We start from the raw sequence: 57,671 nt of genomic DNA, 5'->3' as shown, positions 1-57,671 counted from the left end.
TGCCATGGCCTGGTTGCTGACCAGCAAAGCCAGGCTGCTTGCCAACAGAATTTTTTTACTGATAGTGAGGTGAAATGCGCGCATGTGTATCTCCTTCTTGTTTACATGTGATTGATGTTTGCGACAGGGGGAGATTAAAGGCGGGAGGCATCAGCCTCAATGCAGATGCGACGAGGTAAAGAAGTCCGCCGTGAACGGTAGTAAAAATGGCGCGAATGGAAGGCGTGTTGTGCGCTAGGTCTTGCTTATGTGTAAATATTGGCAAGGCAGGAAAAATTTCCTGAATCGTGCAATACTAGAATTTAAATATAAATTTCTTAATAAACTGACGTGAAAACGACGAGACCATGAAGAATCCAGCCAAAGAATTTATTGTCAACAAAAGCAATCTATTGGAGTCAAGATTCAAACCCCTGCATGTACCTGCTGAAGCGGAGTTGCAAGATGGTCAGGTGGTTTTGCAAGTGGAGCGTTTTGCCTTCACCTCGAATAATGTGACTTATGCCGCTTTTGGCACTGCCATGCATTACTGGAATTTTTTTCCTACAGATGAAGGCTGGGGCAATATTCCGGTCTGGGGCTTTGGCGACGTACTGGCATCGAAGGCGGAAGGTGTACAGGTTGGCGAGCGCTTCTATGGTTACTACCCCATGGCGACTCATTTAACGGTGCAGGCGACGCGGGTGTCGCCTGGCGGCTTTGTCGATGGTGTTGAACACAGGCAGGCCATGCATGGTTTATACAATCACTATGTTCGTACAAGCACTGACCCTGGCTACACCAAAGAATCTGAAGATGTGCAAGTCTTGCTGCGACCCTTGTTCATCACCTCATTCATGATTGATGATTTTCTTGATGATAATCAGTTCTTTGGTGCGCAGACCGTGCTGATTTCCAGCGCCTCCAGCAAGACCGCTTATGGACTGGCATTCATGCTTTCGCTGCGCAAGGACAAGGCTTGCAAGGTCATTGGCCTGACTTCAACTGGTAACCTGGAGTTTGTACGGAATATGGCTATTTATGACGAAGTCATCAGTTACGACCAGGTGACTGAGTTGGCTGCTGATCAGGCTGTTGTGTATGTTGATATGGCTGGTAACGGGCAATTACGCAGTCAATTGCATCATCATTTCAACGACAACATGAAGTATAGCTGTGCTGTGGGTGGCACGCATTGGGAAGAACTGAGCGGCGGATCAAACCTGCCTGGTGCAAAACCGGCTCTGTTTTTTGCTCCAGCCCAAATCAAAAAACGCATGACAGACTGGGGGCCGAATGGCGTGCAGTCTCGTTTAGCACTAGCCTGGCAAGCTTTCATGCAACCGGTGATGACTGCAGAAAAACCATGGATGCAGGTTATCCATGGCCAGGGCGAGGCAGCAGTCCGGCAAGTCTATGATGACATGCTGGGTGGTGCAGCGCGGCCCGACCAGGGTAATGTCCTGACTTTGCTTGGCGGAGATGCGGTTTAGTTTTTCCAGAGGGCAGGCAAATCACCAGATTTCCTGCCTCTGATGATGGCGGTGTTGATCCTGTTGATGACATCTGCTTTGGTATTGATGCCAGAGGTGAAATGGATGGGATCAACCAGCAAAGGTTTGGCAAACACCTTGACACCATAATTCATTTGCGTTTCGCTGCGCAGGTTCTTTTCGTCCAGATAAAGATTCAGTTCCGCTTCCAGGTCTTTTGCATTTGGCAGGCGAGAATTAACCAGCATGACATCCATGCGTCCCGATAAAAGTTTTTTCAGACGGGAACTACTTTGTGGCTGATCTTCTTCTACCTTGAACGACACATTACGCAATTTGTCTATCTCATCACCAAAACGTATGCCCCTGACTATGCCAACGGATTTGCCCTGCAAGTCGCCGATGCCAGAATATTTCATATGGCTGTCGTCCCTGACCACGACCCAGACAAAGTCTGAAAAAACTGCCTCTGAATAACGCATGGTTTTCAGTCTCTCGCTATTTTTCGACAAACCAAATCCCAGACCTTCACCCTTGGCTATGTTTTCTATGACGCGTGGCAGGGGGTAACGGCGCATTTCAAATTTCACATCCATGGCACGTTCAAAATAGGCGATGATTTTTTGATTCTCTGGCCGGATGGGAGCGATCTCGCCGTTTTCATCGCGGGTTTCTGCGAGTAGCAAAGGCAGAACAGTGACGGCATGTGCTTTTGATTGCAGACAGCACAGACAAAGCAGCATCCCTATAAAACGGGAAGCGCTCAGTAAAACGGCGTGATACTTATCTGACATGCAATGTTTTCATGCGGAAATGATGTGCGATGATACCTTTGGTGATGCACGGTTGTATAGCTGTCTTAGGTAAGGATTTGTTAAGCGAAGCTTGATATAACTTAATCGCTGCAAAGCCTTACCAAAATAAACATTAACAAATTTCAAAAGAGCTAATTAATTTGCTAAGATGAAAATAAACTTCTTTAAAGTCGCAGTTTTTGTAGAAAAGGAGACATTATGCCCCTCGTCACAATTACCGTTTGCAAACCCAAGTCCTTGTTGTTCAAAGAGACAGTCTTGAATGCTGTACACGCGGCATTGATAGAAGCGGGTGTGCCAGAGAAAGACAAGTTTCAGCGCATATTGGAACTGGACCCGGAAAACTTCCGCTTTGATACTCACTACCCCGACCTGCATAAGGACAGGAATCAGGATTTTGTCCTGATAGAGATACTCTGGTCCGTCGGCCGCAGTGTCCAGGTCAAGAAAAAACTACTGGATACCCTTATGAAACGTCTCTGCGACAAGAGCATGAACCCTGAAAACATCATGGTCTGTTTCAGGGAAACTGCCTGGGAAAACTGGTCATTCGCCGGTGGCCGCCTGCTCCATACCTGAGTGTAGTTTCATCCCGGATATTTGGTTTTTCCCAACCGGGTCGGGCAGGGAATATCAGGCAAGTACAGCCAAGTTTTTTGCTGGCGCTGGATTAGTATATCCGTCAGAATAACTAAAATTTTACAAGACGGAGCAAGCATGATGGGAAAAACCAGACTGGAAGCATTCAGCGACGGCGTTATCGCCATATTGATCACCATCATGGTGCTGGAAATGAAAGTGCCGCATGGCGGTACGCTGGATGTGCTGCTGCCTGTGTGGCCGGTATTCCTGAGCTACATCCTGAGCTTTGTCTACGTCGGTATTTACTGGAATAATCATCATCACATGTTGCATACCTGTCGCAAGGTGACGGGTGGCATTTTGTGGGCCAATCTGCATTTGCTGTTCTGGCTTTCGCTCATCCCTTTTGCTTCTGGCTGGGTAGGTGAAAATCATTTTGCTTCTGCACCTGCAGCTTTGTATGGTGTCGTTTTGCTGATGGCAGCGATTGCGTATTTCATTTTGCAGCAACAGATCATCGCCACCCAGGGCGAAGATTCTTTATTGAAAAAAGCCGTAGGTGCAGACTGGAAGGGCAAGCTCTCGCCTATTACCTACGCAACCGCAATTCCTCTGGCTTTCTGGTATCCGCTGCTATCGATGACCTTGTATGTGGCGATGGCTTTGATATGGCTGATACCTGACCGCCGCATAGAAAAAGCCTTGAAGAATCACGAAGAGTAAACCCATGCGTTTTTTTGTTTCTGCCATCACCCTGATGGCTGGCCTGGTTTTTTGCATGCCCGGCCTGGCTAAGGATCAATCCGGCAATGACCAGAATATCGTTCTTGTTACCACTACCGGGAAAATTGACGGCAGCCTGCAACTGCCCGTCAGCAAAGGCAAATTACCTGTGGTCTTGCTCATTGCAGGTTCTGGCCCTACCGACAGGGATGGCAATTCCGTAAGACTCAAAGGCAAGAATGATTCCCTGAAAATGCTGGCGGCATCCATGGCACAAGCAGGAGTTGCATCAGTACGTTTTGACAAGCGCGGTATTGCAGGTAGTGCCAGCGCAGCTACATCCGAGGCTGATTTGCGCTTTGAAACCTATGTGCAGGATGCAGTTGCCTGGTTAAAGCTGTTGAAGGCAGATGCACGTTTCTCCGATGTTGCCATTCTGGGACATAGCGAAGGTTCCCTTATTGCCATGCTGGCTGCCCGGCAAGAACCTGTCAAGGCATATATATCCGTGGCTGGCCCGGCAAAAAATGCCGCTGATGTTTTGCGTCAGCAATTGCAAGGGAAATTGCCGCCACCACTGGCCGCACGGAATGAAGAAATTCTGAGTAGCCTGCAAGCTGGAAAAACCTATACCGACGTGCCAACAGAATTGAAATCTTTGTATCGCGACAGCGTACAGCCTTATCTTATTTCCTGGTTTCAATACACCCCGGAAAAAGAGATAGGCAAACTGACTTGTCCGGTTTTGCTGATACAGGGCGACAAGGATATTCAGGTAGAAACCGCGCAATTGGCAGCTCTGATGGCTGCCAAGCCAGATGCAAAAAGCTTGCTGGTACACGACATGAACCATGTCTTGAAAATCATCAACGGCGACATGAGGCAACAGATGTCCTCCTATACTGATCCGGCTCTACCTTTGGCTCCTGAATTGGTCACTGGACTGAATACTTTCTTGCGCGCCAAACTAAAATAAAACATTTGCGGTATGGATTGCTATTCGTACTGGACTGTCTTAGGATGGAAATTGATCCGTATCAAAGAAGCGGGCATTTCCAAATATCCGGGGACAAAATGGCAAATCAATCGCAAGGCAGAGGCGGGGATAGTGCGCCACCTGACATCACCACCGTCATTGATAATGAAGCGGCTTTCCCGCCTTTGCGCCGGGTGGGCATGTTCCGGCCACTTGTCTGGTTACGATTGGGCTGGCAAGATTTTCGTGCATCTGGTAGCGCCAGCATTTTCTATGGTGTATGTTTTGCCGCCATGGGGTTGGTCCTGCGACTGGTGCTGAATAATGCACCGGAATATCTGTCAGCCCTGACTTGCGGCTTTCTGCTGGCAGGACCTTTGCTTGCGCTTGGTTTATACGATATCAGCCGTCGCCTTGAAAATGTACGCTCAGGTTTGTTGGGTAGCGTGTTTTCCATGCACGGGCGCTGGAGCAACATAGGTGTGCTGGCGCTGGTACTGGCCGTCATCATGATGGTCTGGGCACGCGCTTCGCTGGTGATCTTTGCGCTGTTTTATAACAAGGGTATGCCGACCATGCAGGGGTTTCTGGCGCAATTGTTCTCGCTGAATAATCTGGAATTTTTGGCCGTATATGTTTGCATAGGTTTTGTTTTTGCCAGTCTGGTATTTGCCATCAGTTGGGTGTCCATACCCTTGATGCTGGACAGGGATACTGACGCTATTACCGCCATGATCATCAGTTGTGTTGCCTTGTTCATCAATGTTCCGGCGACTCTGGTCTGGTCTTCACTGATCATTGTCAGTGTGGTGCTAAGTTTCATGAGCTGGAACCTGGGTTTCCTGATACTGATGCCCATCATAGCTCACGCGAGCTGGCATGCGTATAAGGATGTGGTAGGCAACGCTGCTGATCGCCAATGAGCCCTAAAAACTTCCAGTGTAAGTTTATGCCTTGATTTGCTCAAATATTGACATTGATATTGTCAGCAGTTTCTGCATCTTTTTCCGGTTCACCCAATTCCCCGGCCTGATGATATGCAGAGTCAGCCTCTGCATCATGACGCTGGTTTTGTGCATGCTCGTGCAAATCCAGCGTAACAGGCTCTACCACCGTAACTGCTTCAGGCGCTGTGACTGCATCAGTCTCTGCTGAGCGCGGTTTTTCTGCTGTGTTAACTTGCAGACCGTCTCTCACACGAAGTGCAGCTACTGCAGCAGAAATCAGGGGGTTGATGCTGGCCTGTATACTGTTCACATTACCGGTCACATTAGCACTGCTGTTGACTACCGCACTGTTGTTGACGGGCGTAGTTTGCTGGACGCTGGTATTGACGGGTACAGGAGTAACAGCAACACCTGATGTCTGGTTGGCTGAACCGGGTGGCTTGTTGGCTGCAATATTATTTGCTGCTGCTGTGGCCTGATTAATGGTATCCAGAGTTTTGCTGACTTCTTCAAATGTGGAAGGGGTATTTAGTATGGTCTTTGTATTGCTTGAAGCGGTACTGGACACCGTGCTTTCATTTAATTTGGCCGTATTTGCCGCGACCTGATTTTCTAGCTGACTTTCTGTCAGCAGTGAAGACGGTGTTGCGGGATTTGCAGACAACTTGTTTTCAGTGGCTATAGTTGCCTGTAATACCGTAGGTGTATCAACGGTTTCTGCAGACAGGGTTTGTGCCGCTGTTTGTGTCGATGCTTGTGTACCCTGTGCAGGTGATGACTGATTGTTGGTGATGTCCGTCGTCTCTGCTGTGGCTGAAAGGGCGTTGCTGTTGGCGTTGGTACCAGTTACTAGCGCATTCACTGCGGCATTCGAGGCTATGTCAGCCCCTGTAGCAGAAGTTGTGGTCGTCCTTGTATCCACAGATTTATCTGCTGCAGGACTGATTGCGACATTATTTTGTGAGGTATTTGCAGCATCACTTGTGGCTGGCGCTGCTGTCGTTGTTTCTGGAGATGCGGGTATTTCAAGCCTTGCCTGCACGGCATTGTTTGCTGTATCGTTTGTGCCATTAGTATTTGCTACTACAGTCTGAGAATTTCTGGTGGTATCGATTGCCACCTGCAGTGCTTCATCTCCCAATGCTCGCTGCAGTTCTGCATTGGCGTTGGTCGTTGCGGTGCCTACATCTTCATTCAAATTAGCCGATGAGGCAGCGCTGTTACTGACATTGTTATCTGTACCGGTACTTTCAGTTGAGCTTGTAGCCCTGGCAGTTTCATTGATATTTGTATTCGTCAGGATATTGCCAGAACCAAGCTCCTGATTTTGTGCAATAACGGTGCTCTCTGCGCTACCCAGTACTTGTAACGCCTGCGTCAGTAAAGTGCTTGTGCCCGCAGGATCTTCAGCCAGGGCATTTTGAAAAGCATTCACATCCAGTGTCAGAAAACTATTGCTGTCAGGCTGGGCGATATTTTGCAAATTGATCCCAATTCTCCCCAATTGCTCGAACAGGCTACTGCCGTCTGTGTTTTGTGCGCCGGCATTCATGGCTTGCAAGAGGCTGTCGCTACTAGTGGGTATCAAGGGGTTTTCCGCCAGGTCGGAATTGCTGGCTTGCAGTTGATTAAATGCATCCACAAAAGAAGTTGCGATGGCGGTGAGCTGGGCAACATCAGCTTTGGATGCAGCTGCAACTTGAGTTGTATCCGCCGGGTCCACCGTATCCGTAACCGGGGCATTTGCAGTTTGCCTGCTTTGCAAGCGCGCTGTGTAGGCCAGCAATTCACCAAGGGCAGAAACGTCAACAGTGATGTTATTGCTGCCTGTTGCAATTGCATCGGGCGAACCGGGGTTGCTGGTTATTGTTGGAGACAGGGCGTCAATTGTAGCGAGATTGATTGCTGATGCAGCTTGCAATCCCGGTGTCGTCACTGAACTGATGGGCGAGATTATCATGCACTACCTGCTTTCTTAAGACCTGCTTTTATCCGTATTTACACAATAACTGAGCATTCGTAAATACTTTGTGCGTTGGCTCACTTAGCGGGCAAAACGCGGGCATTGAGCTAAATAAAAAAAATCCTCATAGTGTTTAACTATGAGGATTTTTTATGCAATATGAGAAACTACTTACTTGCTACTTACTTGCTACTTATTTCAAAGGTGGAATGGCTTGCGGCACCAGAACTTTAATTGGCTGTTCTTTCAATTTCTTCTCCAGCAACTGTATGGCGGCTTCTAACTGTTGGTCTTTGCCATTGAAGGTCGCATGTGGCAAGTTGTCCACTTCAACATCCGGTACTACACCTATGCCTTCTACCAGCCAGCGGCCATCCATGCCAAACTGTGCATTCTCAGCGGCCCTGATCATGCCATTATCAGACAGCGAATTATTGTCTGACAACCATACGCCAGCACCAGCTGTGCGTTTGCCCACCAGCGGCCCCAGCTTCAAGGCCTTGACGCCGGCGGCAAAGGTTTCGCCATCAGAGTAAGTCAACTCGTCAACCAGCACAACCAGATGACCACGGAAGGTCTGTTGCATATTGGTATATGGTGCCGAGGTTGGTGAAGCCCAGAAAGCCCATGCTTTGCGCAAGAGTTTTTCTATGATCCAGCTATCGATATTGCCACCACGGTTACGGCGCACGTCTATGATCAGGCCATCGCGCTCTATATTGCTATAAAACTCGCGGGCAAAGCTATTGATGTCTTGCGCACCCATGGCACGCAGATGCAGGTAACCGATACGACCTTGCGATGCCTTGCTGACTTGCTCGCTACGGCTTTGCTCCCAGTCGCTATAACGCAGATTGGCATGCTTCATCATGTTGACCGGTGTGACGATGACAGCGCGGGCAGCCTGGTCACCACGTTTGACATGCATCAATACCTGTTTGTCTGCCTGATTGGTCAACAGGTCTGAGATGTCGCGCGCTTCCAGCACAGGCAGACCGTTGATGGCGGTAATGATATCGCCTTCCCTGATGTCCAGATCAGGTTGAGACAATGGTGTACGCTCGGACGGCAATTCCGCTTCAGTATGATAGATATGGTCGATGCGGTAACCAGTTGCCGTGCGGCTCAATACCGCACCCAGCGAGGCAGCTTGTCCTTCTGGTGCTGCACGGCGTATATCGCCAGGGCGGCTTTGTGAATGCAGGGTGCTGACTTCGCTGGCCATCATGCCCAATACATCATTCAACTCAGCCCTGTCTGTAATACGGTCGACCAGTGGTGCGTATTTGGTGCGTACCTTGTTCCAGTCTACGCCACGCATTTTGTCGTCAAACAAAAAGTCTCTGTGCATGCGCCAGGCATCGGCATACATTTGCTGCCATTCAAGTTTAGGACTGAGGAAGAAAGCCCAGTCGTTAATATTGACTTTGGATTTGCTGACATCGCCCGGTTGTTTTGCACCGGCTTCGACAACAAAGAATTCCTGCGGCCCAGTGCCAATTTGCTGACGATAAAACACATGTTTTTTATCGGCAGACAAATCAAACTGGCGTATGTTGCCGGCAAAAATGTCGGGTTGTGGTGAAGTCTTGCTTATCGCCAGAGTCTTCAACGTGGACTTGCCATCCGTGCCTTCTGCTTCAGTGAAATACAGGCGTTTTTCATCAATGGCCAAGTCGCGGTAGTTACCATACGCCAGTGGTACCTGATACAAGCGCTCGGCCAGACCGGCATACTGTATGGAAGGGAGGACGGGCTTGGCAGGTTTCTTGACTTCGTCTGCTTTATCGGCAGGCTTATCCTTGGACTTGTCGGCGTTCTTGTCGTCTGTTTTTTCTTTGTCCTTGTCTTTTTCCTTATCTGTGGCTTTGTCACTAGACTTGCTCAACTCATCGTCAGCCTTGAAAGGAAAGCGATTCCCTGCTTGCAAAGCCAGTGCATACAGGCCAGTACGCTTTTCAAAATGCGGTCCCATATTGCGGTCACCCCAGGGCGCGCGGTTGCTGACCTGGAAATTGCGTTCAGAGTAAAAATACAGCCAGCGTCCATCGGGCGAGAACACCGGTGCATGTGAGTTGTATTTATCGCTGGTGACAAAGTGTATTTGCTTGCTGTCGACAGCGTACAGACCTATCTGCGGCCTTTGCAATTTGTTGTCTGCCCTGACGACGGCGATGGTTTTACTGTCTGGCGACCAGATGACTTCTTCCTGCCTTTCAGCGCCAATTTTGCCTGCATCATCAATCACCTGATTGGTCTTGGTTGCCAGATCCAGCAGCCACAGCCTGCCGCGCTTGTCGGTATGAGCCAGCCACTTGCCATCAGGGGAGGGGATGATACGGTAGCGGTGTACGTCACCATTGGTTGTCAGCACTTCAGGTTTACCTACGCCATTGGCAGGAAATTTCCAGATTTCATTTTCACCCGTGGTATCGACAATGGCATACACGGATTTGTCATCATGCGAAAACACGGCTTCGCGGGCGCGGGCGTTTTCTGGCACGGGTAAGTCTATGCGTCTTTGCGGGCCTGAGCCTGCAATGGTCAGGCGTCCGCGCGCAGTGAACAGCAGGCGTTCTTCCTTGCCAGCGATTTCTATATTCGACACATATTCCATCGGGTTTTTGATCTGGCGCTTGCGTTGCTGATCAAAGTCAGACACAAGGTCTATATTCAAGGTCTGGTCTTTGCCGCTGGCAATATCAAGTACATGCAAGTCGGCACCCAATTGATAGGCTATTTTGCCATCAGCGATGCTGGGATTGCGCACTTCCCATTCCTTGTGCTGGGTCAGGACGCGCGCATCCGTGCCATCAGGATTGGCGCTCCAGATATTGAAGGCACCATTGCGGTCGCTGACAAAGTAGAGCTTGCCCTTCCACAGCATGGGACGACGGTTGTTACTCTTGTCTTCTGCAAATAATTGTGTGGCTTCAGTTTTAGCTTGTACGTCATACCGCCAGACTTGTGCAGTAGCACCCCCACGATATTGTTTGGCATTGTCATTCGTCATGTGCAAGCCAAAGCGGGTGAAGTACAGGTACTTGCCACTGTCATCAAGCACAGCCTCATTCGCATCTGCCACCGGGAATACCCTGCGCGTCAGGGTTTGCGGGTTGATAGCGGCGATGATACGGTGCGAGGCCGGGCCTGTGCTATTGAGTGTCGTTACCAATACTTCACCACTGGCAGTCCAGCCCAGGACAGATACCTGGTCATTTTCGAAACTGATGCGCTTGGGTACGCCACCTGTCATGGGCATGACGTAAGCTTCGTTCGCACCTTCATAGGCAGCAGAAAATGCCAGCCATTTTCCATCTTGTGAAATAGCGGGCAAGACTTCTGCCGCAGGATGGCTGGTCAGCCTTTGCGCTTGGCCACCATTACTTGCCACTTTCCATAAATCGCCTTCTGCCGTGAATACAACAGCATCACCACGTATGCTGGGGAAACGATAATAGGCAGGTGCAGCAAGTGCGGTAGTCATCAGGCTGGTCAGGCTTAGAGCGAGGGCGAGTTTGCTTGGTCTCATTGTTATTCTCGAAAATGGATGTGGATGATTTTTTAATAAATACTTGTGTAAATTGAAATTAAAATTACAAAGTCATGTTGCAAAAAAATAGCCTCAAATACATGCAAAGGCTGAGTGAAAAACAATACGCAATAACGGGATTTGCAACATTCTGTAAGCAGTTTTTCATTTATTCCAAGGAAAAACAGAAACAGCATGTTTTACAGTTACATTTGGCTGCCAGACGTTTCTTGAATTGTTAAAAATTATGAAGTACCCTGAGTGCTGAGTTTCCACTTGGAAATAATTCACTTACGAGCAGACCAAGGGTGCATCATGAGACAAGTCAGCTTGTGTAAAGTTCTTTTAATTCTGGGTATTTCGGCGGAAATTTCGACAACGTCGGCACAGAATGTGACATTTTCCATTGATACTCAGGCAGAGCGCAAGACTATCAGCCCGCTGATCTATGGTTATAACGCTTACGCCGATGGTACTGGTCGAGCAGGCTGGGCCAATCAGGGCGGACAAGCCAGTTTACAAAGCCTGAATTTGCGCTCGCGCCGCCTGGGCGGTAATAACATGACCAGCTATAACTGGGAAAATGGCGTCAGCAATTCGGGTAATGACTGGTGTCATTCTTCCAATGCCGGTGTCAGTGCGACTGCCGGGGCGGGTAATCCCAATTCAAACAATGGCCTGGCTTATTATGCGCCGGGTGCTGCATTACAAAATTTCCAGGATCAGTCGCTGGTGCTGGGCACTTATTCTTTGCTGCAATTGCCTGCTGCGGGGAAATTACCCAAGGACATCGTTAATCTGAATCCTCCATCGACTTGCATGGGTTACCAGCTGTGGCAAAGCACCGCTGGGCCGTCGAATGTGGATACTGCGCGCTGGGTAAACATCATGAATGACAAACCGGCTGCGGCTGGTAGTCTGAGTCTGACACCAGGCCTGAGTGATGGCGTGGTCTATATTGATGAAGAAATCAATTTTCTCGTGCAAAAATATGGCACTGCCTCTACAACAAATGGCGTGAAAGGCTATGAACTGGATAATGAGCCTGATCTCTGGCATCACTGGACGACGAACAGCGGAGAGAGTGGCACGCATGCCAATCTATACCCCTCGCTGACCACAGTCACTGATGTTTTGCAGAGGAATATCAGCCTCGCGACAACCGTCAAGCGCATGGATGCTTCTGCCGAAACGTTTGGACCGGCAATCAGCGGCTATCTGGGGTTGTTCAGCCTGTGGGCGGTGTGGGATGGTTCAGCTTCACATCAGCCATCTGACTGGGCGCAATACAATGTGGAACCCTATTACAGTAATAATACTGGTGACCGCTACCGTTACAATGGCATGGCCATGGCGAATACCTATCTGGCAAAAATGAACCAGGCTTCGCAAAGTGCTGGTCGTCGTTTACTGGATGTATTCTCTTTTCATTACTATCCGCAAGCGTCTTACAATGCGACTGACCGTGTACAGGCTGCCCGCAGTCTGTGGGATTCTACTTATGTAGAGCCTAGCTGGATTACCCAGACCGGCAATGGGTTCACCGATGGGCGCGCTTTGCAAATGCTGCCCAAGTTGCAGCAATCCATCAATGATTTTTATCCGGGCACCAAACTGGCCGTGACTGAATATGATTTCGGTGGCAAGAGCGATATTACTGGTGCCATCGCCCAGGCAGATGCACTGGGTACCTTTGGCAAGCAGGGCGTCTATCTGGCGACTTATTTTGGTGATGCAGAAGAGTTCATTGCTGCCGGTTTTAAGATATACAGAAATTACGATGGTAATAAATCTGTTTTTCCGGCCACGTCAGTCAAGGCAGTGTCCAGTAACAACGCAAATGCGGCGGTGTATGCAGCGGTTGATGTTAATGATCCCAACGTCATTCATGTCATTGCCATCAATCGTCAAACCAGCAATGTAACAAGCAGCTTTCAATTGAACCACCCCGTGAATCTTAAATATGCACAAGTCTGGGGTGTCAGCGGCAGCAGTAATGCCATCACTGCCAGAAGCGGCCTCAGCAATATTTCGAAGAATAAATTCAGTTATACCTTGCCTGCACGATCTGTCTTGCATTTCGTGTTGAAACCCTGATTGAAAAAGCCACCAGCATGCTGGTGGCTTTTCATCTGAGTCAGGCTACCTGGCTCAGGCAGCAGCTACTTTCAAAATCAGCTTGCCATTGTTTTCACCAGTGAACAGTTTTTGGAAAGTTTCAGGGAAATTTTCCAGGCCTTCGACGATATCTTCGCGGCTTTTCAATTTGCCAGACATGATCCAGCCACCCATGACCATGGCAGCTTCCATGGCACGTGGGTAAAAGTCGGATACCATCACACCTTTCATTGTCGCGCGCTTTACCATCAGGTTCAGGTAATTTGATGGGCCTTTGATTGGCGTAGTATTGTTGTATTGGGATATCGCACCGCAAATCACAACGCGGGCACCAAATGCCAGTTGCGCCAGGGCTGCATCAAGGATGTCACCGCCGACATTATCGAAATACACATCTATGCCTTTAGGGCAATGCTGTTTCAGTGCTGCACTGACATCTTCACTTTTATAATCTATTGCTGCATCAAAGCCCAGTTCTTCTGTCAGGTAGCGGACTTTGTCTGCGCCACCGGCGATACCAACAACACGGGCACCCTTGATCTTGGCGATCTGGCCAACGATGGTGCCAACAGCACCTGCTGCGCCGGAGATGACAACGGTATCACCTTCCTTGGGTTGGCCGACTTCGAGCAAACCAAAGTAAGCAGTCATGCCTGGCATGCCCAGGGTACTCAGATACAGTGGCAGCGGGGCCAGTTTGGGGTCAACCTTGCTGATGCCATTGCCGTCAGAGTAAGCATACTCTTGCATGCCCAGTATGCCGCTGACATGGTCGCCGACTGCAAATTTAGGATTATTTGATTCAACTACCTTGCCAACAGCCAGGGCGCGCATGACTTCACCAATCGCAACTGGTGGCATATAGGAATTTTTGCTCTCATTCATCCAGCCGCGCATGGCAGGGTCGAGCGAGATATACAGGTTCTTGATCAGCACTTCGCCTGCTTGCAAGTCACGCAATTGCTCCGTGACATGATTGAAATCGCTGGCTTTAACGCTGCCTTGTGGACGGGCTGCGAGTTTGAATTGAGAATTGATGGCGTTCATGTTTTTTCCTTGTCGAGTGGTAAGGTAGCGAAGCGCTGACCATGAAGAGCAGTATAGACAGGATATTGTTGCCTGATAAGGCAGGGATATTGCATAATATTGTTGCTTAAAGTGAGACAATGAAGGGGGTACTCATGCTGAATCCACAACATCTGGCAGTCTTTGCCACCATCATCCGCGCTGGCAGCATCAGCAAGGCTGCCACCCAGCTTGGTTGCGGCAAGTCCTTGTTGTCGCGGCAATTAGCAAAACTGGAAGATGATTTGGGAGCACGCCTGATACAGCGTTCCACGCGCAAACTGACCTTGACCGAAATTGGTGAGCAAGTCTTGCATGAAGCCCAGCGCATCGATACTGCGTTGGCCAACATAGAACAAATGGCAGGCCAGCACCAGCAAGAAGTGAAAGGGCGCTTGCGTGTAACCTGCCCGATGCCCGCTGTAGCCAGGCTGGTACCGGTTATGACTGAATTTTGCAGGCGTTATCCGCAAATCGATTTTGCCCTGCAAGTAGAAGACAAACTGGTGGATCTGATCGCCGGGCAAATCGACGTTGCCATCCGGGTCGCGCATCTGGATGATTCCAACCTGATTGCACGCAAGCTGGTGGATAGTCAGCGCATACTTTGCGCTGCACCAGCCTATCTGGCAAACGCAGGCCATCTTGTTGTGGCTGAAGACCTGGCACAACATGCCTGTCTGCTGTATATCAATGCAGCAGGCAGGGCCAATGATGAATGGACCTTGCTTGATGAGCACGGTGAGATGAAGAAGGTCAGAGTGAGCAGCCACTTCCAATCAAATAATGGCCTTGCGCTGGTTGCTGCCGCCTGTTCGGGGGCTGGTATTCTGTTGATAGACAGGCTGATCGTCAGCAAGCACTTGCAAAGCGGGGAATTGGTGGCGGTGCTGGACAACTATCAATTGCCCAGTGGTTCACCCGTGTATGCAGTGTATCCAGCGCGCGACTGGCTGGCGTTGAAGACGGCCACTTTCGTGGCCTTTTTGCAGGAGCGATTATTTACCGGCGTCTGATGCCGCCAGTGACTGGCTTTTACCAATATTCTGATCAAGGAATTTTTCTACACGGCCCCAAAAATCGATATTGTTCTTGAGCAGATTAAAACCGTGACCTTCTTCAGCATATTCCACCCATTCGACATTGGCGTTCTTTTCCTTGACGGCTTTATAGAACTTGGTGCCGTGATCTATAGGTACCCGGTGGTCACGCTTGCCATAAGCCATCAGTAAAGGGCGGGTCAGCTTGTCGGCATTTTGCAAAGGCGAAGTGGCTTTTAGTTGGGCAGCATCCTTGACCTGGTCACCGATCAGCACAGGCATGCCGTACCATTTCCACTCATCTGAAAAATCACTCCAGTGGATGTCGTACATGAGGTTGATATCTGTCACGCCTACCCATTCTATGCCGCAGCGGAAAATATCCGGGTCTTTGATCAGGCCCATCAGAGTGGCATAACCACCGTAGCTGGCACCGGCAATGCAAATACGTTTAGGGTCTGCATAGCCTTTGGCAACTGCCCATTTGGCAGCATCAGCGATATCATCCTGCATCGCAAGACCCCATTGTTTGATGCCAGCGCGAAAATGTTTGCTACCATAACCTGTGCTGCCACGATAATCCGGCTCTATGACAACATAGCCACGAGAGGCGAGGAATTGCGCTTGTGGATTCCAGCTCCAATGGTTGCCGCGCACATAGGGGCCACCATGTACCAAAACCACGGCCGGCAGGTTTTTGCCGTTGCTGTTTTTGGGCAGGGTCAGATTAACCGGTATCTGCATGCCGTCGCGAGCCGCGTAGTTCAACATTTCTTTTTCGGCCATTTGTTCCGGCTTAATCTCAGGCTTGCTGACGCCCAGGCGTGTTAATTTTCCAGTATTGAAATCAAACAATTGCCATGCACCGGGTGCGACATCCGAATAAGAATAGACCAGAGCGATATTGGTTTTCAGGTCTGAAGGGAAATGCAAGGAATTATAGGTATCTGGCAAAAGCGCATCGATCTGCTTTTGTTTTTCAGCGATGGTTTCATCAAACCAGATGGTCGCAGGTCTGCTCATTTCATAGCGCAGGCCGAGTACTTTCTTTTGCGGGCCGTTATATATCAGTTGCCCATCAAAGTCGTAGCCTTTCAAAGAAATCACTGGCTCAGGGTCCAATTGATTTTTTTCCAGATCAAAGCGGTACAGTGAACTGAAGTCTTTGCCGTTGCTTGCACGTACATATAAATCACCCTCGGGACTAAAAAATACGGGAGTAATCCTGTCATTTGATGTCCAGTCTGACGTGGCCAGCTTACGCCAGGTATCAGTTTTGGGGTCTTTATAATAAATGATCGCTTTTTCGTCTTCGGTCGTTACTGCAATACGCGGTACACCTGCCTTGTCTATCAGCCATCTGCCGACCTTGCCAGGACGGGTAACCAGTTCAGTATTACCAGTCAAGGTATTCAAGCGATACAGATCATGTACATTGGAACCTGCTTCTACAGCCTGTGTGACATAGACATCTGGTGAGCCAGAACCATGTGCAATATCTAGATAGTGAGTGTACCAGGGTAACTCATTGCCTATGAGCTTGGTACGGGCACCGGTAAACTGATGCGTGACCAGACGCAGACGCTTGCTACGGTCCTTATTGACTGCATACAGACCGTGACCAAAAAAACGTTGTGTTTCCTTGTATTGCAGGTCGGTCAAGTCATACACCAGACGATCATTATTGATCCAGTGGAAGGACCGTACATCCTTGTCTTCATAATTGGCGATAATTTCCGGACGTAGTTGACCTACTTCCAGCACTGCCAGCACCATACGGTCGTTGGCACCCTTCATGATCATGGCGATGTTTTTACCATCCGGTGACAGGCGGGCATCACGGAACTGGGATTCTTTGAAAAAACTGGCAATCGGAATGGGCTCAGCCGCCGCATGCGAAACCGGGGTGTGAAGCAAAAACATGCTGCTGAAAATACCGAGGGCGATTTTGCAGGCGAGAGGCTTGTAAAAGTTGTGCATGCGCGCTTTCATTGCTGGAATGGAATCGTGCATTATATACAGATTAAAAAATGTTAAACATGCTTTAGAGGCAATATTCTTGTCGTAAAAAATGGCCTGTACTGCTCTCACAATACAGGCCAATTCTTTTGCGTTGATGGCTAAACTTAGTCCTGGTTTTTGACTTGTTGTATCACTACACGCAGCATGTTGATCAATTGATCAATCTCTTCTTTTGTCACATTCAATGCTGGCATGAAGCGCAGCAGGTCAGGGCGAGGTGAATTGATCAGCAAACCTACTGGTTCCATGTCACGGGCAACTTCTACCAGCTTGCCACCGATGTTTTCACCCAGTTTCAAGGCACGCAGCAAACCAAAGCCACGCTCGCCTTGCATGCCGAATTCTTCAGACAGTTTTTCCAGTTGCTGGCTCAGGTACTCGCCTTTTTCCTTGACCGAAGTCAGGAAGCCAGGCTTGTTCAATTCATTGAATACGGCCTTGCCCACCGCTGCCATCAAAGGTGCGCCGTTATAAGTGCCTCCCTGGTCGCCAGGGACGAAACAGGCCACTTCTTCACGACACAGCAGGGCACCCAGTGGCACACCGCCACCTATGCCTTTTGCCAGGGTCATGATGTCTGGTTCTATGTTGGACAATTGATAGCCAAACAATTCACCAGTACGGCCCATGCCGGTCTGAACTTCATCAACGATGAGCAGCAGGCCATGCTTCTTTGTCAACTCACGCAGGGCTTGCATGAACTCAGGGCTAGCGGGGATCACGCCGCCCTCGCCTTGTACTGGTTCCAGCATGACACCAACAGTTTTGTCAGTGATCAGTTTTTCTACTGAAGTGATATCGTTCAAGTCTGCCTTGGGGAAGCCGCTGACTTGCGGGGCAAAAATCGTGTCCCAGCCTGGTTTGCCAGATGCAGACATCATCGCCAGGGTACGGCCATGGAAACCATGATCAAAGGTAATGATTTCAAACGCGCCATTCTTGTTCAACTGGCCCCACTTGCGCGCCAGTTTGACAGCGCCTTCATTGGCTTCTGCACCACTATTCGTAAAAAACACGCGGTCAAAGCAAGAGTTTTTGGTCAGCAAATCAGCAAACTCCACCATAGGGGCGTTATAGAAAGCCGGGGAGGGGTTCAGCAATTTCTTGGATTGCGTTACCAGCGCATCATGAATCACGTCAGGGCAATGACCGAGGCAATTGACGGCCCAGCCTTGCAGATAATCCAGATATCGCTTGCCCTTGTGATCAGTCAAATACATGCCCTTGCCTTCGACGAATACGAGTTCGGGGCGTGGGGTGATGTACATCAGGGAATTTACGTTGTACTGACTGAATTCCATTTCAAGACTCCTAAGGTCGTTACAGTGGGTGGGGTAGACAAAAATTCAAGGTAAAAAAAAGCCACAGGGCGGAACCTGTGGCTGGATATTCGTGGTGCAGCTTTTTACGCGCACGCTCACTCCTACATCGGCCCAGGCTCGCTAAGCGAGTTGCGACGTCGTGCAATATTCGGTGAGGACATGTCAGTAAAAATTTTCATAAAACGGATAGTAGGACTTTTTGCGCACTGCGTCAAAATAAATTTTCGGGCGCACCCAAAAAGCCTGTTTGCATCAATTCGCCAGATCAGCCTCGGACGTAAACGAATCTGCATAGAACTCGTCCACAGGCAACTGGCACTGTACTGTAAAGTCACGCTTGGCTGAATCGACCACGACAGGTGCGCCGCAGGCATATACTTGATGACCAGACAAGTCTGCATGATCAGCGATCACTGCCTGATGCACAAAGCCGCTACGGCCAGCCCACTCATCTTCAGGCAGGGCATCAGAAACCACAGGGATATAGGTAAAGCCTGGTATTTGCTTTTCCCATTCCTTGCACAAGGCATGCATATATAGGTCAGCAGGACGGCGACCACCCCAGTACAGGCTGACGGGGCGTTTGGATTCTATGTGTATTAAATGCTCTACCAAAGCCTTGATTGGTGCAAAACCAGTGCCTGAAGCTAACAGGATGATAGGCTTTTCGCTATCTTCGCGTAGGAAAAAAGTACCTTGCGGGCCTTCAAAGCGCAGGATGTCACGTTCTTTCAGGGTAGAAAATACCTGGTCGGTGAACAGGCCGCCTTGCATATGGCGCACATGCAAGGTGATCTGCTCATCCAGATGCGGTGCATTCGCCATGCTATAGCTGCGGCGTTTGCCATCCCTGAGCATAAATTCTATATATTGGCCGGCGCGGTATTGCAGGCGCTCATTGGCAGGTAATTGCAGGGCGATGAGCATGACATCGTGTGACAATTTTTCCAGTTTTGCAATGCGGCTAGGCATTTTCTTGACCGGATAGTCACCGTCTGCGACGATTTCACGCGCTTCTATGACCAGGTCAGATTGCGGTTTAGCGCAGCAGAACAAGGACATGCCCAGGGCTTCTTCAGCCTCAGGCAGGGCACGTTGCTGGTGCGGGCCATGTTGTACAGTGCCGCTTGCTATCTTGCCCTTGCAAGAGCCGCAGGCACCATTTTTACAGCCATATGGCAATATGACGCCTGCGCGCAGAGCTGCCGACAATACGGTCTCATCTTCTTCACAGCTAAATTGACGGCCACTAGGGGTGACGCTTACTTGAAAAGTCATACAATCCTGAACATGAAAAAACAGTTTAAACAAATTGGCAAGCCACGCTTGCTTATCATAGGTTGCGGCGACGTAGGCATGCGCCTGCTGCCCCTGTTGAGTCAGCATTTCCGCATCTTTGCCCTGACCAGCCAGACCGGGCGCTGCGCAGAGCTACGTGCCGCCGGTGCCACTCCCTTATTGGGAAACCTGGACCAGCCTGATACCCTGGCCCGTCTCAAAGGTCTGGCAGACAGGGTTGTTCATCTGGCACCACCACCCTCAGAAGGCAAGACCGACAGGCGAACACAAAATTTGACCGCCATTTTACCTGACAAGAGCCGCCTTGTTTATGTCAGTACGACAGGTGTGTATGGTGACTGTGCCGGTGCATCCTTTGACGAGACCAGAACGGTAAGCCCACAAAACGCCCGCGCCCAGCGCCGCGTGGCTGCAGAAAACTGCCTACGCACCTGGGCCAGGCGCAGCCATTCTTGTTTATCCATCTTGAGAGTACCAGGTATTTATGCGGCTGACCGCCTGCCGCTGGAACGTCTGCACAAAGCCACGCCCGCGCTGATAGAGGTTGATGATGTGTACACCAATCACATTCATGCAGATGATCTGGCACGATTGATCAGGCTGGCATTGTTCAGAGGCTTTCCTAACCGGGTATACCATGCTGTCGATGATAGCGACATGAAGATGGCCACCTATTTCGATCTGGTCGCCGATGCCTTTGCACTACCGAAGCCACCGCGTTTGCCACGTACCGAACTGGCGCAGCAGGTCAGCCCGGTACTATTGTCGTTCATGTCAGAATCACGGCGCATGCAAAACCAGCGTATCAAGCTGGAACTGGGGGCGCGTCTGCGTTATGCCTCGGTGGTTGACGGTGTGGCAGCGGCAGTCGCTGCAGTAACAAGTGGCAAAATGATATAGAAGCAGGAGCCCAGGTTTTCTGTACTGCTGAAGCCGATTTGCCCGCCCATTTTTTCTATCATGGTTTTGCTCAGGCTGAGGCCCAGGCCTGTACCGGCATATTTGCGGGCGGCCTTGGCATCTTCCTGGGTAAATTTCTGAAAGATGCTGCTTTTGAATTCTTCTGAAATACCTATGCCATAGTCCTGTACTTCTATGCGTACCTGATCCTGGCCGGTCGTGACGCGCACGTCGATCTGCCCGTGTGGCTGCGAGAACTTGATGGCATTCGACAGCAGATTGGACAAAACTTGCACGAAGCGCTGTGAATCCACGCGTACATGCACAGCTTGATCTACCGGTGTTTCATACTGTATGCCTATATCAAAACTTTGCGCATATCCCTGATTTGACTGCAAGGTACTGTCTATCAAATCCGCCAGGGGCAGTGTCTCGAAATGGAATTGCATGCTGCCATATTCCAGCTTTTCAAAGTCCAGCAAATCATTGATGAGCGTCGTCAGTCGCTTGGCATTGTCATTTGCCATCATCAGCATGGCTTGTGCTTTTTCAGGGATGTCACCGGCGACACCACCAACCAAGAGGCCCAGCACACCGCGGATAGAAGTCAGCGGTGTGCGCAATTCATGCGAGACGGCAGAAACAAATTCAGTCTTGAGTTTTTCTACCCGTTTTTTCTCGGACAGATCATGCACGATAATGACGTACAAGACCTGCAAGCCCAAGCGCACGCGGGTAATTGCCAATTCCACAGGTACATCGTGATCATCTTTTTGCCTGGCCAGTAATTCTCTGCGTTCACTTTTTCCTGCCACTTCAAATTGCTTTTCACGGTTGGTCGTGCGCAAATGTGTTGACAGGAATTGCAGTGATTGCGGATCAGGAAACAGGCTGAACATGTTTCTGCCACGCAGACTGCCATGAGCATATTTCAACAAAACTTCAGCAGAGCGATTGGCTGATTCTATGATGCCGTTTTCATTCGTCGTCAAGATCCCTTCCGCTGCATTATCGAGTACGGTGCGCAGGCGCTCTTCACTGTCATGCAATTCTGCAGTTCTTTGCGCGACCAGACTCTCTACGCCAAAGGTGTGCGCCGTTGCCACCAGGAGATAGGCACCCAGCAGGCCAGTGAACAGGAGACCACCTATCATGGTGATCCAGGTGATCCATGCAACATGGGTGCGCCAATATTCTGATGAAGGTTGCGCCTGCAAGGCAAATTGCCGGCCACCAAAATTGATGGTGGACTGGAACAGATAACCCTGATTCAGTCCGCTGATTTCATCGATGAATATTCCTCTTTTTCCAGGGTAGGAGAGATCATAAAATTTGATGCGTACACTACGCATGTCTTCATTGGAGAGAATTTCCCTGACCACGTCAGCCATGCGTATCATGCTGACCGCTGCCCCTGAAAAAGCAATTTTCCTTTGTTCCATGGTCGCTTGCGGTTTGCCATTTTCATAGACAGGCGCAAACAGCAGCACGTGCAATTGCTCTCTGCCATCAGTCTCATTGAAAATCAAGGGATCGGTTACTGTCAGGTGGCCGCTGTCGCGCGCATCCTCTATCGCGATCCTGCGTGCCGTGGTTGACCCCATGTCATAACCAAACATCTGGTGATTATCGAAAAAAGGCTCTATATACCGGACGGGATAATATTCATCCCTGACACTGACTTCAACGAGTTGCTGAAATTCATTCATTTCCTGTATCTGGTAATTGGCAAAACCTTCGCGCAGCACGGTCACTTCAAAGCTTTCCCGTTGTTGCAGATCTACCCTGGGTACCCAGGAAAGGAAGGAAATGGCTTTCTGACTTTGCAGGTTATGACTGACAAAGGTGGCAAAATCATTGCGGCCGACTTGTATGGAACTTGCATACAGACGCTCGATATTGCGCATGATGTCGGCATGCGTATCAAGCTTGTTTTGCAGATTCTGGCCTATGCGTTCAGCTTTCAGGCGGAATTCAAGCTGCTGTTTTTGTTCTTCCCGGTAACGGGTAAAGGCAAATGCGGTAATCACCAGCATCAGGCATATCAGCAGTGGCACCATGACGCTCCAGCGCCTGGCATACCAGATTTCACGTGGCTTGCCATAAATAACCATGATGATGGGGGCAATCGTCAGCACACCAAAGGTATCGCCTATCCACCAGCCTATCCAGTTGTTGAAAAAATCCTGCCAGGGAATCACCCCCAAAGCCACCAGCGCCGTGACACTGATACTGGCATTGACCAGGCAGGCAATGACGCCGCCATAGATAAAAAACTGGAAAATCGCCTTGTCTGTATCCAGCGCCAGATTGTCCTGCAATTTTTTCAGGATTAGTTTGCTGCCAGTGAAGGCCTGCAAGGTGGCACCCGCAGCAACGATGGTTGATGCAATCAATGAATTGGTATTGATACTGCCAAAGATACTCTGGTTAATGAGTAAATTGGCAATAAATGCACCGACTGCCACGCCAGGCAAGAGACGGTAGCCACCAGTGAGAACCATGCCCAGTGCAACACCTGCAGAAGGGTAGATAGCGATGGAATAACCAGGTGGGATGGCAAGTAGCAGGGAAAGGCGTCCAAGTGCCGCATACAGTATGGCAAGCACCAGCATTTGCCATAGTAGTTGTCGCGTATCACTTTGCGGTGTTGAACGCATCCCCGCCTTCCCTGAAGACTATGCTAGATCAGTGATGAAGTGACTTTCAAGACCTCATCTGCCGTGGTAACACCTTCGATGATCTTATATGCGCCTGCAATGCGCAAGGGTTTCATGTCATCCTTGATGCTTTGTGAACGCAGGGCGTGGATATCGGCACTTTCAGTGATCAATTTGCTGAAGGGCAGAGTGACCGTCAGCAATTCGTATAAACCGGTACGTCCCATGAAACCAGTCTGGCGGCACTCGGGGCAACCGACAGGTTTATAAATTTTCTCCGGTTTGCTGATACCCCAGCCTTCGGTCAGGGTATCCCAGACGGCATCCTGCAACTCACCTTCAGGCGACTTGCAATGGATGCACAGGGTTCTGACCAGACGCTGGGCCAGGATGCCGATGATAGTTGCTTCCAGTAAATAATAAGGAACGCCCAGTTCCAGCAGACGCATGATGGCTGAAGGTGCGTCATTGGTATGCAGAGTGGACAAGACCAAATGGCCCGTCAGTGCGGCCTGTATGGCCATTTCGGCGGTTGGCAAGTCACGTATCTCACCCACCATGATAATGTCAGGATCCTGACGCATGAGGGCGCGTATACCATCGGCAAAGCTCAGGTCGATGGACGACTGTACCTGCATCTGGTTGAACGAGCCTTCTACCATCTCGATAGGGTCTTCGACGGTGCAGACATTCACGTCCGGTGTGGCGAGAGCCTTCAAAGTGGTGTACAGGGTGGTGGTTTTACCGGAACCGGTAGGCCCTGTCACCAGGATAATACCGTGTGGCTTACTGGTCAGATGATCCCAGCGCTTGGCGTCATTCAGTGGGAAACCCAGTTCTGGCAGGGTTTTGACGACGACTTCAGGATCAAAAATACGCATGACCATTTTTTCGCCAAACACCGTGGGCAGGGTGGACAGACGTAATTCGACTTCCTGGCCTTCACTGGTACGGGTTTTGATACGACCGTCCTGGGGGCGACGTTTTTCGATCACGTCCATGCGGCCCAGCAATTTGATACGGGCTGTCATGGCGATCATGATGGTGGCCGGTACCTGATACACCTGGTGCAAGACACCGTCAATACGGAAGCGGATGACAGAAATATCTCGTTTAGGTTCCAGATGGATATCGGAAGCGCGCTGATCAAAGGCAAATTGCCACAGCCAGTCAACAATATTGACAATATGCTGGTCATTCGCATCAACCTGCTTGTTGGTCTTGCCGATTTCTATGAGTTGTTCAAAGTTTTGGCGTAAATTGGCGTCATTCTTATTCGATTTACGCGCATCCTTGATGGATTTGGCCAAGGAGAAAAACTGGACGATGTATTGTGAAATTTCCAGTGGGTTCGCCAGCACCAGGCGAATTTCCTTGCGGCTGAATTTCAGTATTTCATCTTGCCATTCAGTATTGAATGGTTCAGTCGTTGCGACTACGACAGTGTTGCTTGTTGATTCTACCGGCAGTATGTTGAAGCGGGTTGCGTAGGATGCAGACATGACATCAGATACGCTGGTGAAATCAATCTTCAAGGGATCAATGCGATAGAAAGGCACGTTCACCTTGCCTGCTACCCATTCTGTCAACCAGTCCAGCGTCAGCAAAATATGCGGGGAAATGGCCGAATGCAGCCTGGCCTGTGCCACTGCCGTCAAGGGATGCATGCTGGCTGGGCCATTTTTCAACAAGCCCTGGGTCGCGTGGAACTGGGTCTTGGCTTCATCTTTGAGGATGATGCCGTCAGCCATCAACCAGGTGAAAATTTGTTGCAGATTCAGACTGCGGTGTGCGGGTTTATTCATACTGTATGGCCGTTTCCATCAATTTATTTTGGAATTGTTTTGCATCGCAGGCTACTTTGAGCCCGCTTTTAGTCCGTTTACCCAGGATTTTGCTGGCAATTTGGTACTGGCTCTGATCTGTTCAGCTTTCTCGTACAGGTCAGGGAAATTCAATTCAGGTTTGCGCTTGAAGGCAAGTGCAACAACGTTGCCATCATGGACTTCCGGCAGGCATAGCACGGTGTCAAAGGTAAAGCGCATGGCTTTAAGGTTGCGTGCATAGCTGGGGTGGTCACCAAACAGGTTGACTGTCAGTATGCCTTCATCGTTCAGGCAATTTGCGCAGGCTTGATAAAATTCTGCACTGTCGAGTACTGGCCCACGTGCGGTAGCATCGTATAAATCCACCTGCAGAGCATCGAAATGGCCATGATTATTGTCATCATTGACAAAATCCAGTGCATCCATTTCCAGCACTTGCAGGCGATCATCATTGGCTGGCAATTTGAACATGCTTTCGCAAATGGCAATGACTGAGGGATTGAGCTCTACAGCTGTTACTGATGCCTCTTCGAACTGGCGGTAACAGAATTTGGTCAATGCACCGGTCCCTAGTCCCAACTGCGCCAGGTGTTGTGGTGCATCAATGAACAGCATCCAGGCCATCATCTGTTGCGCGTATTCGAGTTCAATGGCATCTGGTTTGCGCAGGCGCATGGCACCTTGTACCCATTCGGTACCAAAATGCAAAAAGCGCACTCCATCCATTTCAGACAGGGTTACTGGAGCAAATTTGGGTTTGCGGTTGGCTTTCTTGGGCGCCGCTGCCGTGGGGCCAGACCGGTAGTTGGCCTCGGCTTCTATGGATTTTCGTTTGATTAGCATCCGCTTATTTTAACCTCCATAGTGTTTATGGAAAGCAAATTTACATCATTCATACAAGTTGTAATAAATTTTGACTGAAAAAGCTGCAAATTTTGCTTTTTCCTGCCATGCCGGACACGGCAGCGATGTCGTGGCGCTATAGCTTAATGTTACTGATGAAATGAATTTCAGGGAGCGGCAGGCCCTAGCTCGGCTTGCCATTCCCTTAGTTTTTCTTCAAAACTGCGCATCGTATAAGCAGGTGAAGATGAGGGAAGTATCGCCGTCAGATAGCCACGCTCCTTGAAGTAAGCCGCCATTTTGCCTGCCGTCTGACCATTGAAACAAAGCTTGCGCAATTGGGGGTGGCTTGCTTGCAAACCATTGAAATCATTCAGCTTGCCTTCACGTATTGCTGAATCCAGGCTGCCTGCGCGTACACAGGAATGAAATACATCCCACAAACCTATACCATGCGCCAGCAAGCCTTGCAGGCGTTGTTCATACTCCAGACTGACCAGGTCTGTGCCCAGAGAGGCAGAAACCAGACGCCAGAACTGGTTTTGCTTGAATGCATAGTATTGCGTTGCATCTAGTGAAGCAACGCCGGGGAAGCTACCCAGTATCAATGTGTGGGTATCCCCATTCACTACTGGTGGAAAGCCTTGTAGTAAAAGAGATTGGGAAGGCGAGGTCAGGGAAGAAGCTTTCATTCGATTTATATTTGGTCAGGTCTCAATATTATAAGCAGTAGCCTTTGGTGTGCAGTACGGTCTCGCATGCTTCTTTTATCTTGTGATAGAAACCTGTCGTAAGACATTAGCAAGACAATAGTGAGACATTAGTGAGACATTCTGCTGCAAAACTTTGTGACAAAATTCATTATGACTGGCGACCGGCATTGTCTGGTCGTTTTTGCATTCATGAACTATTCTTGAAGTAGGGAAAAATCTTGCAGTACTTGCTATAGTAGAATGAAACAGGAGGTGGAAAATGAAATTGACTTTTAGCACAGTGTTTTTGGCTATTGTAATGACCGCGCAGGTACAAGCAGGTGAAGTGAAGGTCACCTGGCAGGAGCCTGAAAAGTTTACTGATATTCGCCCCGGTAATGAGTCCAAATCAGGGTTCCAGGCTCGCATGATCAAGGAACTTGACCTGATATTTGCAGACCTGGCAAAAAAATTGCCCGACGCTTATCAATGGGATGTGACAGTCACCGATGTTGACCTTGCTGGCGATGTACGTCCATTTTTCCGTAATACTGTCGATGACATACGTGTCATCAAGGATTTATACTGGCCGCGCATGACTTTCAGTTTTGACTTGAAAGACGAAAAAGGTAAAAGCGTTGCCTCAGGTACGGAAAATGTCAAGGATATGAACTTCCTCATGCGCTCGGGTCTGGCCACTGGCAATTCCAGCTTTCGCTATGAAGAACAGATGTTGCGTGACTGGTTTGCCAAACAGCAGCGTGACAAGATTTTCCCTTCGCGCTGAGCTTGTTACATAAAAAAAACGGACTCAATATTGAGTCCGTTTTTCATTGCGCAGGGATGAGAGAGCTTATTGACTCATTTGCTTACTTTTACTTACTCAGCAACATCTCATTAAGACGTTTCACAAAAGCGCTAGGGTCGCTGAGATGGCCGCCTTCCGCCAGCAGAGCCTGGTCAAACAAGATGTGTGACCAATCATTGAACTTGGCCTCTTCATATTTGAGTTTCTGTACCAAAGGATGGTCAGGGTTGACTTCCAGGATAGGCTTGGATTCAGGCGCGCTTTGACCCGCAGCCTTCAACATGCGTGCCAGGTTACCAGACAAATCATGTTCATCAGCCACCAGGCAGGCTGGGGAATCAGTCAGACGGAAAGTCACGCGTACATCCTTGGCTTTATCTGCCAGGGCTGTTTTCATTTTCTCGACCAGGTCCTTGAACTCGGTCTGCGTTTCTTCATGTTGTTTCTTTTCTGTTTCATCTTCCAGTTGGCCCAGGTCCAGGCCTCCTTTGGCGACAGATGCCAGTTCCTTGCCTTCAAAGTCGTTCAGGAAGGACAGCATCCATTCATCGACGCGGTCGGTCAGCAGCAGAACTTCAACGCCTTTTTTGCGGAAGATTTCCAGGTGCGGGCTGTTTTTGGCAGTCGCATAGCTTTCTGCCGTGACATAGTAAATCTTGTCCTGACCTTCTTTGGCGCGACTCAGGTAATCTGCCAGCGACACGTTCTGTACATCGCTGTCATTGTGGGTAGAGGCAAAGCGCAATAGCTTGGCGATACGTTCCTTGTTGGCATTGTCTTCACCGACGCCTTCTTTCAACACCTGGCCAAATTCTTTCCAGAATGTGGTGTACTTGTCTTGCTTCTCTTTAGCGTCGTCACCGTCAGCATTTGCCAAATCTTCCAGCATGCCCAGCACGCGCTTGGTCGAGCCCTCGCGGATAGCCTTGATGTCGCGGCTTTCCTGCAGTATTTCGCGCGAGACATTCAAAGGCAGGTCGTTGGAGTCAATAACACCTTTGACAAAGCGCAGGTAGACCGGCATCAGTTGTTCTGCATCATCCATGATGAAGACACGTTTGACATACAGCTTGATGCCACCGCGCTTATTGCGGTCCCACATGTCAAATGGCGCGCGTGCCGGGATGTACAGCAATTGCGTGTATTCGCTACGGCCTTCAACACGGTTATGCGTATGTGTCAGCGGCGCTGTGTAATCATGCGAGACATGTTTGTAGAATTCATCGTATTGCTCAGGCGTGATCTCGGACTTGCTGCGCGCCCACAAGGCACTGGCCTGGTTGATGGTTTCCAGTTCATCTTTCAAGACCTGTTCTTTTTTCTCTTCATCCCATTCTTCTTTCTGCATTTTGATAGGCAGGGAGATATGGTCGGAATAAGTGCGGATGACGGATTTGAGCTTCCATGCCGACAGGAACTCATCTTCACCTTCGCGCAGGTGCAGGGTGATGCTGGTGCCGCGACCTTCCTTGACGATATCTTCGACGCTGAAGTCGCCCGCACCTTCAGATTCCCAGCGTACAGCCTGGTCTGCTGGCAGACCGGCGCGACGGGTTTCTACGGTGATGCGGTCGGCAACGATAAAGCCGGAGTAAAAACCAACACCAAACTGGCCTATCATGGCCGCGTCTTTTTGCTGGTCGCCAGACAATTTGCCAAAGAATTCCTTGGTGCCGGATTTGGCGATGGTGCCCAGATGTTCTATGGTATCTGCCTTGCTCATGCCTATGCCGTTGTCGGCGATGGTGATGGTGCGGGCCTCTTTGTTGAAGCTGACCTGGATTTGCAACTCAGGATTGTTTTCAAGCAGGCTGGCATTGTTGATGGCTTCAAAGCGCAGTTTGTCTGATGCATCAGAAGCATTCGAGATCAGTTCGCGCAAAAATATTTCCTTGTTTGAATACAAGGAATGGATCATCAATTGCAAGAGTTGTTTGACTTCGGCCTGAAAGCCCAAGGTTTGCTTTTCTGACATGGTTTCCCTCAAAGATTTTTTAGTGACAATGGCAATAATTGCCTGCTGCTGTTTTTGTAACATTGTTTGCAGCATTGCTTGAGCAGGGAAGGTGAGGCCGCTTTGTTGGATTTCAAGATGATTGTTTAAAAAACATGTAAATAGTGTATTTTTATCACTGGCGTTTAGGGATATTTGTAATTTTTGCAAAAGATCACTAAACTTGGCTATATCAATACACATTCAATACATAATTACCAGTGCGATTTTTGATCGTTCGCGGTAAGGAGTGGCAACAATGTTACTTAATGTAGCAGCTTCGGTAGCGCGTTCGCTCTGTGTTTTTCTTTTTTGCACTCATGTGCCTGCTTTACATGCAGCCAATCTCTATCTGACGGAGGTAGCTCCTTTTGCGTTCGTCAAAGATGCCAAGGGTGGCTACGATGGTATTAATGTGCGTATCGCCAATGAATTAAGCAGGCGTTCAGGGGTCGTTCTGGACCTCGTGGTGGTACCCAGTGCCCGCCATGTAGTGATGTTTCCTGCAGATAAAGAAGCCTATAGCATTTCCCAGGCTGAAAATTTTACAAACCAGGAAGGCAGTTTTTTATCCGAGGTGACGCAGTTCCCTATTGTGGTGGTCGCGCAGCGTGGTGCCGCGCTGAGGAATTATGATGATCTGATTGCCCTGTCCATGGAAAAAGGCATAGGCATGATGCGTCGCTTAAGTTACGGTACTTTTGGTCAGGATGAGCGGGTCAGAAAGGTAGAAATCAATACCCTGGAAAATGGCCTGCGCATGCTGGAGGCCGGGCGTATCTCGGGTATCGTCGGTAGCCAGCCAGCTATTCTGGCTGCGGCAGAAAGAAATGCATCAACACACTTATTGGGGCCTAGCCTGATTATTTCTTATGGTTCTCATGTCATGCGCGTCAGACCAGAATTTGCTTCAAGCCCGACTTCAAAAACCATCAATGCGACTTTGCTGTCGATGAAAAATGACGGCAGCATTGCGCGCATACTTGATGATTTTTTAAAAGACCTCAAGGCGGGTTTGTCGCCGGCAAAATAGCATGCCGACAAAGTTCTCGCTATCCGTGAGATGAGTTCTGCTTTCCCTGTCACCTGATTTCGGGCTTTTGTCACAAGCCAGTTCTGCGATAGTCTTGCCCACTTTACAATCTCCCCGTTATCTAAAAACTTCTGCTTGCCGTATGGCTGGCAGTACTCCCCCGCTTATATTTCCTCTCCATGCCCAAGTCTGTCTCAAGAATTAAATCTGTATCGTCTGACGCGTCACACCAAGCATTCATGAAATCCAGTATGAACTGTGTTGGAGCCTCGCTTTTATTTTTCAGTGCTGCATTGCATGCTGCTGATGTGCCCGCCAAGAGTGGCGAAGGAGTACAAACTGTGGAAGTTGCAGGGCCGGGGGCAACTGCGCAAAGAAAGAACGACACTGCCGCGAAAATCACCATTAATGCTGCTGAGCTATTGCAGTACGGGGACACGCAATTGTCGGCCGTATTAAAGCGCCAGCCAGGTGTATCCGTCGTGGGCAATGAATTACGGATGCGCGGCCTGGGATCTGGTTATACCCAGATTTTATTGAATGGCGACGCAGTAGCGCCTGGGTTTTCCATAGACAGTATTGCACCTGAGTTGATAGAGCGCGTGGAAATCCTGCGTACGACGACGGCAGAATTCAGCGCGCAGGCGGTGGCAGGTACCATTAATATCATCCTGAAAAAAGGCGTGAGCAGTGCCAGGAAAGAATTCAAATTCGGCATAGCGCATGGCGAAAATAACTGGAATCCCTCATTGGCTCTGGAGCTTGCTGACAAGAACGCCGGGCTTTCTTATTCCGTCGTCGCTACACTCTCAAAAACTGGCTATGAAAATATATCAAAGGTGACAGAGAGCATTGATGATGCAACAGGAGAACTCAAAGCCCTGCGCATCATGCAGCAAAGGAATATCGCAAACGTCTGGCGCTTCGGACTCAGCCCGCGATTGAACTGGACCATGGAGAATGGTGATACGCTGAGTTGGCAGAGTTTCTTTGACTACTACGGTAATTTGAATTGGGGTAGTGATCACGAAACGACAGTGGTCGGAGGGGCTACGCAATACCCGGATAACAATTACCGCACCTCTATGCATACAGCCATTTTGCGGACAGATCTGAACTGGGCGCACAGGATAGATGCCGATAGCAAACTGAATGCGAAGCTGGGCCTGAATTATAATCATCGCGAGGCAGATTACAATTTCTTTGGTTATCCTTTACCGCAGGATCAGCCTTTCAATCGCCATGTGGTATCGAATGCTGCCGAAAGCAGTGCCAGTAGCAACGGTAAATACCTGAGTCGCTTTCGCGAAGATCATAGCCTTGCCCTGGGATGGGACGCGACGCTGACGCAGCGTAGTGAAGCCCGTCTGCAATTTGACCGTCGGACAAATACCAATACCATAGACCCGCTGGCAGAGGACTATAAAGCCAATGTGCGCCGCGTTGCCTTGTTTGCGCAAGATGAATGGGATATGACTAACAGGTTGCAAGCTTATCTGGGCTTGCGCTGGGAAGGTTTGAATACCGAAACCACCGGTCGCCTGATGGCAGCAGTGCAGACTAGGTCCAGTGTCTGGAGCCCGGTCATGCAATTACTGTGGAAGTTGCCGGGGCTGGAAAAAGATCAATTGCGCTTTGCCTTGTCACGTACTTATAAGGCACCGACCCCGCGTAGCCTGGTGCCGCGCCGCTACACAGCAAATAATGACAATGGTCCGAATAATCCTGACTTTCAGGGTAACCCGCAACTCCTGCCAGAGCTGGCCTGGGGTGCCGATCTGGCTTATGAATCTTACTTTGCCAAAAACAGCATGTTCAGCCTGTCAGCGTATGCCAAACGTGTGCAGGATGTGACTGTGCAAAACCTGTATGAGAAAAATGGCGTCTGGATTACGACACCCTATAACCACGGCACAGCCAAAGTGATGGGAATAGAGTTTGATGCAAAAATAGCATTGCAGAATTTGCTGGTTGCTGCGCCACCGGTAGAAGTACGCCTGAATGCAGCACGCAATTGGTCAAGGCTGGATGCCATACCAGGGCCGGACAACCGCCTTACAGACCAGGTTCCCCTGACTGCTAATCTGGGTATGGACTACAAGCGCAGTGAGCAACAATCATTTGGTTTCAATTTTAATTTACAGACTGGTGGTACTGTGCAAGTCACGTCTGGTTTGCGTAGCTTTACTGGCGTCAGCCGTAATCTTGATTTGTATGCTCTGTGGAAGCTGGAAAATAAAGTGCAGTTGAGACTGTCGCTAAATAATCTCTTGCATCAGGATGTGCTGCAGGCTTCACAATTCAGTGACCAGGAGGGACGCAAGTTGCGTAGCTCTGTCACACCTGGTAGCGCGACGATACGTCTGCAGTTTGAAAAGAGTTTATAGATTCATTGGGGGGGGACTGCTCCCCAATGTTTGTCTGGTACCTGTTACTTGGTGCCCACACCCTTGAATTTTTCCGGATCAAAATCGGCTATATCAATTTTGCCGAAATGTTTAGGTGGTGTGTAAGTCTTTTCTTTGGCTTTTTCCGGATCGCTGGTATGGAAGGAAGATTCAGACACTTTCACCAACTGCCATGTATCATCCTTGCGCGAGTAATTGAATTGATATTCATTCGCCCAGCGCCAGGCACTGCCACCGTAGTGGGACACGGTAAAACTTTTCTTGTTGGCCGTCAGGTCGGCAAACGGATCGCCCATCATGCCGCCGCAAGTTGAACATAGAACGATTCTTTCATTGGTCTTGACCAGTTTTAATTTACCGTCGGCCTGGCGTATGGCGATATGCAGGGGGCGCTGTCCTTGTTCAATATCTTCATCCCCGGCGTTTTTCTTTTGTTTTTCCAGGATGAAGACATAGTCAGTCTTATCATCACCGTTCAGGTCAGCGCTGACAAAGGCCAGCAATTTGGTATTGGCTGCGATGAGGGGGCGCAAATCTGCGGGAATATCTTTGCCTTCTATGTAGGTGCCAGCCTGGCCGAGTCCCGGCACTATCATCATGCTGGCGATGGCTACGAATTTTTTGGACAGACTGATATTTTGCATTGCAATCCTTTTGAAAGAAAAACAGGGGAAACAATTGTTTCCCCTGAGTAGTCTTAGATGTTGAATAGTATGGTTTATGACAGCTTCTTGATTTGCATGCCTTCGGCCTTGTCTTCTACTTCATAGCCTAATGCATGCAGCTCGCCACGCAAGCGATCTGCCTCGGCCCAGTTCTTGGCCTTGCGCGCAGCCTGACGTTGTTCCGCCAGGGTTTGCACTTCTGCTGGGATGGCCAGCACGGCAGGTTGCCATTGTGCCAGACCCAGGCCAAATACTCTGTCGAACTCTGTCAGCGTGGCTTTTTTGTCGGCGTCAGGCAAATCGGCTTTCAGCATTTCCCACACCAGTGCCAGGGCACGCGGCACGTTCAAGTCTTCATTGATGAAGGTAGTGAATTTCTCGCGGTATTCTGCACTGACATCGCCACCTGCTGGCCATGCATGATAGGTCTCGCGCAGGCGTTGCAAGGCTGTCTGTGCGGACAGCAGGGCTTCAAAGCTGAATTGCATCTGGCTGCGGTAATGCGCAGTCAGGCACAGGTAGCGATATGCCAGCGGATCAATATTCTGATCGAGCAAAGTTTGCAGGCGCAGGAATTCGCCAGTCGATTTGGACATCTTGCCCGAATCGATTTGCAGGAAATAACCATGCATCCAGAAGTTGGCCAGACGGGTGCCATGGCAAGCCTGGTTTTGCGCGATCTCATTGCTATGGTGGATAGCGATATGGTCTTCACCACCGCAATGGATATCAAACCATGGCGTCAGGTATTTGGCTGACATGGCCGAGCATTCTATATGCCAGCCAGGGAAACCACGGCCCCATGGACTGTCCCATTCCATCTGGCGATGTTCATCGGGTGGACTGAATTTCCATAGCGCGAAGTCAGTCGCATGCAGTTTTTCACCGAGTTCAACGCGGCTGCCAGCCTTGATGGCATCGCGCTTGATACGTGCCAGGAAACCATAGTCATCCTGCTTGCTGGTATCAAAATAAATGCCATCACTGGTGCGATAGGTATAGCCATTTTTTTCTATGGCAGCGATAAAATCGATTTGCTCAGCAATATGGTCGGTAGCCTTGCACCAGATGGCGGGTTCCAGGATATGCAGTTTTTGCAAATCATCCTTGAAGGCCGCAGTAAAACGGTCAGCAATCTGCCAAGCTGATTCGCCAGCTTTGCGGCTGCCTTTTTCCATCTTGTCTTCACCATCATCTCCATCGGACACCAGATGGCCGACGTCAGTAATGTTGATGACATGGCGTACGGTATAACCATTCCATTCCAGGGCACGGCGCAGCAGATCCTCAAACAGATATGTGCGCAGGTTGCCGATATGGGCATAGTCATACACGGTAGGTCCGCAGCAGTACAGGCCCACCCAGTCTTTGTTCAGGGGGCTGAAAGGGCGCAGGCGGCGTTCCCAGTTATCGTAGAGAAGTATGTCCATTTGTTGTGAAAATAGCTAAGTGTGAATGTGATCGTTGGTGAAAGCAGGTACTCAGGGCGGGCAGACAGGGGTAAGCCTTCTGCATGCAGTTTTGCAGACTCAACAACAGCTTGAGTTGAAAACTTGTGTTTGCGCGGACGCAGACATGCCAGACACAGACGTTTCGCCTATGCAATCTTTAACATGTTGTTGGTCCAAGTGGGGCATATAATTAAGTCTGACTGGTTCCGTTAGCACAGAATTTAAGAAGTTCAGCGTGAGAATGTAGCATACATATGCACTTTTGATCAAAATTGAACTGTCTCGAATTGTCTGTTCACGAACCAAACAGGCAAAACAAGATGTGGCTGAAAATAAAGCGGTGCAAAAATGCAAACGAATTATAAAGACGTCAGCGAAGAAAACTATCGTTCCCAGTACATCAAACAGGACAGGGCACAAGTCCGCCGTGTCGTGCGCATCATGCTATGGGCATTCCTGCCGCTGGCACTGGTCGATGTGTTATTCCATGAATTTAACATTCCGCTGGCTATCTTGCTGGTCATGCGTCTGGCCGGTTTCTCCTATTCCCTGTGGTTGATACGGCAATATGGCAGGGAAGAAAATGTGCCAAAACTAGACCGTTATGCCATGCACTGGATAGTCATGGTCTTGCTGATACAGTTCATCAGCAATGCCTGTCTGCCGCGCGATTATCTGGGGCATTACATGGTTGATGCCTGGTTGGTGTTGATGGCGTTCATTTCTTTGCCCCTGGCTTTGAATGTCTTGCGTGTACCTTTATATTTGTTTGTCGCCGCATCCTGTTTACTTTTGCTCTATAAGCAATCAGGTACTTTTTCCCAGGCGGCCAGCGTATTGCTGGTCTTGCCCGCAGTCGCCATCACTGGTCACGCCATTGCAGCCTATGTGCACAGATATAGACGCAAGCTGTTAAGCGCGGAGCAAGAGCTGGAAAGACAGGCGAATATCGACCCTGTTACCGGCGTCGCCAACTGGAAAGAATTCATGCGCATCTCTGATACTGAGCTGCAACGTCACCAGCGTCTGGGCAAGCAATTGTCGATGCTGGTACTTGACCTGGATGACTTCAAACATATCAACGATACACATGGACCACAGGTGGGTGATGTGATCCTGGTTGAAGTCAGCCGCCGGGTGAAACGTGCGATGCGTGCCTATGATTGCATTGCCCGCTTTAGCGGCGAAGAATTTTGCGTGCTCTTGCCAGAAGCATCTGCGGAAGATGCCAATAAAATTGCCGACCGTACCCGCGCCACTGTGATTGCCATGCCTATTTCAGTATCAGGCAAGGAAATGAAAGTCAGTGCTTCTGTACGCACTGCTACCTTGCGTGAAGGGGATACTGCGCTGTCACTTTTGCGCAGGGCGGGCGAGGGTTCAGGCAGGCCTGAGCAAGAAGTGCAGCAAAATGTTAATCTCATGCCTGTGCCAGTGTAGATGGCGGAGCTCAGTAAAGGACTGCTGGGCAATCTACTGAGCAAGATAAGGGTAGAGAAAAATGAGTTTTTATGGCGTAACCGATTTGTGGACTTATGTACTTGGTGCTTTGGGCATCATCTTGTTGCCTGGGCCTAATTCCCTGTATGTATTGGCGGTTGCTACCGCACGTGGTGTGCGTGAGGGTTATAAGGGTGCGGCTGGGATATTTGTCGGCGACAGTATTTTGTTGATGCTGACGGCTCTCGGTGCTGCAGGTATCTTACGGACTTATCCGGCCTTGTTCATGGTGGTCAAATATGCTGGCGCAGCTTACCTGGCCTGGGTAGGTGTCAATCTGATCTGGGCTGCCATACAAAAATGGCGCAACAAGACAGCGACTGTGGCAGAAACGCAAGCGACCGCGATTAATATGCAAAACCCTTTCAAGCGTGCCCTGATCATCAGCTTGCTCAACCCGAAAGCGATCCTGTTCCTGCTGTCTTTCTTCGTGCAATTCATAGACCCCAACTACCCGACTCCAGCAGTACCTTTTCTGATACTCAGTGCTGTGGTGATGGTATTCAGTACCACGTATCTGTCGGTATTGATCTTCCTTGGTTCCCGTCTGGCGCGCAGCTTTAGCCAGCGCCGCCGTTTGTCTGCCAGTTTGTCGAGTGGTGTGGGCAGCATGTTTGTCTGGTTTGGTGTCAAGCTGGCCAATGCCAGCTTGCATTAATCGATCCGCTGGCTAATTTATCTCTCGTTTTAAAAATTCCCAGACACCGGGATCAGACATCGCTGCAATATTGATGCGCATCTTGGTGGAAGGGAGCTGGCTAGGCGAGAATAAACTGCCGGGTGCCAGCAAATAGCCTTGCTCCATGGCTTTCTCGGTCAGCTTATTGGTATCACAGCCAGTCTCCGTCCACAAAAACATGCCTGCCGGTGTACGGTAATCAACCTTCATCCCCTGTTGTTCCAGCCGTTTGGTAATGTCATCGCGTACGCCATCAAGCTTCACGCGTATGCGGTCTACATGTTTGCGGTAATGTCCTTCTGACAGGATTTTGTATACCACGCGCTCCCCAATTTCTGTGGTCGTCAGGGTAGACAGCATTTTGCGGTCAGCCAGGCGTATTGCCAGTTCTGGCGAGGTGGCGATAAAGCCGACACGCAGATTGGCTGCCAGTGTCTTGGAAAAACCACCAAGATAGATCACCCTGTTTAACTGATCCAGTGCCGCAATGCGGGTGGCGGCCTGTACTGCCGGGCCGGGGTGCATATCGCAATACACATCATCTTCGACGATCATGAAATCATGTTCTTCTGCAGCTTTCAAAACCTGGAAAGCCTTGGCGGCGGACAACGATGTCGAAGTTGGATTGTGCAAGACTGAATTGATGATATACAGTTTGGGTTTGTGCAGGGCAGCCAGTTCGGCCAGCTTGGCAACATCCGGGCCATCATGCAGGCGCGGTATGCCTATCACCTTGGTGCCAAGAATGGCGAAAGAGCCAAACATCAGAAACCAGGCCGGGTCATCGACAAAGATAGTATCGCCAGGCTGGGTAAATTCACGGGCTACCAGGTCCAGGCCCTGAGTAACGCCACTGGTCATGACGATTTGTTCGGGTGAGGCGGCAATTTCCAACTCTGCCATTTTCAATTGCAATTGCTGGCGCAATGGCAAGAAACCTTGCTGGGTGCCGTAATGCAGCAAGAGGTTCTGGTTCAGCCTGCTGATGGAGCGCAAGCCATTCGCCACCAGTTCACCATCCAGCCAGTCATGCGGCAATACTCCAGAGCCGGGCATTTTCTGCGGTGGCAATTGCCTGAACATATTGCGCACCAGCCACACTACATCCAGATTTTGGGTGACAGGCGCAATTTGTGGGGTATTGGGGACATTATTGAGCATGGACGCACGTTCGCGCACAAAGAAACCGGCACCCCGGCGCGATTCCAGATACCCCTTGGCGACCAGCCTGTCATAGGCTTCGACTACGGTAAAGCGCGACACCGTTTGCTCATCGGCAAACTGGCGTATCGACGGCATGCGCGCACCAGTGCGCAGCAATTTATCGTCGATGCGGTTGGCCACGGCATTGACGATTTGTTCTACCAACGAACCGCCAGAATCACGCGAGATAAAAAAAGTGGGTGTCAGCATTGATGTCTCCAGCGAGTCTTCTGTAATGGATAGTTGACCATTACAGTACGAATATTATCGTTTGTAGTGTATTGGTACTGTATCGGTTTTTGCGTTTAGGATAGCACAACACTAAAGCAAAAACAGGAGAAACACGATGAATGAGCGACAGAATTCTGATCACTGCCAGCAGGGACACGAGCGCGGAGTAAAACATGGCAATTGATACTTTGATGGCCTTCGCCCTGTTTGCCCTGGTGTCATCCATTACACCAGGCCCGAATAACCTGATGTTGCTGGCTTCTGGCGTGAACTTTGGCTTTCGCGCCACCTTGCCTCATATGCTGGGCATCAGCATAGGATTCATGGTGCTGGTGTTGGCCGTTGGCGTTGGTCTGGCGGGCTTGTTCGCGGTGTTCCCTTGGTTATATGTCGTGTTGAAATGGGCAGGCGCAGCTTATCTGCTGTATCTGGCCTGGAATATCGCCAATGCCGGGCCTATAGAAAGCAAGGCACAAGACGGTGTACACAAAGCTGGTCCCATGAGTTTCTTGAGTGCTGCCGCGTTTCAATGGATCAACCCCAAGGCCTGGGTCATGGCGCTGGGTGCTTTCAGTACCTATATACCCGCGACCAGCGGATTCTGGATCGTTGCCCTGGCTGCAGGTGTGTTTGCGGTCATCAATTTGCCCAGCGTAGGTCTGTGGGCTTTGTTCGGTGCCAAGGTCAGGCATTTGCTGAAAGTGGAACGCAATCTGCGCATCTTCAATTATGGCATGGCCTTGCTGCTGGTATTGTCGCTTTACCCCATGCTGGTGAGTTCACAATGATATACAGCGCGCAGTGTACACAGGCAGGTTCATCATGCTGATGCAAGAAAACAAGGGCATGGTCCTGGGCCTGGTTGGCGTCATGATTTTTAGCCTGACCCTGCCATTTACCCGCATGGCAGTGGCGGAACTCAATCCGGTATTCGTAGCACTGGGGCGGGCTGTGGTGGCAGCTTGCTGCTCTGGCCTGCTGTTGTGGATGCAGGGTGCGAAATTGCCGCAACGTGCACAAATGAAGCCACTGCTGATCACTTCTCTGGGTGTGGTGGTTGGTTTCCCCTTGTTCAGCTCTGTCGCAATGGCCTATGTACCTGCGTCTCATGGTGCAATCGTATTGGGTATTTTGCCATTGGCTACTGCTTTGTTTGCGGCATTGCGCTTTAATGAAAAGCCGTCGACGGGCTTTTGGGTGATGGCGGTACTGGGCAGTGGACTGGTGATAGCCTTTGCTTTGATGCAGGGTGGCGGCTCATTCCAGTTTGCCGACCTGGCCTTGTTTATCGCCGTGATTGCTGCAGCCATGGGGTATGCCGAAGGTGGTCGACTGTCGCAAAGCATGGGCGGACAGCAGGTTATTTCATGGGCTTTGCTGCTGGCTTTGCCGGTTTTATTGCCAGTGACAGCCTGGCTGGGTTGGCATTATGGGGTACAGGCTTCTGGGCGTGCCTGGGCCGGGTTTGCCTATGTTTCGATATTTTCCATGTTCATCGGTTTTTTCTTTTGGTACAAAGCGTTGGCGATTGGTGGTATTGCCCGTGTCGGTCAAGTGCAATTGCTGCAACCATTTTTGAGTTTATTGGGAGCTGCCTTGATACTGGGTGAAGTCCTGACTGGCCGTGAAATCTTTTTTGCACTGGCGGTCATCATTGTAGTGGCATTGGGCAGACGCATGAATATTCAACGGTGATTTTCTTGCAAAGCACATGGCGACCGAATTTAATCTGCCATTAGCCATGCACAGGGGGGTGTTAATCGGCGGGGTGCGGGCTTACAATAGAGGACTGGTATTTGTGCCTGAATTTGTTCTTTACTAAGAAGGCATTTGCCAGAACAAGGTTTTGACTTCTGCAAACTTTTAAAACTTGCAGAAAATAATAATAAAAATTTAATTATCTCTAGTGCATCAGTGAGGGCTGCTGCGCTTTTTTCTGGAAAATAGACATGTCATTTTACGAAAAGCTTCAAGCATTAAATATTGAATTGCCTGCTGTCGCGACACCTGCTGCTGCCTACGTCATGTATGCACAAACTGGTAACACAGTATTCTTGTCTGGCCATATTGCCAAAAAAGATGGTAAGCCATGGGTAGGTCAACTGGGTAAGAATATCTCTACAGAAGAAGGCAAACTGGCAGCACGCGCAGTCGCGATTGATCTGATCGCCACCTTGCAGGCAGCTTGTGGTGGCGATTTGAACCGCGTTAAACGCATCGTCAAGCTCATGAGCCTGGTCAATTCCACGCCTGATTTTATCGAGCAACATCTGGTGACAAATGGTGCATCTGAACTCATCGGTGAAATATTTGGTGAGCAAGGCAAACATGCACGTTCAGCCTTTGGCGTTGCCCAGATCCCTCTGGGTGCTTGCGTAGAAATTGAAATGATCGTCGAGATCGCCTGAATTTTATAAAACAATAAGCTTGCCCGAGATGGCAATTTAACCGAGAGATAGTGAGACCAGCATGAAACTTGAGAATCCCAGCCCCATAGATTGGAAATTTTCTGACCGCGCAGAGCAGTTGCAAAGCTCTGCCATCAGGGAGATTCTAAAAGTGACCATGCGTCCTGAAGTGATTTCTTTCGCTGGTGGATTGCCATCTCCAGAAACTTTCCCGGTAGAGCGTATGCGCGCCGCCTTTGACAAGGTACTGACACAACAAGGCAAGTCAGCATTGCAATACGGCCCTACCGATGGTTATGCTCCATTGCGTGAATTTCTGGCTGACTCATTGTCGACCAGTGATTCAAAAATCCTGCCTGACCAGATCATGATGGTATCTGGCTCGCAGCAAGGTCTGGATTTGCTTGGCAAGGTGCTGGTGGATGAAGGCAGCAAGGTTTTGGTGGAAACACCGAGCTATCTCGGCGCACTGCAGGCTTTTTCCGTTTATCGCCCTGAATTTGAATCGGTGGATACCGATGATCATGGCCTGGTGCCAGCTTCAGTCGCAGCCAAAGGTGCTGGTGCACGCCTGATGTATGCCTTGCCTAACTTCCAGAACCCGACTGGCCGCACGCTGTCGGTAGAGCGTCGCTATGAACTGGTAGAAACCTGCGCCCGCATGGGTATCCCGCTGGTTGAAGATAATCCTTATGGCGATCTGTGCTATAGCGGCGAACCTTTGCCAAAAATGCTGAACATGAATCCGGGTGGCGTGATTTATATGGGTTCATTCTCCAAGGTGCTGACGCCAGGGATACGCCTGGGTTATGTCGTTGGCCCTACACCATTGATACGCAAACTCGAACAAGCCAAGCAGGCGGCCGATTTGCATACTGCACAGCTGACGCAAATGGTGGTGTATGAAGTCATCAAGGATGGCTTCCTGAGTGAGCACATTCCAACCATACGCACTCTGTATGCCAAGCAATGCAATGCCATGCTTGAGGCGATGAGCAGACATTTCCCTGAAGGTGTGCGCTGGACCAAGCCTGAAGGCGGCATGTTCATCTGGGTAACTTTGCCTGAGCACATGGACAGCAAGCAATTGCTGGATGAAGCCATACAACAAAATGTCGCTTTTGTTCCTGGCGGCCCTTTCTATGCAAATAATCCTGCAAAAAATACCTTGCGCCTGTCATTCGTGACTGTGTCGCCAGAGCGTATCAATGAAGGCATAGAAAAACTGGGCAAGCTGATCAAGGCAAAAATCTGATTTTTTTTTTTGATTTCCAGATTGCCCGATCATCAGTGTCTAAAAGCAAAACCCGTCATCTGACGGGTTTTTTTATGGTTGAGATACATGTTATTAATCCTGGCTTAATATGTAACTGTCAACTATTGTGATTTAAGTCATCATATTTCGTCGTGAACCGTTAATGGACTTAGTTTCTAACCCATGTTTCGCAAAGCGATACTGAACTTTGACCAATCGAGGAGTAGTAAATGAATAAAAAATTGTTTCTGGCCAGCCTGATGTTAACTGCCGTGACAGGCGCTTTTGCGCAAAATATGACTGCCAAACAACAATATGCAGCAGATAGCAAACGTGCCACGCAGAGATACAACGAGGATAAAAAACTGTGCGCTGATGCTGGCAACTCTTCGGCAAGAATGCAATGTCTGCGTGACGCCAAAGCTGAATACAATACCGCGCTGGCAGTTGCCAAACAAAACATGAGTAAACCGGTAGCTGCGCCAGTGAATGCCAGAAATGAGCCAGTTTGTCCTGATTGCGGCAAAGTCGTTGCTGTTGCTATTGGGGATAAGGAAGGCGAGGGCGGCGCCCTTGGTGTGATTGCTGGCGGTGTAGCCGGTGCCCTGCTGGGTAATCAGGTTGGTGGTGGCACTGGCCGTGACCTGGCGACAATTGCCGGTGCTGCTGGTGGTGCATTGGCAGGACACAAGATAGAACAAAAAGTGAAGACGACCAAGGTGTGGAATGTGACAGTGGCTTTTGAGAATGGCAACAAGCAAACCTATGCTTTTGACCATGACCCTGGTTTGTTGTCTGGCGATGCTGTCAGGACAAATGGTAATTCTATCGTCAGGCGCTGAGCTTATTAATATGCAACATTAAATACAGCATTAACATATGCGGAAAATGGATTGCGCTGATTAATCCAGTCTGATGCAATCCCTTTTCTGCCTGATTTCAAGATGGTAAAAATCTTGCACTTATAGTCAGGATTTGGAAGAATTATTTTCTTTTTGGAAACCGTTCCTCCTTCACAACTACTTCCTTGCCAAGCCTAATTCCAGCAGTTAGACTTAGGTGTCTATCCCCCCACGTTCTTGTCGAGAAGGTCGTGCCATGAAGCTTGATACTTGCAAAGCTAGTCCTTCAAATAATGTCATTTTGCAGTTGCTCTGCTGGATGGTATTGTTGCTGGCGACAGCATTTAGTTCAGCCGCACGTGCCAATGAATCTTGCAAAAGCCTGATAGCAACTGGTAATCCTGAATATCCGCCTTATCTGTGGCGTGACCCGGAAGATGAAAACCGCCTGATAGGGGCAAATGCTGAATGGATGCAATTATTGTCTAAAGAAATTGGCATACCAATTGACATTAAATATGTAGGTCCGTGGGGACGGGTGCAAGAAGAAGCCAAACTGGGCCGTGTGGATTTGCTCGCGGGTGCCTTTTTTACCCTGCCAAGACTGGAATACATGGATTATTTCTATCCAGCTTTTCGTGAAACACGCACAGTCATCTGGACTCGCAATAATTTCAATTTACCTTATAAGAAATGGTCTGACCTCGCTGGCAAGCAGGGGGTGACTGTGATTAATAATAGTTTTGGCGAAGACTTTGATCGCTATGCCAAGGAGTCTTTGAAAATTTCCATGGTCCCGAGTCTGGAGCAGGCTTTGAAGATGCTCAGTCTTTCCCGTGCAGATTATTTGATTTATGAAGAAGATCCAGGCCTGGCCTATGTCGCCAAGCTCAATATCTCAGGCTTGAAAACTGTAACGCCGCCCATTACAAATGAGAATTTATATTTGACACTGTCCCATAAGTCAGCCTGCAACACTCCGGAAATGCGCGGCCGTATTGCCAAGGCAGTTTATAAACTGGACAAACAAAACGTGATGAATAAACTCATCGCGGCAAATATACAATTGTGGCGTAAGCAACAATCGAAGTAACCGCTGCAAACAACAGGTAATCCATTGCGTACACTCTCCCTCCGACAAATCCTTATTATCGGCGTTGTGGTTGGCATCGTATTGCCCGCGATTGTTTTGGGGCGTTTTCTGGTTCAGGACAGGTACGAGCGTGAGTTGCAACTACGCGTGCGCAATCCCATGTCGCAGTACGCAGATATGCTGTCGCGCGGCATGGCAGTGCCAGTCTGGACGCTGGATAAGGCCGTCGCCAATCAATTCATACAAGCCGTCATGCGCAACCCTGAAGTGGTCAGCGTCGAGGTGCTGGATGAGTCCAAATCCATTTTTGCCCACAGCAGTAAATTCAAAAAAGAAGGGGCTAAACTCTTGCGCGAAGAGCGTCCTATCTTGCTGGAAACCAAGGTCATAGGCAGCGTCATGCTGGAACTGACCACCGAGCATATAGAAAAAGAATTGTGGGCAGATTTTCTTAAGCTAGGCCTGGCCTTGCTGGTCCAGGTGGTGTTTTCCTTTATCCTGATCTGGTTATTGTTTGAGCGACGCATCGTCCGGCCTATCATGGAATTGCAGTCGGCAACCGGGCGGCTGGCACGTGGCAAACTGGATCAGCCTCTGGAATGGGTGCGTCAGGATGAAATCGGGAATCTGGCGCAGGGCCTGGATAAAATGCGCCTGAACCTGGGGCGCTTGATTACCGAGAGAGAAGCGCAAAATATCACTTTGCAACAAGAGCTCAATGAGCGTCTGCGTGCTGAGCAGGCCTTGAAGGTGACTGAAGAAAAATTCATTGGTATTTTCCAGGCTTCCCCCATCGCCATGACGGTGCTGCGCAAGAGCCAGCTGTACAGCATGATAGATGTGAATGATGCCTGGGTCAGGCAATTTTACTGGTCACATGATGAAATCCTGGGGGATAACGAAACCCAGAAAGCCTTATGGCGCAATGAAGCTGATTTTCTGGAAGTCGTGCGCATCATAGAACGTGATGGCGAAATCCATGATTATGAAGCATGGCTGACTTGCGGCCAGCAAGAAAAAATTATCCTTTGCCAGGTATCCGGACGCATGATACGGCTGGGTAATGAACCCCTGATTATCCTGGTGCAAGAGGACATTACTGAAAAACGCCAGAACGAGCAGGAAATTCGCAATATGAACACCACGCTGGAAAGACGGGTGTCTGAACGTACTCAGGCACTGGAAGCAGCCAACAGTGAATTAACCATTGTTTTGGAAAACCTGCAGCGTGCGCAGAGGGAATTGCTCAGGACTGAAAAGATGGCGGCGCTGGGTTCTCTGGTGGCTGGTGTTGCCCATGAACTCAATACACCTATAGGCACCAGCGTTACGGTCGCCAGTACGCTGGCCCAGCATACCGATAATGTGCTGGTCGAATTTGAAAAAGGCTTGCGTCGCTCGGTACTGGAAGAATATTTGAGAAATGCCAAAACAGGTGCCGATTTACTCTTGCGTAATTTGAGCAAGGCGTCTGAGCTGGTGATCAGCTTCAAACAGGTGGCAGTAGACAGAACCAGCGCCAACCGCCGTGTTTTTGCGCTCGATGAAATGCTGTCCGAGCTGATCTTGACCATGGGGCCTGCCATACGCAAGACACGTCACGATGTTGTGCACAATGTCCCGGTCAAGCTGATGATGGATAGTTACCCAGGGCCCTTGGGGCAAGTCATGACCAATCTGATCAACAATGCCTTTATTCATGCATTTGAAGGGGACTATCGCGGCACGGTCAGTATTACAGCACGCATTTTTGATGAAAATTTTGTCGAAGTAACCGTGCGCGACAATGGCAAGGGTATACCAGATGGGAATTTAGGGCGTATTTTTGACCCCTTCTTCACCACCCGCCTGGGTTTGGGCGGCAGTGGTCTGGGGCTCAATATTGTGTACAACCTGGTGACTGGCATTCTGGGTGGCAATATCATGGTTGAAAGTGAAATGGGCAAAGGAACTTGCTTCAAGATCAGCTTGCCTCTTGATCCAAAAATGGTGGATGAAGAAACTGTTGAGGTCAATTGAAAGCAGTCCACTAGCCTGGTGAGTGCTACATCTGATAAAGTCGCGGCATGACAAAATTAAGCTTAGATAAAATCCTGCAATCACAAGGATTTGGAACACGAAAATATTGCCGTGACCTGGTGGAGGATGGCGAAGTCTCCATTAACGGTGAAGTGGTACGCAACGTCAAAACCAGTTTCGAAACTCAGGGCTTGCAGTTTCATATCTTTGAAGAAGACTGGGAATACCGTGAGCGCGTATATATCGTTCTTAACAAACCGGCAAACTTTGAATGCTCACGCAAGCCCAGCCATCATCCCGGTGTGTTGACACTTTTGCCAGAGCAATTCAGCTGGCGCGATGTGCAGCCAGTGGGGCGACTTGACCATGACACTACTGGCATGTTGCTGATGTCTGACGATGGCCCGTTTATCCACGCACAATCCTCACCCAAGCGCCATGTGCCCAAAGTGTATCAGGCGACAACTGCCGAGCCGGTAACTGACGATCTGGTGAATCTATTATTGCAAGGCGTCAAACTGCATGATGAACCTGCGCCACTGGCAGCAATACATTGCCAAAAACTGGGTGAACATCTATTGGAAATCGTACTGGAGCAGGGCAAGTATCATCAGGTCAAGCGCATGCTGGCCGCTGCCGGCAATCATTGCGCTGCCTTGCAGCGTACAGCCATAGGTAAATTGACACTGGCATCGCTGGAACTGGAAGAAGGAGAATGGTGTTATCTGACCCCGGAACACCTCGCTTTATTGGTACCTGCCTGAAGCTGTTTTAGCGCTTGCAATGCAGTTGAGGCAGTTTTGCGTTTACCCTTTTCCAGATGAAGTCTTGCTATCTTCCGGTTAATATGGATAATCTGACCAGATGCTGCGGTTCTTAAACTGTAAAAGGAGTGGACATGCCTGTCATTGCAATTGTCAATCCCAAAGGGGGCGTCGGTAAAAGCACGGTTGCTACCAACCTGGCAGGTTATTTCGCAGCGCATGGACATAAGGTCATGCTGGGCGATACTGATGTGCAGCAGTCTTCACGCACCTGGCTGACATTACGGCCACAGAATCTGCCTCAAATCCAGCCCTGGGATATTGCTGACGGCAATGTATTAAAACCACCCAAAGGTACTACCCATGTTGTGCTGGATACACCGGCTGGCCTGACAGGCAGCAAGCTGGATGTGGTGCTGAAGTCGGCAGATAAGATCATCGTTCCCTTGCAGGCTTCGATTTTTGATATCCTGGCGACGGAGGAGTTTCTAAAAAGCCTGTCCCAGCATAAAAAAAATGGTTACCAGATCGGCATACTGGGCATGCGCGTGAATACCCGCAGCAAAGCAGCCGAACAGCTTGAACACTATGTAGGCCAGCTAGGTTTGCCAGTTCTGGGGTTTTTGCGGGATACACAAAACTATATACAATTGGCAGCCCACGGCGCGACCTTGTGGGATGTCGCCCCATCCAGGGTAGAAAAAGACCTACCCCAATGGGAGCACATCCTGAATTGGGTAAAGACTTGATCGACTAGGATTAATCGCTTTCGTTAATTAATTTTAAAAAAACCGATATTTGTTTCGCATTTTGCTGCTGCTCACTATAATGCCGCTTGCTTGAAGAGAAGGCAGAATTCTCTTTTCTTATCAAAGACTTACGGCATGCACCTTACCATTTTTGAAACTCCCATCATCAATACAGTCATGCGCTGGCTGTCCATACTCGGACTCAAACTGGCAGGCTGGAAGGTCGAGGGTATCGTTCCTGCCGAACAAAAATACGTCCTGATTGCTGCTCCACATACCAGTAACTGGGACTTTCCAGTTACCTTGATGGTTTGCTTTGCCCTGCGTTTGAGGGTTTACTGGATGGGTAAGTCCAGCTTGTTTCCTCCTGTATTAGGGCATGTCATGCGCTGGCTGGGCGGTATTCCTGTCGACCGCAGCAAGTCAGGTAACCTGGTGCAGGGCACGGTAGACGCTTTTCATGAAAATCAAAGACTGACTGTGATCGTGCCGCCTGAAGGTACCAGGGGCAAGGTTACTCACTGGAAGACGGGTTTTTACTACATTGCGCTTGGTGCCGGAGTGCCAATCGCACTTGGTTATCTCGACTTCAAGCGCAAGGCGGGTGGTATTGGAAAAATGTTTGCAGTGAGTGGTGATATCGAAGCGGATATGGTGCAGATACGCGAGTTTTACTGTGGTATATCTGGCAAGAACCCGCAACAGTTCGACGAAGGCAAAGTTCAGGCAAAAGCCCAGGACTGATTGATGCAATGAAGTTTTGTACTGAGACTTGTTGTTGCGATTGTGTTTAACCCGGATTCAATGTTCTTGCTGTACAGGTTTATCTTGTGTCTCAGTGACTACCTCAGTTGGCTTGCTTGCCGACTGAGGTATCAACAACCACGCAAGTGGATTCAGGATCAGGCGTTTGGTCAGGATTTCAGTTTTTCCATGCGCGCATACCCACGTAATCGCCATGGAAACCAGCACTGAAATCGCCAGGGCTACGGTATTTTCGTGTTTGAAAATGGCCCGTAATACGCCGGTTTCTTGTAAAACAATCAACGCCATGCCATGCCATACCAGCACATAGATGGAGCGTTTGCCTATCTGTGCCAGACGCAAATCTTTCTGCGCCAGCAAATACAGCACTGATAAACCTATTACTGTCGACGCCGCATACTGTAATAGCTGGTACATGTTGCCGGTCAGATTTGCCATTTCCAGTCTGTGTAGTGAATAACTGCCATAGAACCAGCGATAGTCAAAATCACTCTTCAACATGAACGCGCCGATGACGCTTGCCAACACCACTGCGGCACTTATAAACAATCTCTCCTTCTTTTTGACATTGAATATTTCAGGGCCAAGCTTCCAGCCCAACAAGAAGTAGGGGAAGAAGATCAGGGTGCGTGAAATACCAAGGTAGTAACCAGCATGCTCAGAATAACTGCCCACCAGCGACAGCGCCAATGCCAGCATGACACCAAACTGCATGCGCGAAAACAAAGGCAGCATCAGGCGCCAGCATAACAAACTCAGCAAATACCACAGCATCCAGTAGGGGGCGATCAAGCCTGCATAGACGCTGCCAGTACCCTTCAGGGCAAACTCGGTTGCTTCATAAATAATTTCAAAGCCTATCAAAGGTACCAGAACAGTGGATATCAGTTGTGTGGCATTTTTGTCATCCCACTGTGCCTTGGAAAACATGCCAGACATCAGGGCAAACATGGGCATGTGGAAGGAGTAAACAAAAATCCAGATGGAGCGCAATATATGATCTTCACCCACATAAATTTCTATCAGGTGGCCGAACACGACTAAAAATATCAAGACAGCTTTGATATTGTCTATGCTCGTATTTCTGACTTTGGGGAGTGCGGGATTGGTCATGCCTGTCATGGTCGTGCGGGGGAATGCCCGTATGATAGCGAACTTGGCTGCTGATTTACACTCTTAGTTTGTAACGAAGCATTTAAATTCCGGGCCTGGCAAGATGTAGCAGCAATGAAGTAGCAGGGTGATTGTTGAAAAACAAATGCCTCGAAGTGAGGGATCATGATATTCAGGCCATTGAATTTTTCCGACCTATACCTTGGAATTTTATGAATTTGGGTAAAATATAAGCTATGCTTTCCCTGCCGTGAAATTTCCAGGTGGCAATTTAATTGCTTGACCATTGTCGAAAATATATTGCCACGCGCAAGTTATAAGAGGTAGTCATGTCTAAAGATAGGTCAAAAGCCAGCTTGCTCAGTGCGCAGCTGGATTTTGAGGCAATAGATGGCAGTGAGCCCAAAAATCCAGACCCTGCATTGGATTTTGATGTCGGTACTGACACGCATGCCACTCCGGCTGCCAGTCCGGCATCTAAAGACAGCACCACCCCGTCGCGCAGTTCTGCACCTGCCTATGGCTCCGCTAAAATTGCAACTGCCAAAAAATCAACAAAAAAGACTGAGGCAGCTAAAGACCGTTTTGGCATATATGCAGCCGTCATTGTGGTGGTTGGTTTTGCGATTTTACTGGCGATTTTCTTTTATATTCGCAGCGTGACCAGCAATACTGCCGGGCTCAGTTATTTTGTACTCCCACAGCAAGTAGCCAACCTGAATGGTCAAGTGGTACGCATGCAAGTCACCATACAAGTCCGCACTGAAGATAAGGAATGGTTATTTGAAAACAAGAAAATACTGACGAATATCTTCCAAATCGAATTTGCCAAGATTGATCCAGATGATTTGCATAGCGAAGAAGGGTTTGATACCGTCAGGGCACAACTAAAGGCAGGCTTGAATACGGCGCTACAAACAGACAAGATAGAGTCTGTCCTGATCAATGAGTTATTGATGCAAAATCGGGAGCAATGACAATTCCTTGAATCGGGGAAAACAGGAAGGCACATGATGTATATGTGCCTTTTTTTTGCTTCTTATGCACTGACAGAAATGCTTTGATTGCTGGGTGTAGCCGGGGGCGAATTATATGCACGCAATAACTGTAAAGCCTTTTTGAACAAGGCAGCATCAGTATTCGTACTTGCGCTCGTAACCGAACTGGCCGAGCCATCTGATGTAGTGCCGGTACTTGTCAGCTTACTTGAACTACTGCTTGTTGAGTTGCTGGTGTCGGTAGTACTGGTCGCACTTGTCGTTGTGGACGTAGCGCTCGTCTGCGCATTGGCAGTGGTGGTTTTTTCAAGATAAGCCAGGGTTTCTTGCAGGCTGACCTTGCCATCCTGATTCGTATCGGCAGCTTCAAAATTTTGGGCCACCTGACTGAGTGCCGCGCCAGCGCTACTATTGGTTTTTCCTACTTCTGTCGACAAATCGCTTAACTGGGTTTTGTCCAGGCCCGCCTCGCCAGCACCATCTCCACCTTCTGGCGGCGGCGGTGGCCTGGAACCTTCTTCCGCACCACGAGTGCGCCGTGCATTGAATTGCGTTTCCAAAGCATCGCTGAGTTTTTTGATGCCATCGCTAAACTCGCTTTTGGTGACCTTGCCGTCGCCATCACTGTCGAGTTTTTTGAACAAGTCATTGATGCTGGCACTATTGCCAGTTGTATTGATGGGGCTGGTTGAACTGCTGCTGTCAGTGCTGGTAGCGCCAGTAGATGAGCTTGATGCAATATTGCCAAATGCGGTTTCCAGATCCGTGACTTCAAGATAGCCCTGGTTTTTGGTATCAAGCTTGGAAAAAACATTTTCCGCAATCTTGCTGGCGTCACGTTCGCGCCTTTGTGTGCTACCAGTTTGCGAGAAATAACTGCTGTTGCTGCCACTTACGCCAGTGATACTGCTCATTGCGCTCTCCTTCAGTCATGCTTGTGATGTCCTGAAGTGTCGCATTCACGTGTTGCTCGCTTGTGTCTGCTTTGTATCGGTTTTGACACAATGTGGAACTCACCCTCTTGGCAGGCGCAATTCTGCCCGTAAACCTTGCTTATCATGGCGATTTTTTAAAATCAGGCTGCCTTGATGACGTCTTGCGACTTCCCTGGCAATACTGAGTCCCAGACCAACGCCGCCGGTATTTTTATTTCTGGAAATGGCCAGACGGAAGAAGGGAGCGAATACTTTTTCCAAATCTGCTTCGGGTATTCCCAGGCCCTGATCCTCGATACAGATCAATAACTCATGGTGGCTGTCATGCAAACTGACTTGCGCAGTTTTGCCATACGCAATTGCGTTTTCGAGCAGATTGCTGACACAGCGCCTCAGTTCATTTGGCAAGGCCGGAAAAGGCTTGGCTTCTCCATGCATGCTGACAGATTTGCCTTCGTCCTGCATATTGTCAACAATGGCTGCCACCAGTGAAGTTACGTCCAGCATTTGCATGGATTCTTCGCCGCCACGCAGATAATCCAGGGTGGCATCCAGCATCAGGCGCATTTCTTCTACATCATCAAGCAGCTTTTCATTTGTGGCTTCATTGTGCAACTGTTCTATCCGCAACTTCATACGCGTCAGCGGAGTGCGCAAATCATGGGAAACTGCCGCCAGAAAACGCTCTCTTTCTTCCATTTGCTGGAACAGGCGCTCTTGCATTTGATTAAATACTTTTGCACTTTGGCGCGCTTCTTCTGGCCCGGTCTCTGGAATTGCCAGGGGGTGTTTGTGCTTACCCAGTGTGCTTGCTGCTGCAGCCAGTTTTTGCATGGGACGTGCCAGGCTACGTGAGCCTATCCAGGCAGCTATTGCAAGTAACAATAGTTGTATTGCCATACTCAGGCAAAATCCCAAAAAAGGGCCGTGCAATATGCCATGCGGGGGATGGGGAGGCATATGTTCTGGCGTTGGGGGAGGGCGGTGATCCCCCAGGAAAACAAACAACAGGACAAAGGTCGCGACGTGGCTGACAACTACAGCCGCCATGGCCAGGCCAAACAGGCGGCTGAAGATGGTATCGCGAAGCAGTTGTTTCATGGCACGCTGGCGTTAAACAGATAACCTTCACCACGGACGGTTTTTAACAGACTGGGATGGCGCGAGTCATCTCCCAGTTTTTGGCGCAAGCGTGACACCAGCAAATCTATGCTTCTGTCAAAGACTTCGGTAGACTTATTGTGCACAAAATCAATTAATTGGTCGCGGCTGAGTATTTGGCCGGGTCTTTTGATAAAGGCCAATAAGAGCCTGAATTCGGCATTTGACAGCGGAATAATCAGTTTGCCAGGACTGCACAGTTGCCGCGTCGGCAAATTCAACACCCAGGCATCAAAGCGTATTTCTGTTGCTTTGCTATCGCTGATTTCTTGCGTTTGCCGCGCAGATGTATGTGCACGTCTGCTGACACTTTGTATGCGTGCGACCAGTTCCCGGGTATCGATGGGTTTGATCAGGTAATCATCCGCACCCGATTCCAACCCCACTATCTTGTCTGCAAATTCACCTCTGGCAGTCAGCATGATCACAGGTGTGTTCGCATGACGGCGTAGCTGGCGCAACAGACTCAGGCCGTCTTCGCCTGGCAACATCAGGTCCAGCAAAATCACATCAAAATTATGCGACTGTAATGCGGCACGCATTGCCACGCCATCTTCTACAGCGACACAGCTGATATCAAATTTTCCCAGGTAATTGCTGAGCAGATCAGCAATTTCTGCATCATCATCTACCAGCAAAATATGCAGGCGACCGCTATGTGCAGTTAGTTTTGCTGGCGAATGCACGAATGTATCAATTGTCGCTGGCAATACTGACAGCAATTTATAACTCCTTGATATACCTGAGTAATTTATCCAGAGCATGGACAACGGTTTGTTCGCGCACTGATTTCCTGTCGCCAGCAAACACCAGTCTTTCTGTATGAGAGACACCACCGACTACCCAGCCAAAGCAGATGGTTCCTACCGGCTTGCCTGGCACTGCCCCGGTTGGACCGGCAATGCCTGTGGTCGATAAAGACAGATGGGCTTCAGAATTAGCCAGGGCACCGTGTGCCATGGCAGCGGCGATTTCTTCGCTGACGGCACCATGCTGGGCGATCAGTGCTGCCGGTATATCCAGCAATTCTGTTTTGGATGAGTTGGAATAAGTGACAAAGCCACAGTCAAACCATTCCGAAGAACCGGCAATTTCTGTAATGGCATGGGCTACACCACCGCCGGTACAGGATTCAGCTATGCTAAGTATCAGTTTTCTGGATTTGAGTTCTTCACCGACTTGTGTTGCGAGTTCTATGGCGTTTTGCATGATGCGTCTCCTGGCTGCTTGCTCTGACTTGATGAACTTATCCAAAACTTGTTTCTAGAACTCATTTCATAAATAGGGTGAGATGCGTTTGCCTCATAACGTGGGCTGGCCAATGGTAAAACTATGGACGAGGCAGTCAATAGCTTTGCCTATTGATAACGAGTCCAACGCAGTTCAGCGCGCGTTATGAGGCAAACCCTCCGGGAACTGACGATTTGGGCGCATTGCTGCGTGACGCGCCTTGCACTGCATCCCAAATCGGCATGTTCGCACTCATCCTATTTATGAAATGAGTTCTAATGGCTTAAAAGTACTTTACCACCATGTCTACCCTGAAGTGAAGTAAAGAAATAAGTCAAAAAGTAAGCTGGCGAGAAAGTAACAAATTACATCCGTGCAAGCAGAAAAGTGATATACAAAATACTGTCTGCTGGCTGAATTGTTACCAATCTTGTGTAAAGCGATACATGCAACAAAAAAGCATTTCTGAAAAACCAATATCAGAGTATGATTTTTGATAGCAATGTGCATTTCTCCCGATTATTCGGGGAATTTGCTGACTGGTATTCAATTTCCGGAAAATAATAAGAGGCACAGACCTCTTGTATCCACATCCCCAAAGGAGATGCCCTATGAAAATCGAGAATCTGTTTCAGCAGCAAAATGCTTTGCCATCGATACCCAAAGTGGTCCAGGAAGTCATTGACAGTTTCAATAATGACGATGTCTCGATAGATGAGATTGCCCGCAAGCTGTCTGCAGACCAGGTCCTCAGCGCAAAACTGCTGCGCCTGGCAAACTCTTCTTATTATCATGCATCAAGAACTGTTGGTTCTGTTGATGATGCTGTGTTGATGCTGGGTTTTATGACCGTACGTACCCTGGTCGTCAGCAGCGGTTTAACCAGCGGTTTCAAGGCGATGCCTGGGGTGGATCTGAAGCAGTTCTGGCGTTATAGCCTGCATACTGCGGTCGTATCAAAATGGCTGGCAAAAAAAGCCCATTGCAATTCCGACTTTGCATTTACTGTTGGATTAATGCATGCCATAGGCCAGTTAGTCATGCATGCAGGCATGCCCGAGCAAATGCTGCAAGTCGACAAGACTGCCGGGCCATTGGATCCGCGCAGGCCAGACGTAGAGCGCACATCCTTTGGTTATGATTTCTTTGATGTGGGTGCTGAGCTGGCGAAGCGCTGGCGTTTTCCTGACACTTTTTCTACCGCTATCAAGGCTTGTGGCGAACCGCTGCTGCAGTCAGAGTTTGACCAGATAGGGGCAGTCGTCCATATTGCCTCATGGTGTGCACGCGGGGAAGAAAGTCATTATTCCGAAGAGGAGCGTGAAGCTACTTTCCCAACAGAAGTGGCAAAAAAATTGGGCATCAAACCTGAACTTATTCTCGAAGAAATGCCGCCGTTAGCAGAGTTGGCTGCAGGACTGGAAGATCTTTTGGGTTAAAAAGTCGCCAAAAAAAATGGCAAAAACGAATTCTGTTTTTGCCATTTTCTACGCTTGCTTAGACTTTCTTTTTACGCGTTTGCCTGGATGTCAAGGGCAACAGCTTCTGCAACCCTGATGCCATCTACTGCGGCAGACAAGATCCCACCCGCATAACCAGCGCCTTCACCTGCAGGAAACAGGCCGCGGGTATTCAAGCTTTGCAAATCGCCGTCATTACGCTTGATGCGGATAGGTGAGGATGTGCGTGTTTCGACGCCAGTCAAAATTGCATCCTTCATTGCAAAGCCTTTGATTTTCTTTTCAAACTCAGGCAGGGCCTCCCGTATTGCCGTGATCGCAAATTCAGGTAACACCGTCGCCAGGTCGCACAAAGTGATGCCAGGCTTATAGGATGGCTCTACTGTACCCAGCGCGGTTGATGGGCGCGCCGCCAAAAAGTCACCAACCAACTGACCCGGTGCATTGTAGTTACCACCACCCACCTCATAAGCTTTTTCTTCCAGAGCCCTTTGCAAATCTATGCCAGCTAATGGATTGCCGGGATAATCAGCGGGTGTAATGCCGACGACGATCGCCGAATTTGCATTGCGTTCATTACGTGAATACTGGCTCATGCCGTTCGTGACGACGCGGCCGGGTTCAGATGTAGCTGCGACCACGGTGCCACCCGGACACATACAGAAGCTATATACAGAACGGCCATTTTTGGCGTGATGCACCAGCTTGTAATCTGCCGCCCCCAGTATCTTGTTGCCTGCATTCGGGCCAAAGCGTGCCTTGTCGATGACAGACTGCGGGTGCTCTACCCGAAAGCCTATGGAAAATGGCTTCGCTTCCACGTACACACCACGGTCAGCAATCATTTTGAATGTATCGCGCGCACTATGTCCTATCGCCAGCACTACATGGGCTGTCTCTATATACTCACCGTCATTCAGTTGCACACCCTGAACCTTGCCGTCAACGATATCGATATCCGTCACTTTTTGCTCAAAACGGATTTCACCGCCCAACGCTTCTATATTGTGACGCATCTCTTCTATCATCTTCACCAGACGGAAGGTGCCAATATGCGGTTTGCTGACATACATGATTTCTTCCGGCGCACCAGCCTTGACGAATTCCGTCAACACTTTACGACCATAATGTTTTGGGTCTTTGATCTGACTATATAACTTGCCATCAGAAAAAGTACCTGCACCACCTTCACCAAACTGCACATTTGATTCCGGCTTCAATTCACGCTTGCGCCACAGACCCCAGGTATCCTTGGTACGTTCACGCACAGTTTTGCCACGCTCCAGCACGATAGGGTTAAAGCCCATTTCTGCCAAGAGTAACGCAACAAACAAGCCACAAGGCCCAAAGCCTATGACAACCGGACGCTTGAAAGGCTTGTTGTCCGCATGTGTGACAAACTTATAGGACGTATCCGGTGTCTCGGACAATTTTGTGCGGTTCCTGTGGCTGGCCAGCAAAGCGGCTTCATTCGTCGTTTCTACATCTATCGTGTAGATCAAGATGATCGCTGTCTTTTTACGCGCATCATAGCTACGGCGGAACACCGTAAAATTAATCAGTTCTTTTTCTGTTATTCCCAATTCCTTCAGTACGGCAGCTTTTAGCGCGTCTTCGGCATGGTCCAGCGGAAGTTGTAAATCGGTAATGCGCAACATAAATTCGGTCCGGATAGCACTAATGACAAGGTGACCTGCTTATATAGTTATATAGGCAGGTGCTCTTAATAGTGATTTGATGAATCCGCTATTTTACCTGCATGTGCTTCGATATTAGGATTTCCTTGTGCAGAAAACTGATGTTGACCAGGTGTACAAAATACCATTCCTGATTGTCGCTGAGGTTTCGCAAAACGCAGAAATCCCTTCCCCTTCAAGGAGGAGGCCGGGATGTGGCTGGGTTTCGGTCGATGAGCGAAATGCCCATCAATATAGAAGCCCGTCGGACGACGTTGATTCGTAAAGCCCATTACGAAGCAAGACGCCAAACACCGGAGCAGCAGGAAGTGACAGGGGTGCGCGCAGCGCACCCTTTTGCTTTTCCACAAACGGCTAAATAATTTACGCCGGGGTCTTGCAAAGGGGTGAGGAAGTTTGCTATAGTTCGCCTCC

The 57,671-nt window shown here is 49.4% G+C and carries 48 protein-coding genes (1 of these 48 running past the window's edge); 25 read left to right on the top strand and 23 right to left on the bottom strand.

The window, feature by feature from the left end; genetic code table 11:
- On the bottom strand, positions 1–84 hold the 5' portion of the coding sequence (locus AC07OI_RS19975) for a hypothetical protein (protein WP_495258468.1). Its footprint begins 564 nt before the window's first position; only the first 84 of its 648 coding nucleotides appear in the window; the start codon lies at positions 82–84; its stop codon lies off the left edge, out of view.
- Between the two features lie 263 nt (positions 85–347).
- On the opposite strand from AC07OI_RS19975, the gene AC07OI_RS19970 reads away from it, so the two are divergent.
- Complete coding sequence (locus AC07OI_RS19970) at positions 348–1,472, top strand: DUF2855 family protein (protein ID WP_495258467.1); 1,125 nt, start codon at positions 348–350, stop codon at positions 1,470–1,472.
- Here AC07OI_RS19970 and AC07OI_RS19965 read toward each other — a convergent pair.
- The gene (locus tag AC07OI_RS19965) at positions 1,469–2,266 is read right to left on the bottom strand and encodes a substrate-binding periplasmic protein (RefSeq protein ID WP_495258466.1); all 798 of its coding nucleotides are present in this window, start codon (positions 2,264–2,266) and stop codon (positions 1,469–1,471) included. The two genes, AC07OI_RS19970 and AC07OI_RS19965, sit on opposite strands and share 4 nt — an antisense overlap.
- A 219-nt stretch (positions 2,267–2,485) precedes the next feature.
- On the opposite strand from AC07OI_RS19965, the gene AC07OI_RS19960 reads away from it, so the two are divergent.
- From AC07OI_RS19960 to AC07OI_RS19945, 4 genes are all read left to right on the top strand, one after another.
- Complete coding sequence (locus AC07OI_RS19960; RefSeq protein WP_492706744.1) at positions 2,486–2,866, top strand: tautomerase family protein; 381 nt, start codon at positions 2,486–2,488, stop codon at positions 2,864–2,866.
- 141 nt (positions 2,867–3,007) lie between these two features.
- Complete coding sequence (locus AC07OI_RS19955) at positions 3,008–3,592, top strand: TMEM175 family protein (protein WP_492706837.1); 585 nt, start codon at positions 3,008–3,010, stop codon at positions 3,590–3,592.
- Between the two features lie 4 nt (positions 3,593–3,596).
- On the top strand, positions 3,597–4,568 hold the full coding sequence (locus tag AC07OI_RS19950) for an alpha/beta hydrolase family protein (protein WP_495258465.1): 972 nt from the start codon (positions 3,597–3,599) through the stop codon (positions 4,566–4,568).
- 98 nt (positions 4,569–4,666) lie between these two features.
- A complete protein-coding gene (locus AC07OI_RS19945; RefSeq protein ID WP_495258464.1) occupies positions 4,667–5,491 on the top strand; it encodes a DUF2189 domain-containing protein in 825 nt (274 codons plus the stop codon).
- Positions 5,492–5,531: 40 nt separating this feature from the next.
- Here AC07OI_RS19945 and AC07OI_RS19940 read toward each other — a convergent pair whose 3' ends face one another.
- Positions 5,532–7,475 (bottom strand): hypothetical protein, encoded by a 1,944-nt coding sequence (locus AC07OI_RS19940; protein ID WP_495258463.1) that lies wholly within the window; start codon positions 7,473–7,475, stop codon positions 5,532–5,534.
- Positions 7,476–7,671: 196 nt separating this feature from the next.
- Positions 7,672–11,010 (bottom strand): S41 family peptidase, encoded by a 3,339-nt coding sequence (locus tag AC07OI_RS19935; RefSeq protein ID WP_495258462.1) that lies wholly within the window; start codon positions 11,008–11,010, stop codon positions 7,672–7,674.
- A gap of 393 nt (positions 11,011–11,403) precedes the next feature.
- Here AC07OI_RS19935 and AC07OI_RS19930 point away from each other — a divergent pair, with 393 nt between their 5' ends.
- Positions 11,404–13,107 (top strand): glycoside hydrolase family 44 protein, encoded by a 1,704-nt coding sequence (locus AC07OI_RS19930; RefSeq protein WP_495258461.1) that lies wholly within the window; start codon positions 11,404–11,406, stop codon positions 13,105–13,107.
- Positions 13,108–13,161: 54 nt separating this feature from the next.
- Here the strand turns inward: AC07OI_RS19930 and AC07OI_RS19925 are convergent, their stop codons facing one another.
- Positions 13,162–14,175, bottom strand: a complete 1,014-nt coding sequence (locus AC07OI_RS19925) for an NADP-dependent oxidoreductase (RefSeq protein ID WP_492706755.1) — start codon at positions 14,173–14,175, stop codon at positions 13,162–13,164.
- A gap of 134 nt (positions 14,176–14,309) precedes the next feature.
- Between AC07OI_RS19925 and AC07OI_RS19920 the strand changes: the two genes are divergently transcribed.
- Positions 14,310–15,209 carry a LysR family transcriptional regulator gene (locus tag AC07OI_RS19920; RefSeq protein ID WP_495258460.1) on the top strand — a complete coding sequence of 300 codons (900 nt, stop codon included), beginning with the start codon at positions 14,310–14,312 and terminating at the stop codon, positions 15,207–15,209.
- Here the strand turns inward: AC07OI_RS19920 and AC07OI_RS19915 are convergent.
- The 3 genes from AC07OI_RS19915 to AC07OI_RS19905 all read right to left on the bottom strand — a co-directional run bounded on the left by AC07OI_RS19915 (position 15,192) and on the right by AC07OI_RS19905 (position 19,855).
- Positions 15,192–17,213 carry an alpha/beta hydrolase family protein gene (locus AC07OI_RS19915; protein WP_495258459.1) on the bottom strand — a complete coding sequence of 674 codons (2,022 nt, stop codon included), beginning with the start codon at positions 17,211–17,213 and terminating at the stop codon, positions 15,192–15,194. The two genes, AC07OI_RS19920 and AC07OI_RS19915, sit on opposite strands and share 18 nt — an antisense overlap.
- Positions 17,214–17,359: 146 nt before the next feature.
- Complete coding sequence (locus AC07OI_RS19910) at positions 17,360–18,556, bottom strand: acetylornithine transaminase (protein ID WP_495258458.1); 1,197 nt, start codon at positions 18,554–18,556, stop codon at positions 17,360–17,362.
- Positions 18,557–18,829: 273 nt separating this feature from the next.
- Positions 18,830–19,855, bottom strand: coding sequence for a CDP-6-deoxy-delta-3,4-glucoseen reductase (locus AC07OI_RS19905; RefSeq protein WP_495258457.1), 1,026 nt, complete (start codon positions 19,853–19,855; stop codon positions 18,830–18,832).
- A gap of 12 nt (positions 19,856–19,867) precedes the next feature.
- On the opposite strand from AC07OI_RS19905, the gene AC07OI_RS19900 reads away from it, so the two are divergent.
- Positions 19,868–20,776, top strand: coding sequence for an SDR family oxidoreductase (locus AC07OI_RS19900; RefSeq protein WP_495258456.1), 909 nt, complete (start codon positions 19,868–19,870; stop codon positions 20,774–20,776).
- On the opposite strand, the gene AC07OI_RS19895 is transcribed toward AC07OI_RS19900, so the two are convergent.
- From AC07OI_RS19895 to AC07OI_RS19880, 4 genes are all read right to left on the bottom strand, one after another.
- A complete protein-coding gene (locus AC07OI_RS19895) occupies positions 20,710–23,436 on the bottom strand; it encodes a CHASE domain-containing protein (protein ID WP_495258455.1) in 2,727 nt (908 codons plus the stop codon). The genes AC07OI_RS19900 and AC07OI_RS19895 overlap by 67 nt on opposite strands.
- 23 nt (positions 23,437–23,459) lie before the next feature.
- Positions 23,460–25,241: a type IV pilus assembly ATPase TfpB gene (gene tfpB, locus AC07OI_RS19890; RefSeq protein ID WP_492706767.1), complete on the bottom strand. Its 1,782-nt coding sequence runs from the start codon at positions 25,239–25,241 to the stop codon at positions 23,460–23,462.
- Positions 25,242–25,292: 51 nt separating this feature from the next.
- Positions 25,293–26,105 carry a spermine/spermidine synthase domain-containing protein gene (locus AC07OI_RS19885; protein ID WP_495258454.1) on the bottom strand — a complete coding sequence of 271 codons (813 nt, stop codon included), beginning with the start codon at positions 26,103–26,105 and terminating at the stop codon, positions 25,293–25,295.
- 167 nt (positions 26,106–26,272) lie between these two features.
- Complete coding sequence (locus tag AC07OI_RS19880; protein WP_495258453.1) at positions 26,273–26,797, bottom strand: DNA-deoxyinosine glycosylase; 525 nt, start codon at positions 26,795–26,797, stop codon at positions 26,273–26,275.
- Positions 26,798–27,077: 280 nt separating this feature from the next.
- Here AC07OI_RS19880 and AC07OI_RS19875 point away from each other — a divergent pair, with 280 nt between their 5' ends.
- Positions 27,078–27,584 carry a DUF3016 domain-containing protein gene (locus tag AC07OI_RS19875; protein WP_492706773.1) on the top strand — a complete coding sequence of 169 codons (507 nt, stop codon included), beginning with the start codon at positions 27,078–27,080 and terminating at the stop codon, positions 27,582–27,584.
- 88 nt (positions 27,585–27,672) lie between these two features.
- On the opposite strand, the gene htpG is transcribed toward AC07OI_RS19875, so the two are convergent.
- Positions 27,673–29,580, bottom strand: coding sequence for a molecular chaperone HtpG (htpG, locus tag AC07OI_RS19870; protein ID WP_495258452.1), 1,908 nt, complete (start codon positions 29,578–29,580; stop codon positions 27,673–27,675).
- Positions 29,581–29,857: 277 nt separating this feature from the next.
- On the opposite strand from htpG, the gene AC07OI_RS19865 reads away from it, so the two are divergent.
- Positions 29,858–30,631 carry a substrate-binding periplasmic protein gene (locus tag AC07OI_RS19865; RefSeq protein WP_495258451.1) on the top strand — a complete coding sequence of 258 codons (774 nt, stop codon included), beginning with the start codon at positions 29,858–29,860 and terminating at the stop codon, positions 30,629–30,631.
- Positions 30,632–30,882: 251 nt separating this feature from the next.
- Positions 30,883–33,018 (top strand): TonB-dependent receptor plug domain-containing protein, encoded by a 2,136-nt coding sequence (locus AC07OI_RS19860; protein ID WP_495258450.1) that lies wholly within the window; start codon positions 30,883–30,885, stop codon positions 33,016–33,018.
- Between the two features lie 44 nt (positions 33,019–33,062).
- Here the strand turns inward: AC07OI_RS19860 and AC07OI_RS19855 are convergent, their stop codons facing one another.
- A complete protein-coding gene (locus AC07OI_RS19855; RefSeq protein ID WP_495258449.1) occupies positions 33,063–33,683 on the bottom strand; it encodes a hypothetical protein in 621 nt (206 codons plus the stop codon).
- 74 nt (positions 33,684–33,757) lie between these two features.
- Positions 33,758–35,134, bottom strand: a complete 1,377-nt coding sequence (cysS, locus tag AC07OI_RS19850) for a cysteine--tRNA ligase (RefSeq protein WP_495258448.1) — start codon at positions 35,132–35,134, stop codon at positions 33,758–33,760.
- Between the two features lie 369 nt (positions 35,135–35,503).
- On the opposite strand from cysS, the gene AC07OI_RS19845 reads away from it, so the two are divergent.
- Both AC07OI_RS19845 and leuE read left to right on the top strand, forming a co-directional pair.
- A complete protein-coding gene (locus tag AC07OI_RS19845; RefSeq protein WP_495258447.1) occupies positions 35,504–36,595 on the top strand; it encodes a GGDEF domain-containing protein in 1,092 nt (363 codons plus the stop codon).
- 61 nt (positions 36,596–36,656) lie between these two features.
- Positions 36,657–37,313 (top strand): leucine efflux protein LeuE, encoded by a 657-nt coding sequence (leuE, locus tag AC07OI_RS19840; protein ID WP_495258446.1) that lies wholly within the window; start codon positions 36,657–36,659, stop codon positions 37,311–37,313.
- A 12-nt stretch (positions 37,314–37,325) separates the two neighbouring features.
- Here leuE and AC07OI_RS19835 read toward each other — a convergent pair whose 3' ends face one another.
- Entirely contained in the window at positions 37,326–38,747 is a 1,422-nt protein-coding gene (locus AC07OI_RS19835; RefSeq protein WP_492706788.1) for an aminotransferase-like domain-containing protein, read from the bottom strand.
- Between the two features lie 194 nt (positions 38,748–38,941).
- Here AC07OI_RS19835 and AC07OI_RS19830 point away from each other — a divergent pair, with 194 nt between their 5' ends.
- The 10 genes from AC07OI_RS19830 to AC07OI_RS19785 all read left to right on the top strand — a co-directional run bounded on the left by AC07OI_RS19830 (position 38,942) and on the right by AC07OI_RS19785 (position 48,642).
- Positions 38,942–39,556, top strand: coding sequence for a LysE family translocator (locus AC07OI_RS19830; RefSeq protein WP_492706790.1), 615 nt, complete (start codon positions 38,942–38,944; stop codon positions 39,554–39,556).
- Positions 39,557–39,590: 34 nt separating this feature from the next.
- Positions 39,591–40,463 (top strand): DMT family transporter, encoded by an 873-nt coding sequence (locus tag AC07OI_RS19825; RefSeq protein WP_492706792.1) that lies wholly within the window; start codon positions 39,591–39,593, stop codon positions 40,461–40,463.
- Positions 40,464–40,717: 254 nt separating this feature from the next.
- A complete protein-coding gene (locus AC07OI_RS19820; protein ID WP_162040354.1) occupies positions 40,718–41,176 on the top strand; it encodes a RidA family protein in 459 nt (152 codons plus the stop codon).
- 61 nt (positions 41,177–41,237) lie between these two features.
- Positions 41,238–42,431, top strand: coding sequence for an aminotransferase-like domain-containing protein (locus AC07OI_RS19815; RefSeq protein ID WP_492706794.1), 1,194 nt, complete (start codon positions 41,238–41,240; stop codon positions 42,429–42,431).
- Positions 42,432–42,661: 230 nt separating this feature from the next.
- Positions 42,662–43,273 (top strand): outer membrane lipoprotein, encoded by a 612-nt coding sequence (locus AC07OI_RS19810; RefSeq protein WP_492706796.1) that lies wholly within the window; start codon positions 42,662–42,664, stop codon positions 43,271–43,273.
- Positions 43,274–43,529: 256 nt separating this feature from the next.
- Entirely contained in the window at positions 43,530–44,366 is an 837-nt protein-coding gene (locus AC07OI_RS19805; RefSeq protein ID WP_492706798.1) for a substrate-binding periplasmic protein, read from the top strand.
- A 24-nt stretch (positions 44,367–44,390) separates the two neighbouring features.
- Positions 44,391–46,385, top strand: coding sequence for an ATP-binding protein (locus AC07OI_RS19800; protein WP_495258445.1), 1,995 nt, complete (start codon positions 44,391–44,393; stop codon positions 46,383–46,385).
- A 47-nt stretch (positions 46,386–46,432) separates the two neighbouring features.
- Positions 46,433–47,149, top strand: a complete 717-nt coding sequence (locus AC07OI_RS19795) for a pseudouridine synthase (RefSeq protein ID WP_495258444.1) — start codon at positions 46,433–46,435, stop codon at positions 47,147–47,149.
- A 134-nt stretch (positions 47,150–47,283) separates the two neighbouring features.
- A complete protein-coding gene (locus AC07OI_RS19790) occupies positions 47,284–47,898 on the top strand; it encodes a ParA family protein (protein ID WP_495258443.1) in 615 nt (204 codons plus the stop codon).
- Between the two features lie 135 nt (positions 47,899–48,033).
- Positions 48,034–48,642 carry a lysophospholipid acyltransferase family protein gene (locus tag AC07OI_RS19785; RefSeq protein WP_495258442.1) on the top strand — a complete coding sequence of 203 codons (609 nt, stop codon included), beginning with the start codon at positions 48,034–48,036 and terminating at the stop codon, positions 48,640–48,642.
- A 57-nt stretch (positions 48,643–48,699) separates the two neighbouring features.
- Here AC07OI_RS19785 and AC07OI_RS19780 read toward each other — a convergent pair whose 3' ends face one another.
- Positions 48,700–49,776 carry an acyltransferase family protein gene (locus tag AC07OI_RS19780; protein WP_495258441.1) on the bottom strand — a complete coding sequence of 359 codons (1,077 nt, stop codon included), beginning with the start codon at positions 49,774–49,776 and terminating at the stop codon, positions 48,700–48,702.
- A 329-nt stretch (positions 49,777–50,105) separates the two neighbouring features.
- On the opposite strand from AC07OI_RS19780, the gene AC07OI_RS19775 reads away from it, so the two are divergent.
- Positions 50,106–50,753, top strand: coding sequence for a flagellar basal body-associated FliL family protein (locus AC07OI_RS19775; protein ID WP_495258440.1), 648 nt, complete (start codon positions 50,106–50,108; stop codon positions 50,751–50,753).
- 62 nt (positions 50,754–50,815) lie between these two features.
- Here the strand turns inward: AC07OI_RS19775 and AC07OI_RS19770 are convergent, their stop codons facing one another.
- The 4 genes from AC07OI_RS19770 to AC07OI_RS19755 all read right to left on the bottom strand — a co-directional run bounded on the left by AC07OI_RS19770 (position 50,816) and on the right by AC07OI_RS19755 (position 54,079).
- Positions 50,816–51,688 (bottom strand): EF-hand domain-containing protein, encoded by an 873-nt coding sequence (locus AC07OI_RS19770; RefSeq protein WP_495258439.1) that lies wholly within the window; start codon positions 51,686–51,688, stop codon positions 50,816–50,818.
- A gap of 99 nt (positions 51,689–51,787) precedes the next feature.
- The gene (locus AC07OI_RS19765; protein ID WP_495258438.1) at positions 51,788–52,810 is read right to left on the bottom strand and encodes an ATP-binding protein; all 1,023 of its coding nucleotides are present in this window, start codon (positions 52,808–52,810) and stop codon (positions 51,788–51,790) included.
- The gene (locus tag AC07OI_RS19760; protein ID WP_495258437.1) at positions 52,807–53,592 is read right to left on the bottom strand and encodes a response regulator; all 786 of its coding nucleotides are present in this window, start codon (positions 53,590–53,592) and stop codon (positions 52,807–52,809) included. Before AC07OI_RS19760 ends, AC07OI_RS19765 begins: the two co-directional genes overlap by 4 nt.
- 1 nt (position 53,593) lies before the next feature.
- Positions 53,594–54,079 (bottom strand): CinA family protein, encoded by a 486-nt coding sequence (locus tag AC07OI_RS19755; RefSeq protein ID WP_495258436.1) that lies wholly within the window; start codon positions 54,077–54,079, stop codon positions 53,594–53,596.
- Positions 54,080–54,711: 632 nt separating this feature from the next.
- Here AC07OI_RS19755 and AC07OI_RS19750 point away from each other — a divergent pair.
- Complete coding sequence (locus tag AC07OI_RS19750) at positions 54,712–55,539, top strand: HDOD domain-containing protein (RefSeq protein ID WP_492706817.1); 828 nt, start codon at positions 54,712–54,714, stop codon at positions 55,537–55,539.
- A 71-nt stretch (positions 55,540–55,610) separates the two neighbouring features.
- Here AC07OI_RS19750 and AC07OI_RS19745 read toward each other — a convergent pair whose 3' ends face one another.
- On the bottom strand, positions 55,611–57,218 hold the full coding sequence (locus AC07OI_RS19745) for an NAD(P)/FAD-dependent oxidoreductase (RefSeq protein ID WP_495258435.1): 1,608 nt from the start codon (positions 57,216–57,218) through the stop codon (positions 55,611–55,613).
- A gap of 65 nt (positions 57,219–57,283) precedes the next feature.
- On the bottom strand, positions 57,284–57,671 hold a 388-nt coding region (locus AC07OI_RS19740; protein WP_495258434.1), incomplete at its 5' end, for a hypothetical protein.

This window comes from Undibacterium sp. GW821-FHT07F11 (assembly GCF_059418665.1).
Note: the sequence above shows the minus strand (reverse complement) of the source record. Positions and strands in the feature narration are given on the sequence as shown.

Coding starts and splice junctions, on each gene's coding strand:
- AC07OI_RS19905 (WP_495258457.1), bottom strand. CDS start 19,855: ATGACTTTTCAAGTAAGCGTCACCCCTAGTGGCCGTCAATTTAGCTGT.
- AC07OI_RS19825 (WP_492706792.1), top strand. CDS start 39,591: ATGCTGATGCAAGAAAACAAGGGCATGGTCCTGGGCCTGGTTGGCGTC.
- tfpB (WP_492706767.1), bottom strand. CDS start 25,241: ATGAATAAACCCGCACACCGCAGTCTGAATCTGCAACAAATTTTCACC.
- AC07OI_RS19845 (WP_495258447.1), top strand. CDS start 35,504: ATGCAAACGAATTATAAAGACGTCAGCGAAGAAAACTATCGTTCCCAG.
- AC07OI_RS19970 (WP_495258467.1), top strand. CDS start 348: ATGAAGAATCCAGCCAAAGAATTTATTGTCAACAAAAGCAATCTATTG.
- cysS (WP_495258448.1), bottom strand. CDS start 35,134: ATGGACATACTTCTCTACGATAACTGGGAACGCCGCCTGCGCCCTTTC.
- AC07OI_RS19875 (WP_492706773.1), top strand. CDS start 27,078: ATGAAATTGACTTTTAGCACAGTGTTTTTGGCTATTGTAATGACCGCG.
- AC07OI_RS19765 (WP_495258438.1), bottom strand. CDS start 52,810: ATGAAACAACTGCTTCGCGATACCATCTTCAGCCGCCTGTTTGGCCTG.
- AC07OI_RS19885 (WP_495258454.1), bottom strand. CDS start 26,105: ATGCTAATCAAACGAAAATCCATAGAAGCCGAGGCCAACTACCGGTCT.
- AC07OI_RS19955 (WP_492706837.1), top strand. CDS start 3,008: ATGGGAAAAACCAGACTGGAAGCATTCAGCGACGGCGTTATCGCCATA.
- AC07OI_RS19770 (WP_495258439.1), bottom strand. CDS start 51,688: ATGAGCAGTATCACTGGCGTAAGTGGCAGCAACAGCAGTTATTTCTCG.
- AC07OI_RS19910 (WP_495258458.1), bottom strand. CDS start 18,556: ATGGAATTCAGTCAGTACAACGTAAATTCCCTGATGTACATCACCCCA.
- AC07OI_RS19780 (WP_495258441.1), bottom strand. CDS start 49,776: ATGACCAATCCCGCACTCCCCAAAGTCAGAAATACGAGCATAGACAAT.
- AC07OI_RS19755 (WP_495258436.1), bottom strand. CDS start 54,079: ATGCAAAACGCCATAGAACTCGCAACACAAGTCGGTGAAGAACTCAAA.
- AC07OI_RS19785 (WP_495258442.1), top strand. CDS start 48,034: ATGCACCTTACCATTTTTGAAACTCCCATCATCAATACAGTCATGCGC.
- AC07OI_RS19860 (WP_495258450.1), top strand. CDS start 30,883: ATGAACTGTGTTGGAGCCTCGCTTTTATTTTTCAGTGCTGCATTGCAT.
- leuE (WP_495258446.1), top strand. CDS start 36,657: ATGAGTTTTTATGGCGTAACCGATTTGTGGACTTATGTACTTGGTGCT.
- AC07OI_RS19795 (WP_495258444.1), top strand. CDS start 46,433: ATGACAAAATTAAGCTTAGATAAAATCCTGCAATCACAAGGATTTGGA.
- AC07OI_RS19835 (WP_492706788.1), bottom strand. CDS start 38,747: ATGCTGACACCCACTTTTTTTATCTCGCGTGATTCTGGCGGTTCGTTG.
- AC07OI_RS19900 (WP_495258456.1), top strand. CDS start 19,868: ATGAAAAAACAGTTTAAACAAATTGGCAAGCCACGCTTGCTTATCATA.
- AC07OI_RS19855 (WP_495258449.1), bottom strand. CDS start 33,683: ATGCAAAATATCAGTCTGTCCAAAAAATTCGTAGCCATCGCCAGCATG.
- AC07OI_RS19950 (WP_495258465.1), top strand. CDS start 3,597: ATGCGTTTTTTTGTTTCTGCCATCACCCTGATGGCTGGCCTGGTTTTT.
- AC07OI_RS19805 (WP_492706798.1), top strand. CDS start 43,530: ATGAAGCTTGATACTTGCAAAGCTAGTCCTTCAAATAATGTCATTTTG.
- AC07OI_RS19830 (WP_492706790.1), top strand. CDS start 38,942: ATGGCAATTGATACTTTGATGGCCTTCGCCCTGTTTGCCCTGGTGTCA.
- AC07OI_RS19965 (WP_495258466.1), bottom strand. CDS start 2,266: ATGTCAGATAAGTATCACGCCGTTTTACTGAGCGCTTCCCGTTTTATA.
- AC07OI_RS19895 (WP_495258455.1), bottom strand. CDS start 23,436: ATGCGTTCAACACCGCAAAGTGATACGCGACAACTACTATGGCAAATG.
- AC07OI_RS19750 (WP_492706817.1), top strand. CDS start 54,712: ATGAAAATCGAGAATCTGTTTCAGCAGCAAAATGCTTTGCCATCGATA.
- AC07OI_RS19790 (WP_495258443.1), top strand. CDS start 47,284: ATGCCTGTCATTGCAATTGTCAATCCCAAAGGGGGCGTCGGTAAAAGC.
- AC07OI_RS19960 (WP_492706744.1), top strand. CDS start 2,486: ATGCCCCTCGTCACAATTACCGTTTGCAAACCCAAGTCCTTGTTGTTC.
- AC07OI_RS19925 (WP_492706755.1), bottom strand. CDS start 14,175: ATGAACGCCATCAATTCTCAATTCAAACTCGCAGCCCGTCCACAAGGC.
- AC07OI_RS19745 (WP_495258435.1), bottom strand. CDS start 57,218: ATGTTGCGCATTACCGATTTACAACTTCCGCTGGACCATGCCGAAGAC.
- AC07OI_RS19865 (WP_495258451.1), top strand. CDS start 29,858: ATGTTACTTAATGTAGCAGCTTCGGTAGCGCGTTCGCTCTGTGTTTTT.
- AC07OI_RS19820 (WP_162040354.1), top strand. CDS start 40,718: ATGTCATTTTACGAAAAGCTTCAAGCATTAAATATTGAATTGCCTGCT.
- AC07OI_RS19945 (WP_495258464.1), top strand. CDS start 4,667: ATGGCAAATCAATCGCAAGGCAGAGGCGGGGATAGTGCGCCACCTGAC.
- htpG (WP_495258452.1), bottom strand. CDS start 29,580: ATGTCAGAAAAGCAAACCTTGGGCTTTCAGGCCGAAGTCAAACAACTC.
- AC07OI_RS19775 (WP_495258440.1), top strand. CDS start 50,106: ATGTCTAAAGATAGGTCAAAAGCCAGCTTGCTCAGTGCGCAGCTGGAT.
- AC07OI_RS19815 (WP_492706794.1), top strand. CDS start 41,238: ATGAAACTTGAGAATCCCAGCCCCATAGATTGGAAATTTTCTGACCGC.
- AC07OI_RS19935 (WP_495258462.1), bottom strand. CDS start 11,010: ATGAGACCAAGCAAACTCGCCCTCGCTCTAAGCCTGACCAGCCTGATG.
- AC07OI_RS19810 (WP_492706796.1), top strand. CDS start 42,662: ATGAATAAAAAATTGTTTCTGGCCAGCCTGATGTTAACTGCCGTGACA.
- AC07OI_RS19940 (WP_495258463.1), bottom strand. CDS start 7,475: ATGATAATCTCGCCCATCAGTTCAGTGACGACACCGGGATTGCAAGCT.
- AC07OI_RS19880 (WP_495258453.1), bottom strand. CDS start 26,797: ATGAAAGCTTCTTCCCTGACCTCGCCTTCCCAATCTCTTTTACTACAA.
- AC07OI_RS19915 (WP_495258459.1), bottom strand. CDS start 17,213: ATGCACAACTTTTACAAGCCTCTCGCCTGCAAAATCGCCCTCGGTATT.
- AC07OI_RS19920 (WP_495258460.1), top strand. CDS start 14,310: ATGCTGAATCCACAACATCTGGCAGTCTTTGCCACCATCATCCGCGCT.